This is a genomic window from Streptomyces sp. NPDC059080 (assembly GCF_042739975.1).
Lineage (GTDB): Bacteria > Actinomycetota > Actinomycetes > Streptomycetales > Streptomycetaceae > Streptomyces > Streptomyces benahoarensis.
On record NZ_JBHYGX010000009.1, the window covers coordinates 85492 to 142469 of the forward strand.

Genomic DNA, 56978 nt, shown 5'->3' on the forward strand with positions numbered 1-56978 from the left:
CAGAGACTCACACACACACTCCGTCTCCGCCTCTGAGTGTAAGTGTGGGGGCGTGTGTGTTGGTTATACGCCCCCGGGACCGGGTACCGGCCACGGCGGCCGCCGGCCGCGGGCTTTTCCGGGCGGCGCCCCGCTCAGGCGGTACGCCGCAACAGCGCCAGGTACATCGCGTCCGTGCCGTGCAGATGCGGCCACAGCTGGACGTCGGGGCCGTCGCCCAGCGCCGGGACGCCGGACATCAGCGGGCGGGCGTCGATCCACTCGGCGTCGGCGGGGACGCCGCCGCGGCCCTTGAGGACGTCGTCGACGACGGCGCGGGTCTCGGCGAGGTGCGGGGAGCAGGTCGCGTAACCGACGACGCCCCCGACCCGGACGGCGGCCAGCGCCTGGCGGAGCAGATCCCGCTGGAGCGGCGCGAAGCCGTCCAGGTCCTCCGGGCGGCGGCGCCAGCGGGCCTCGGGGCGGCGGCGCAGCGCGCCAAGACCGGTGCACGGCACGTCGACCAGCACCCGGTCGAAGGAGCCGGGCCGCCACGCGGGGCGGGTGCCGTCGGCGGCGATCACCGCGTACGGGCCCGGGTTGCCGTCCAGGGCGCGGGCCACCAGACCGGCGCGGTGCGGCTGCTTCTCGGAGGCGAGCAGCGCCGCCCCGCGCTCCGCCGCCAGCGCCGCCAACAGCGCGGCCTTTCCGCCGGGGCCCGCGCAGCCGTCCAGCCAGCGCCGGTCGTCGCCCTCGACGGGCGCGTGGGCCAGCGCCAGCGCGACCAGCTGACTGCCCTCGTCCTGCACCCCGGCGCGGCCCTCGCGCACCGCGTCCAGCGCCCCCGGCTCGCCGCCCTCGGCCAGCCGGACCGCGTACGGCGACCAGCGGCCGGGCAGCGCGCGGTCCTCGCCCACGGCGGTCAGCAGCTCCTCGGCGGTGGAGCGGCCGGGACGGGCGACCAGCGTCACCTCGGGCCGTTCGTTGTCGGCCTCCAGCAGGTCCTCGATGCCCGCGCGGCCGCCGCCGAGCGCGTCCCACAGGGCGGAGACGATCCAGCGGGGGTGGGCGTGGACCAGGCCGAGGTGTTCCTCGGCGTCCTCGTCGTAGGCGGGGGCGATCCGCTCCAGCCAGGTGTCCATGTCGTGCGCCGCGACCTTGCGCAGCACCGCGTTGACGAACTTCGCGCGGCCGTCGCCGAGCACCACCCGGGCCAGTTCGACGCTGGCGCTGACCGCCGCGTGGGTGGGGATACGGGTGCCGAGCAGCTGGTGCGCGCCGAGGGTGAGGACGTCCAGCACCGGCGGGTCGACCTCGCGCAGCGGGCGGTCCACGCACTGCGCGACGATCGCGTCGTAGGTGCCCTGGCGGCGCAGCGTGCCGTAGACCAGCTCGGTGGCGAGCGCCGCGTCCCGGCTGTCGAAGTCCGGCGTCTCGCGCGCCTTGCGCAGCAGCGGCGGCAGCACGAGGTTGGCGTAGGCGTCCCGCTCGTCGACGGCCCGCAGCGCCTCGAACGCGAGGATCCGGACCGGGTCCTTCTGCGGACGGCGGTAGGGCTTGCCGGGACGGCGATGCGGCTGCTGGCTCACGAAAGGTGCTCCGGATACGAGAAGGAAGAGGCGAGCGGAAAAGGGTGTGTGACCAGCGTACGCGCGGTGCCGGGAGCCCGGGGCGGCAGCGGCCGGCGGCCGTCGGCGGGCCACCGGCCGCCGTCCCCCGGGCCGCGCTACTCCCCGATCACTTCGCCCGCCTCGATGCGGACGCCGCGCGCCCAGTCGGCGCCCTTCATCGGCTTCTTGCCCTGCGGCTGGACCCACAGCAGCTCGACGGCGTGGCTGCCGGTGCCGACGTACACGGCCTTCTTGGTGACGGCGAGTTCGCCGGGGGCGAGGTGCAGACCGGCGTCCGGGCCGGCGGACGCGGTGGCCATCAGCTTCAGGCGCTCGCCCCGGAACAGCGTCCAGGCGCCGGGGGACGGCGCGCAGCCGCGCACCACCCGCTCCACCCGCAGCGCGGGCGCCGACCAGTCCACCCGGGCGTCCTCGACCTCGATCTTCGGGGCGAGCGAGACGCCCTCGGCGGGCTGCGCGACGGCGTGCAGGGTGCCGTCCTGGATGCCGTCCATCGTTGCGGCGAGCAGCCCGGCACCGGCGAAGGCGAGCCGGGTCAGCAGGTCACCGGCGGTGTCCGTGGGGCGGATCTCCTCGGTGAGCACCCCGAAGACCGGGCCGGAGTCCAGCCCCCGCTCGATCTGGAAGGTGGAGGCGCCGGTGACCTCGTCCCCGGCGAGCACCGCATGCTGCACGGGAGCGGCGCCCCGCCAGGCCGGGAGCAGCGAGAAGTGGAGGTTGACCCAGCCCTTGGCGGGGACGTCGAGCGCCGACTGCGGCAGCAGCGCGCCGTAGGCGACGACCGGGCAGCAGTCGGGGGCGATCTCCCGCAGCCGGGCGAGGAATCCGGGGTCGCCGGGCTTCGCGGGCTTGAGCACCTCGATGCCCGCCTCTTCGGCCCGCTCGGCGACCGGGCTCGCGACCAGCCGCCGGCCGCGGCCGGCCGGGGCGTCCGGCCGGGTCACCACGGCCACCACCTCATGCTGGTCCGAGGCGATCAGGGCATCCAGGGCAGGTACGGCGACCTCGGGGGTACCGGCGAAGACGAGCCTCATGGGTGGCGCACTACCTCTCACACGCTGCGGAACGGCGCACCAGTCTACGGCCGGGTGCCCTGTCCACCGGGTGCGCTGTCCACCGGGTGCGCGGGGCCCTGACCGGCGCCGGGCGTCCCCGTACCCGCGTCGCCGGGCGGCGAACCGGTGCCGCGCGCGTCCGGCCGGGGGCGTGCGGGGCACGCCGCGCCGCACTGACGAGCCGTTACGCCCCCACACCGTGACCAGAGGCGCCGCTGCCGCGTTGGTCAAACAGCATTGACCATCCCCCGGGTCGCAGGTGCGGCCCACCGTCGTTATTTTCCCTTTCCACGCCGGTTCGAGAGGCTTTCACATGGCCGACCACGCAACCCACGACGCCCAGGCGCGCGCCAGCCTGCATCTCCTGGTACGCGACATCGAGCGGGTACGCCGGCAGGTGGACGCGTTGCGCACCCTGACCGCCCAGCTCGGCAACGTCTACCGGCCGCGCCGCACCGGCCCCTCCGCCGGGTTCGTCGTCTACGGACGGGCGCCCGCCCCCACGGTCCGCCTCGCCCAGGAGCTGCGCGACAGCGTCGAAACGCTCGTCACGGCCGCCGTCGACTTCGACCGCTCACTGGGCTTCTCCTGGGACGCGGTGGGCTCCGCGCTCGGCGTCACCAAGCAGGCGGTGCACCGCCGTTACGGCGGCCGCCGGGCCGCACAGCACACCGCCGAGGGCGCCGACGCCGCACACCACTCCCCCGAGGCGACCACCTCCCGCGCGGTGGCCGTCGCGGCGGGCCTGTCCGGTACACCGTCGGTGCCCGCGGCCCGCCAGATGCCGGCGCAGCCCGCCCCCGGCCCCCGCGAGGAGCCCCGGACCGGCGCGTTCCCCGCACCGCGCAACGGCTGACGCCGCGCTCTTCCGGCCGACGGGCGCCCGGTGCGGGCCCCGAGCGCCACGCGCCCGCGGGCCGGGGCCGCGGCGGACCGGGAACGACGGCCGGGGCCGGGCCGCCGGGCCGCGGTCACCCCAGGTCGGGCGGGTCGATCCGGACCCGGACCGCCTCCCCCTCCCGCTTGACCAGGCGGGCCGCGCGGGCCGCCTTCAGGGCCGCCGCCAGCGCCGCGCCCTGACCGGGCCGGACGCGGACCAGCGCCCGCTCCCAGCTCTCGCCCGGCGGCGGATCACCGGGACGGCGCGGCCGCCCGGGGTCGGCGACCGGGAGCGGCACCGGACCCAACACCTCGGCACCCGGCGGGAGTTCGGCGCTCTGCAACAGCGCGGCGACGTCATCGGGGCGGCCGGCGACCGCCGCCATCCGGGAGACCGGCGGGAAGCCCAGCTCGGCCCGCTCCGCCAGCTCGCGGACGGCGTGGCCCACCGGATCCCAGCGCACCAGCGCCTGGACCGGCCGCAGCGTCGGCTCCGCGATCACCGCGACCGTGCCGCCCGCCTCCTGGCCGCGGACCAGCGAGGCCGCCGTCAGCCAGCGGCGCAGCGCCTCCTCCCCGGCGCGCAGATCGGGGCGGCTGAGCAGCGCCCAGCCGTCCAGCAGCAGCCCGGCGGCATATCCGGGCCCCTCCGCGACCGGCTCGGCGCCCGGGGTGGACACCACCAGCGCGGGGGCGTCCGGCACCGTCGCCAGCACATGGTCGCGGCCCGAGGTGCGCACCGGTACGGCGGGGAACGCCCGGCCCAGCTCCTCGGCCGTCCGCCGGGCCCCCACCACCTGGGCGCGCAGCCGGGCGCCGCCGCACTCCGCGCAGTGCCAGTCCGCCTCCGCCCGTCCGCACCAGGTGCACACCAGGTCGTCGGCGCCCGGGGACTCCAGCGGGCCCGCGCAGGCGCGGCAGCGGGCCGGGGTCCGGCAGCGGGCGCAGGCCAGCCGGGGGGCGTAGCCGCGCCGGGGGACCTGGACGAGGACCGGGCCGTGCTTGAGCCCCTCGCGGACCACCTGCCAGGCCATCGTCGGCAGCCGGGCCGCGCGGGCCGCCTCGTCGCGCGCCTCGTCGCCCTCGCCGACCGTACGGATGCGGGGGGCGGCGGCACGCACCCGCTCGCGGTCGGCGGCCAGCGGGCGTGCCCAGCCCGTCTCGACGAGCTGCGCCGCCTCGACCGTGCAGCTCACCCCGCCGAGCAGGAACCCGGCCCGCTCCCCCACCGCGCGCTGGATCAGCACCTCGCGGGCGTGCGGCTGCGGGGCGTGCGGGTCGCTGAGCGCGGCGTCGCCGTCGTCCCACAGGGCGACCAGGCCGAGGCGGTCGACGGGGGCGAACATCGCGGCGCGGGTGCCGATCACGGCGCACACGGAGCCGCGGCTGACCGCGAGCCAGCGGCGGTAGCGCTCCTCCGGCCCGGCATCGGCGGTCAGCAGGACGTGACGGCCGGAGCCGACGAGGGCGGTGAGCGCGGCGTCCACCCGGGCGGCGGCCCGGCCGTCGGGCAGCACGATCAGCGCGCCGCGGCCGGAGGCGAGCGCGGCGGCGGCGGCGCGGGCCAGCTCGTCGGGCCAGGTGGCGCCGGGCAGCGCCGTCCACACCGCGCGCGGCGCGTCCCCCCGCGCCAGCGCGGCGAGGAAGCCGGGCCCGGCCCCGTACCGCTGCCAACTGACGGGCTCGGGCGGGGCGTTGGGCGGCAGCGGGGGCGGGGACTCCTTGGCCTCGGCGCGGGCGCGGCGGGGCGGGACGGCGAGCTGGACGACGTCGGCGAGGCTGCCCGCGTAGCGGTCGGCGACGGCGCGGCACAGGGCGAGCAGCCCGGGGGTGAGCACCGGCTCCGGGGAGAGGACCTGGGCGAGCGGGGCGAGGACGCCGCGGAAGTCGCTCTCCGCGACGCGGTCGACGATGAAGCCGCTGACCAGCTTGCCGCCCTCGCGACGCCCGCCCTTCTCGCCCGCCCCGAAGCGGACGCGCACCCGCACGCCGGGGCGGGCCTCGGCATCCATGGCGGCGGGGACGACGTAGTCGAAGTAGCGGTCGAGGTGGACCAGGCCCTTGTCCACGAGGACGCGGGCGACGGGCAGCTCGGCGGCGGGCTCGGCGCCGCGCCAGGTCCGCGGCCTGGCGCGGGTCGCCTTGGTTTCCCGCACGCTCGCCCGGATGAGGGCCAACTGCTCGCCCGCATCCGCCCCGGCCTCCTGGCGCCCGTCGTCCCTGCTCACGGCATCCAGTCTTAGCAGACGGCACCGACAACGGCGGGTGCGCGAGCCCCGCACCCCGGGGCCGGGCGGCGGGCCGGGGCGCCGCCGGTTCCGCGCCGCGGCCTCGCGCGCGGGCGCCCGCCCGGGCGGGCGCGACACCGGTTCACACACAGGAGCGAATTCGAGCCGTTCCCCCGGTACCGGAAACGCGAGCTGGCCGCACCCGCGCGCCGAAATCACCAGGCCGGGACCGTGCGGCGCCTCCGCGAATTCGGCTGGAAACGACGCAACGCACTCCTAAGGAGACTTACCGCACAGACATTCGCTTCATACTGCCGAAATACTGCTGCAATAGTCGGCCAGGCTTGTAAGGAGGTAACTCCCTCAGCACCACTGACACAAACGGAAGACCCTCTTCCCCTTCTTTTCACCGGGGGATCTGGCCCAATAGCGAGGCAGAGCGCTAAAGTCACCGGCGGGCATTCGACGCCACTGACTCACCACCGCCCGATCGCCGCCGTTTTCCCCTACGCATTCCCACCCCCACTTCCCCGTACCGGCCATGACGCCGACCGATCACGCCGCGCGGCCCCCTGTCCGCCGCGGTCCCGCTTTCACCGATCGCCGAAAGGGAAATGAATGCTGTCGACCACCACGCCCAGACCGGAGCGGGAGCAGCGTTTCGTCGAGATTCTCCAGCGGCTCGTCGACAAGTCGGTTGACGAGTACTACAACCCGTACCGCGAGTTCGCCTGGCCCGAGACGCTGCCGTCCGAGATGATGTGGATGAGCGACGATCTCACCTCCACGTACGGCACGGAAATCGTGAACGAACTCACCGAGGCGCAGCGGCAGCAACTCTCGCGCTGGGAGAGCATCAATTTCTACAGCCTGAACGTCGAAGGCATTCGGGAACTCCTGGTGGAGGTGGTACGCCGCATCCACACCCGCGGGTTCGAGATTCCGTCGGACTTCTTCCATCACTTCGTCGGCGAAGAGAACGAACACATGTGGTTCTTCGCCGAATTCTGCCTGCGCTATGGCGGGAAGATTTACTCCGGGCCGAAGCTGAACTCCATCGCCCATGAGGACCCCCGGGTCGAGAACCTTCTGGTGTTCTGCCGGGTGCTCCTCTTCGAGGAAATCGTCGACCACTACAACATGCGCATGGCGGGCGACGCCTCGCTCCACGAGACCATCCGCCAGGTCAACCGCGTGCACCACGAGGACGAGTCCCGGCACATCGCCTTCGGCCGGGAGCTGGTCTCGCTGCTCCACGCCGACCTCGTCGGGGACCTCACCCCCGGGCAGCGCGAGGAGATCGAGCAGTACCTCAAGCGGTACATCGCATTCAGCCTGCGGGCGTTCTACAACCCGCAGATCTACCGCGACGCCGGAATTCCCGACCCGCTCGGATTCCGGGAACGGCTGCTCGCCGAGCCCTCGCGCCGGGAGGCCGAGCGCCGCGCCGTGCGCAAGCCGCTGGCGTTCATGTGCCGGACCGGCATCTTCGCCGACGACGTCCTGCCCGGCATCTGAGCGGGCGGGAGGCCGATTCGTGGAACCCAACGGTCTGCTGTTCCTGCGCGCCGACGAAGCCGCCGCGCTCCACCGCCTGGACCGCACCTTCGCCGAATGGGGCACCGCCCGCGGCGCCGAGCCCGTCGTCGGACCGGCCCTGCTCCCCGTCGCCGGTCTGGCCAAGCTCGACTACTACCAGAACTTCCCGCACCAGGCGCTGACCGTCAGCGGCCTGGACCTGGAGCGGCGCCCCCAGGGCGAGGCGGCGACGGCGATCACCGCCTTCCCGCCCGACCAGCTCCAAGGCGCCGAGGTCGCCCCGCCACCCGCCACCTGCTACGCCGTCTACCTCGGCCTGGAGGGCACGGCGCTGGAGCGGGACACCCTGGTCACCCTCGTCGGACGGTGCTTCCGCCGCGAGGAGCACTACAAGGGGCTGCGCCGCCTGCTCGGCTTCCATATGCGCGAGATCGTCGCGCTGGGCAGCCAGGAGTTCGTCGAGGACCATCTGGAGCGCTCCTCGCAGCGCATCCTCGCATTCGCCGAGGCGCTGGGCCTGGAGATGCGCAAGGAGCCCGCGTCCGACCCGTTCTTCGACGGCGAGGGGCCGCGCGCCAAGCTCCAGATGCTGTCGCCGGTGAAGTACGAATTCCTCGTCGGCGACCTCGCCATCGGGTCCGTGAACAAGCACCGCAACTTCTTCGGCGAGCGCTGCGACATCCGCATCGCCGGCACCGGCCGCCCGGTGTTCACCAGCTGTGTCGCCTTCGGCCTGGAGCGCTGGCTCGCCGTGCTGCACGAACGGCACGGCGACTGGGCGGCCGTCGCCACGGCCCTCGACAAGGCCGCCGTGGCCTGACCGCCGCGCGGGCACCCGCCCGCCGCGTCTGCCCGTACCTCTCCGCCCCACCCTCACGAAGGAGTCCGCCATGCAGTCCGCCACCGACCAGATCAAACAGTGGATCCTCGACCGGCACGCCGAAGTCAGCGACATCGAGCCGGACTTCGACCTGCTGGAGAGCCGTCTGATCGACTCCCTCGCGTTCGTCGAGTTCATGGTGCTGGTCTCCCGCCTCAGCGGTGAGGACATCGACATGGAGAGCATCGACATCGACGACTTCCGCACCCTGCGCCGCATCGAGGCGCGCTACTTCGGGGCGGGGGTGCGATGACGGGCCCGCAGACACCCGCAGCCACCGATGTGGTGCTCCGCGCCGAACGCGACACCCTCGTACCGCGGTTACGCACCCTGCCCGAGGCCGATCTGAAGCGGCCCACGGTCTGCTCCGCCTGGACGGTCCGCGACATCGTCGCGCACTGCGGCGCCGCGCTCACCGGCCTCGCCGCGGGCCCCGCGTACCGCGCCAGCCACGAGCAGAACCAACGGGACGTCGAGGAGCGCCGTACCTGGCCGCTCAAGCAGGTCATCGACGAGTTCGACCAGGGCCTTGCGGACGCGGGCCCGGCGATCCGGGCGGCCGGCGGCGCCAAGGACCTGGCGGCGCTCGGCACCTGGATCCACGGCGGCGACGTCCGCGAGGCGATCGGCCTGGACGACCCGTACCACAGCCGTGGCCACCAGGCGGCCCTCACGCTGCTCAGCCGCTGCGAGCGCGTGGTGCGCACCCCCCTGGTGGAGATCCAGCTGCCCACCCGGCGGCTCACCCTGGGCTCCGCCGTGCCCGGGCGGCCCACGGCGCAGCTGACCGCGGACGTCCCGGACGTGCTGCGGCTCTACACCGGACGCCCGCTGGACCCGGACCGCTACCAGCTGTCCGGCGCCACCCCCGAAGAACTCGTCAGCGCGGAATGGTGAGGCGGCCGTGAGCATCCGGTACTTGGAGGACTTTCCCGTCGGTGAGGTCTACGACCTCGGCGAGGTGAAGGTGACACAGGAAGAGGTGCTGTCCTTCGGGCGCGCCTACGACCCGCAGGTTTTCCACACCGACCCCGAGCGCGCCACCGAGTCGAACTTCGGCGGCCTGGTCGCCAGCGGCTGGCTGACCGCCTCGCTCTTCATGCGCCGCTACGTCGAGGAGATCCTCGCCGACTCGGCCGGTGAGGGCTCACCGGGCGTGGACGAGATGCGCTTCCACCGGCCGGTGCGCCCCGGCGATGTGCTGCGGGCGCGCCTGACGGTGCTGGGCGTGGCTCCCGTACTGCACAGCAAGCAATCCGGAATACTGCGCCCGCGGTGCGAACTCCTCGACGAGGAGGGCACGGTGGTCTTCAGCATGGTGCTGCACAGCATCTTCCGCCGCAGACCCGCCGGGCAGGACACATGAACCGGACCTCCGGCACCGGCGGGCACCCCGCGCCGGTCAGCCGTCGCCACGAGAGGAGTAACCGCTCATGACGAGCGCGGAAATGCAGATGGAGCCGGTGTCCCGGACGGCACAGTGGACGGCCGCCGCGCGCGCCCTGGAGTCCGAGCGCCCGGACCGTATCTTCGACGACCCGCTGGCCCGCGCCGTCGCCGGGGACACCGGCTTCGCGCTGCTGGAGCGGTACCGCGGCTCCGCCGTCGCCCCCTTCGTCCTGGTCCGCACCCGCTACCTCGACGAGGCCCTCGTCCGCGCCGTCCGCGACCGCGGGCTGCGTCAGGTGGTCTCCGTCGCCGCCGGTATGGACATGCGCGCCGCCCGGCTGACCTGGCCCGACGGCGTCACCCTCTACGAACTCGACCGCCCGGCGCTGCTCGACGCCAAGGCCGAACTCCTCGCCCGGCACGGCGTCGACACCTCCGGCGGGCCGCGTCGCCACGCCGTCGCGGTCGACCTCGCCGCGCAGTGGCAGGACGATCTGCACGCCGCCGGGTTCGACCCGGAGCAGCCCACCCTGTGGGTGGCCGAGGGGCTGTTCTTCTTCCTCCCCGAGGACGTCGTACGGCGGCTGCTGGGCACGCTGCGGGAGCTGTCCGCGCCCGGTTCCGTGCTCCTCGGCGACATGACGAGCCGCACCACGCTCACCAACCCGCTCGCCCGCGGCTTCCTCAAGATCCTGGCCGAGGACGGCAACCCCTGGCTCTTCGGCACCGACTCCCCCGAAGAGTTCCTGCCCGACTGCGGCTGGTCCGTGACGGACCTCAAGCAACCGGGCGAGGACGGCGCCGACTTCGGCCGCTGGCCGCACCCGGTGCCGCCCCGCACGATGGCCGGCGTGCCCCGGTCGTTCCTCTTCACCGCCGAGGTGCTCACGGCGTGAGCGGTACGGATTCCCCGGACGAGGCGCTGCGGGTGCTGGCCATCGCCGCCCACCCCGACGACACGGACTTCACCGCCGGCGGCACCATCGCGTCCTGGACGGGCGCGGGCGCCGAGGTGACGTATCTGGTCCTGACGGACGGCTCGGGCGGCGGCGAGGACCCGGCCGTGCCCCGCGCCGATCTCGCGGCGCGGCGGGAGCGGGAGCAGCGTGACGCCGCCGCCGTCCTCGGGGTCAAGGACGTACGGTTCCTCGGCCACCAGGACGGGCTGCTGCGGCCCGATGCGGCGCTGCGGCGGCAGATCGTCCGGGTGATCCGGCAGACCCGGCCGCACCGCGCGGTGATCCAGAGCCCGGAGATCAACTGGGCGTTCCTGCCCGACCTCCATGCCGATCACCGCGCGGCCGGGGAGGCGTCGCTGGCGGCGCTCTACCCGGACGCGCGCAATCCGCGGGCCTTCCCCGAGCTGCTGCTGGAGGAGGGCCTGGCCCCCTGGAGCGTTCCGGAGATCTGGGTGACGACCGGGCCGCGCCCGGACACCCGGGTCGAGGTGACGGAGACGTTCGAGCAGAAGCTCACCGCGCTGCGCGCCCATGTCTCGCAGACCGCCCACCGTGACCGGCTCCGCGAGGACGTGCGCGCCAAGCTGGCCGGCCAGGCGGCCCTCGGCGGGCTCGCGCCCGGCCGGCTCGCCGAGGCGTTCCAGGTCATCCGCACCGACGCGGCCGCGCCCGCGGCCTCCTCACAACCCTGAAAGAGGAGCGTTCTTGCCACTGTCCAAGTTCCTGGGTGCCGTCCTGGTGATGGTCATCTGGGGAGTGAACTTCGCCATCATCGACATCGGGCTGCGCTCGTTCGACCCGTACCTCCTGGCGTCGCTCCGCTTCCTGCTCGCGGCCGTCCCCGCGGTCTTCTTCTTCAAGCGGCCGAACGTGCCGTGGCGTTATCTCCTGCTGTACGGGCTGTTCTTCGGCATCGGCCAGTTCGGGCTGCTCTTCGCCGGGATGGACCTGGGCTTCTCGGCGGGCCTGGCCTCGGTCGTCATGCAGCTCCAGGCGTTCTGGACGATCGGCCTGGCGGCGGGGCTGATGGGCGAACGTGTCAGCCCGCGCTTCCTGGTGGGGTTCGTGGTGGCGGGCGGCGGCATGGGACTGGTCGCCGCGGTCACCGACGGTTCGGTCACCGCGGCCGGTACGGTCATGGTCGTCGGCGCGTCGCTGTCCTGGGCCGTCGCCAACCTGATCATCAAGAAGGCCCAGCCGGAGAACGCGCTCGCGTTCACGGTCTGGGCGAGCCTGGTGCCGCCGGTCCCGATGTTCCTGCTGTCGCTGGGCCTCGGCGGCTGGGGCACCGTCGAGCACTCCTTCACCACCATGGGCTGGACCGGCCTCGGCTCGCTGCTCTACATGGTCTACCCGACGATCCTCTTCGGCTTCGCGCTCTGGGGCCATCTGCTGCGCACCTACCGCACCTCCCGGGTCGCGCCCCTGACGCTGCTGGTGCCGATCTTCGGCATGGCGTCGTCGATGCTGCTTCTCGGTGAGCCCCTGGGTGCCATGAAGGCCACGGCCATCACACTGGTGATCCTCGGGCTGGTCCTCAACCAGTTCGATGTGATCGGCAAGGTGCGCGCCCGGTGGGCCCTGCGGCACCCCGGGCCCGTGCCGAGCGACGTCCCCGGCGGCGAGAAGCCCGCCGATGCCACGAAAGCGAGTTGACACCGATGCACATCCGGCTGCTGCACGACGACGCCATGGCCCCCCGCCAGTTCGCCGTCGTTCTGGAAGCGGGCGACGAGGTGGTGCCCGCACTGGAGAAGTTCGCCGCCGAACAGCAGGTGACCGCGGGCTCCCTCACCGCAATCGGCGCCTTCGGCTCCGCCGCGCTGTCCCTCTTCGACCCGGTCGCCAAGGCCCATGTCCCGATCCCGGTGACCGAACACACCGAGGTGCTGGGCCTGACCGGCAACATCGCGCTCAAGGACGGACGGCCGCACGTCCACGCCCATGTGGTGCTGGGCCGCCGCGACGGCACGACGGTCGGCGGCCACCTCCAGCAGGCCGTCGCCCACCCGGCCCTGGAGGTGTTCGTCACCGCGTACCCCGCCGCCCTCACCCGGCGGCTCGACACCACGCTGGGCCTGCCCGTCATCGCACCCGACACGGCCGGATAGCACGGCCCCAGGAGGAGCCCGCTCATGCGCCTGGCGGTCATAGGCGGCGGCGCCGCGGCGGTCAGCCTGCTCGACAGCATGCTGCGCCACGCCGGGAACGACGCCGCGTTCGACATCACGGTCCACGAAGGGGCGCGGCAGCTGGCCACCGGCCGCGCCTACCGCCCCGACCTGGACTGCGCGCTGGTCAACCGCGAGGCCGGATTCATGTCGGTGCGGTGCGCCGAGCGCGATCACTTCCTGCGCTGGCTGCACCGCCAACCCCGGTACGCGGCAACGCCGTTGGCGACCCTGCCGCCCGACGCGTACGTACCGCGGCGGGTCTACGGCGAGTATCTGGTGGACCACTGGGAGGCGTGTCTGCAAGGCGCCCGGCGGCGGGGCTGGACGGTGACGGTGGTCCCGGAGTTCGCCACCGTCGCCAAGGCGTCCGCCGGGGAGGTCATGATCCGCGGCGCCGCCTCCCTCACCCACGCCGACCGGGTGGTGCTCTGCCCGGGCAGCGGGCCCCCGGCCGACCCCTACGGGCTGGCCGGTGCCCCCGGCTTCCACCCCGATCCGTATCCGCTCTCCGCGGTACTGCCCGGGGTCGCCGAGGACGCGCACGTCATGGTCCTCGGCACCGGGCTGTCCGGGGTGGACGTCGCGCTGGGGCTGCTGCACCGGGGGCACCGCGGCCGGATCACGATGACGTCGCGGCACGGTCTGCTGCCCGGCGTTCGCGCCCGGCACCGCCCGTTCACCCTGACGCATCTGACGGCGGAGGCGATAGCCCGTCATCTGGAGCGCTCCGGCTCCCTCGGGCTGCGCGACACCTTCGCGCTGCTCGGGGCCGAACTGGCCGCGGCGGGCACGGACCTGACCGACGAGACCGCGCCCCGCCCGGCCCACGGCCGGCTCCGCTCCGAACTGGCCCGGCTGGACGGCAACCCGTACCAGACGATCGCCACGACGGCGCTGCGCGACGTCCGCGAGAGCGTGTGGACGGCGTGGGGCGACCACGAGAAGCGGGTGTTCCTGCGGCGCTTCCACCCGCTCGCCAAGCCGCTGTACAACCCGATGCCGCCGCCGACCGCCCGGCGGCTGCTGGCGGCGATGGACAGCGGCCAGCTGACGGTACGCGCCGGAACGGCCGGGGTCCGGGCCCGGGCGGGCGGCGGATTCGAGGTGGTCCACGAGGGGCGGGCCGGGCGCGCCGACGTCGTGGTGGACGCCACCCGCACCGGGCTGGCCACCACCGGCCCGCGGTCCGCGCCGCTGCTGCGGTCCCTGGCGGACGCGGGTCTGGTGGTCGGCAATCCGCACGGCGGGCTGCGGATCGACCCGGCGACGAACGCGCTGCGCCCGGGCCGGGGACAGACCCCGGGGCGAATGTACGCGCTCGGCGATCTCACCTCCGGCGACCTCTTCTACGCCGGGTCCATGTACATGATCAACGTCCGGGCGGAGCTGATCGCCCACGAGCTGATCGCCGCCGCGACCTGAGAGGCGGCGCAGACGCCGAACGGCCCCGCACCGGGAACATCCGGTACGGGGCCGTTCGGCATCCGGGGGCGTCCGCGTCGCCCCCGGAGGAGAGGTCCTAGAGACCCGCCGCCTTGCGGAGCGCGTCGACGCGGTCGGTGCGCTCCCAGGTGAAGTCGGCGTCCGCGCGGCCGAAGTGGCCGTACGCGGCGGTCTCCGCGTAGATCGGGCGGAGCAGGTCGAGGTCCCGGATGATCGCGGCCGGGCGGAGGTCGAAGACCTCGCCGATGGCCTGCTCGATCTTGTCGGTGTCGACGGTGGCGGTGCCGAAGGTCTCGACGAAGAGACCGACCGGCTCGGCCTTGCCGATGGCGTACGCCACCTGGACCTCGCAGCGGGCCGCGAGACCGGCCGCGACGACGTTCTTGGCGACCCAGCGCATGGCGTACGCGGCGGAGCGGTCGACCTTCGACGGGTCCTTGCCGGAGAACGCGCCGCCACCGTGCCGGGCCATGCCGCCGTAGGTGTCGATGATGATCTTGCGGCCGGTCAGACCGGCGTCGCCCATCGGGCCGCCGATCTCGAAGCGGCCGGTCGGGTTCACCAGCAGGCGGTAGCCGTCGGTGTCCAGCTTGATGCCGTCCTCGACCAGTTCCTTGAGGACGTGCTCGACGACGAACTCACGGATGTCGGGCGCGAGCAGCGAGTCGAGGTCGATGTCGCTGGCGTGCTGCGAGGAGACCACGACGGTGTCGAGGCGGACGGCCTTGTGACCGTCGTACTCGATGGTGACCTGGGTCTTCCCGTCGGGGCGGAGGTAGGGGATGGTGCCGTTCTTGCGGACCTCGGACAGGCGGCGGGAGAGCCGGTGCGCGAGGAAGATCGGCAGCGGCAGCAGCTCCGGCGTCTCGTCGCACGCGTAGCCGAACATCAGGCCCTGGTCGCCCGCGCCCTGCTTGTCCAGCTCGTCCTCATCGCCCTCGACGCGCGTCTCGTACGCGGTGTCGACACCCTGCGCGATGTCCGGGGACTGCGCGCCGATGGAGACCGAGACGCCGCAGGAGGCGCCGTCGAAGCCCTTCTTCGACGAGTCGTAGCCGATGTCGAGGATCTTGTTGCGCACAAGGCTGGGGATGTCGGCGTACGCCTTCGTCGTCACCTCGCCGGCCACATGGACCAGGCCGGTGGTGATCAACGTCTCGACGGCGACCCGGGAGGTGGGGTCCTCCTTGAGGAGGGCGTCGAGGATCGTGTCGCTGATCTGGTCAGCGATCTTGTCGGGGTGGCCCTCGGTGACGGACTCCGAGGTGAAGAGGCGGCGGGACACATCGCTCCCTGGGGTTGCAGCGGCTGCTGGCTGATCATTTGGCGGAGGGGCTCGAGAGCTGCGCTCGGCCCGATCCGCTGGCCAGTTTATCGGTCGTGTGCGAGGTTCGGACACTCAGTCTCGATTTGTGGATCCGTCGCGACTGGCACACCACGGCCCACAGAGGGACGATCAGCCGTGCGACCCCCCTGGTCAAGGGGGCCGCGGGCCCTCGGGGCCGGTGCGGCGGCCGTCTCAGGAGCCTTCGGGGGCGCCCGCGAACCGGTCCGCGACGAGGTCCCACACCGTGTCGGCCAGCGCTTCCTTCGGTCCGTGCGGCACCGGTGTCTCGGAACCGTCCATGGCGAGAATCACGGCTTCGTTCTCCGCCGAACCGAAGGTCTTGTGCTCCCCCACCTCGTTGACGACCAGCAGGTCACAGCCCTTGCGGGCGAGTTTGGCGCGGCCGTTGGCGAGGACGTCGTCGGTCTCGGCGGCGAACCCGACAATGATCTGCCCGGGCTTCGGCCGGTCGGCGGACAACTCGGCGAGGATGTCCGGATTGCGGACCAGCGTGACCGGTTCCGGCTCCTGCCCGTCCTTCTTCTTGATCTTGCCGGTGGCGTAGGCGGCTGGCCGGAAATCAGCCACTGCCGCGGCCATTACCACCACGTCGGCGTCCTCCGCCGCCGCCAGCGCCGCCTCCCGGAGCTGTACGGCGGTGCCGATACGGACGACGTCCACGCCCGCCGGGTCCGGCAGCTCGGTGTTGCCCGCGACGAGGGTGACCCGCGCACCGCGCGCGGCGGCCGTCGCCGCGAGCGCGTAGCCCTGCCGCCCCGACGAGCGGTTGCCCAGATAGCGGACCGGGTCCAGCGGCTCGCGGGTGCCGCCCGCGGTGACGACGACATGCCGACCGGCCAGATCCGCGGTGAGCGCGCGCGGGCCGCGGGCCAGCACCCGGCGGCACAGCTCGAAGATCTCGCCGGGGTCGGGGAAGCGGCCCTTGCCGGTGTCGACGCCGGTGAGGCGGCCGACCGCGGGCTCGATGACGAGCGCGCCGCGGCGGCGCAGCGTGGCGACGTTCTCCTGGGTCGCGGGGTTCTCCCACATCTCGGTGTGCATCGCGGGCGCGAAGACCACCGGGCAGCGCGCGGTGAGCAGGGTGTTGGTCAGCAGGTCGTCGGCGATGCCGTGGGCCGCCTTGGCCAGCATGTCGGCGGTGGCGGGCGCCACCACGACGAGGTCGGCCTCCTGCCCGATGCGGACGTGCGGGACCTCATGGACGGACTCCCAGACCTCGGTGGTGGCCGGGTTGCCGGACAGCGCCGACCAGGTGGCCTCGCCGATGAAGTGCAGGCTGGCGGCGGTCGGCACGACCCGGACGTGGTGCCCCGACTCGGTCAGCCGCCGCAGCAGCTCACAGGCTTTGTACGCGGCGATGCCGCCGCTGACCCCCAGCACGACCTTGGGCGTCGCACGCTCCTGCTTGTCCATCGCTTCGCTGCTCCCCGAACCAGTTCCGGATCGCCCCGTGGCGGCGGCCGGATGCCGTACGCCCGCGGCGGGTGTGCCCCTATGACACACCAAGGGCCCGGCAGTCGCGCTGCCGGGCCCTCGGTGGTGGTGCGGTGCTTACTGCGCGGGGCCCTCGATGGCCTCGGAGGTCAGCAGGCCCGCGTTGATCTCGCGGAGCGCGATCGACAGGGGCTTCTCGTGGACGTGGGTGTCGACGAGCGGGCCGACGTATTCGAGCAGGCCCTCGCCGAGCTGCGAGTAGTACGCATTGATCTGGCGCGCACGCTTCGCCGCGTAGATCACGAGGCTGTACTTCGAGTCGGTGGCCTCAAGGAGCTCATCAATCGGCGGGTTGATGATGCCCTCGGGCGCGGTGATGGAAGAGGACACTCTCTGCCTTCCGAAGGGGTGTGAAGCCGGTGGTGAAGCAAAAACTCTGGCGGGGGTCGGGGAGATCCGCGGTGTCAGCCTGCGGTTTTTCCGTCCCCATTACGCCGCAGCATCAAGGCTAGCAGCTCACGGCTGACGCCCTCGACGGAGGTGTTGACGAGCGTTCCGTCGAATTCCTTCTCCGCGGCGAGCTCGATACGCGCGGCCTCCAAGCGACGTTCGATCACGTCGGGAGCCTCGGTGCCGCGGCCGGTGAGGCGGCGGACCAGCTCGTCCCAGCTCGGCGGGGCGAGGAAGACGAGCTGTGCCTCCGCCATCGATTCGCGTACCTGGCGGGCGCCCTGGAGATCGATTTCCAGCAGGACGGGCTCGCCCGAATCCAGCCGGTCGAGCACCGCGCGGCGCGGGGTGCCGTAGCGATTACCCGCGAATTCCGCCCATTCCAGGAGTTCACCGTTGGCGATCATCTTGTCGAATTCCTCGTCGTCGACGAAGAAGTACTGAACGCCGTGCTGTTCTCCGGGACGGGGCTTACGGGTCGTCGCCGAAACCGAGAGCCAGACCTCGGGGTGCACCTTGCGCAGATGGGCGACGACCGTGCTCTTGCCGACCCCCGAGGGGCCGGAGAGCACGGTCAGTCGCGGACGAGCGTCCGGGGGCACGGGGGTCGTCCCCCGGGATGTTGCAGCCATGCAGCGATTATTCCAGCTTCCGGGCTGTGCCGGAAAACTCAGGAAGCCGAGCTGCTGAACTCCCGCTCCAGGGCGGCGATCTGGTTGGATCCCAGGCCGCGCACCCGGCGGCTTTCGGAGATGCCCAGGCGCTCCATGAGCTGCTTGGCGCGGACCTTGCCCACGCCGGGCAGCGACTCAAGGAGCGCGGAGACCTTCATCTTGCCGATGACCTCGTTGCCCTGGCCCGCCTCGATGACCTCGTGGAGGGTGACGCCGGAGTTTTTGAGCCGATTCTTGACCTCTGCGCGCTCCCGGCGAGCCGCGGCGGCCTTCTCAAGCGCAGCTGCGCGCTGTTCAGGGGTAAGGGGCGGAAGAGCCACGCCTACGTCACCTCGGATGTAGAACTGTCGGATACGGACCGGTGTGGAACCTAGTCGCCCCGCACGGGCGGAGCAACGAGCAACGCTCTTACGTGCGGTGCTCTCGTCGGAGACTAGCGGCCGACAGCGCCTGAGTCAGCGAGAACAGACGAAAAGTCCTGGTCAGACTCTGCTGACCAGGACAAATCGGTACTAAACCTACTGCCGGGCCTCCTGCTGATCGATTGCCGCCCGCACCTCGTCGGCGCACCGGGCCGCCGCGTCCCGCAGCGCGCCGGTGTCCGGACCGTGCCGCAGCACCCCCCGGCTGACGCTCGGCAGCACGTTGCGGACCGCGTCCCCGAAGACGGTGGGCAGGTCAGCGGGGGTCGCACCCTGGGCGCCGATGCCGGGCGCCAGCAGCGGACCGTTGATCGCCAGATCGAAGGCGGAGAGATCGCCGAGGGTCGCGCCGACCACCGCGCCGTACGAACCCAGGCCCTCAGCCGTGGCGTTCTCCTCGGCGAGGTGGCCCAGCACGGTGGCCGCGACGGTCCGGCCGTCCTCGCGCACCGCCCGCTGGAACTCCGCGCCCTCCGGGTTGGAGGTCAGCGCCAGCGCGAAGACGCCGCAGCCGTGGGCGGCGGCCAGGTCCAGGGCCGGGCGCAGCGAGCCGTAGCCGAGGTACGGGCTGACCGTGACCGCGTCCGAGAAGAGCGGCGAGGCCGGGTCGAGGTGGGTGGCGGCGTAGGCGGCCATGGTGGAACCGATGTCGCCGCGCTTGGCGTCCATCAGGACGAGCGCGCCGCGTTCGCGCGCCTCGACGACGGCGGTCTCCAGCACGGCGAGGCCGCGGGAGCCGAAGCGCTCGAAGAACGCGGACTGCGGTTTGAGGACGGCGACACGGCCGGCGAGCGCCTCGACGACGGTACGGGTGAACCGCGCCAGCCCGGCGACGTCGTCGTTCAGGCCCCAGTCGGCGAGGAGGGAGGCATGCGGGTCGATGCCGACGCAGAGCGGGCCGCGCGCGTCCATGGCGCGACGCAGGCGCGCGCCGAAGGGTGCCGGGGCGGTTTCCTGGAGCGTCATGCGGTCACCTGCTTGTGCTCGGCGCCGACCGCGTCGGCGAGGGTGGCGTACGGGCTGTTGCGCAGCCGGGCGGCGAGGCCCTTGTGGAGCGCGCGGCACCAGAAGGGACCCTCATAGACGAAGGCGCTGTAGCCCTGGATCAGGGTGGCACCGGCGAGGATGCGCTGCCAGGCGTCCTCGGCGGTGGTGATGCCGCCGACGCCGACGAGGGTCGTCCGGTCGCCGACGCGGGCGTAGAGGCGGCGCAGCACCTCCAGGGAGCGGTCCTTGACGGGCGCACCGGACAGCCCGCCGGCCTCGTTGATCAGCGCCGGGTCGGACGTCAGGCCCGGGTCACGGGCGATGGTGGTGTTGGTGGCGATGATGCCGTCGAGGCCGAGTTCGAGGGCGAGGTCGGCGACGGCGTCGATGTCCGCGTCGGCGAGGTCCGGGGCGATCTTGACCAGCAGCGGGACGCGGCGGTCGGTGACCGTACGGTCGGCGGCCTCGCGGACGGCGGTCAGCAGCGGGCGGAGGTGGTCGACCGCCTGGAGGTTGCGCAGTCCCGGGGTGTTCGGGGACGAGACGTTGACGACGAGGTAGTCGGCGTGGGCGGCGAGGCGTTCGGTGGAGGTGACGTAGTCGCCGACCGCCTCCTCCTCGGGGACCACCTTGGTCTTTCCGATGTTGACGCCGAGGGTGGTGCGGAACACCGGGGTGCGGGCGGCGAGGCGGTCCGCGACGGCGGCGGACCCGTCGTTGTTGAAGCCCATGCGGTTGATCAGCGCACGGTCCGGGACGAGCCGGAAGAGGCGCTTCTTGGGGTTGCCGGGCTGCGGCTGGGCGGTGACGGTGCCGATCTCGACGTGGTCGAATCCGAGCATCGCCATGCCGTCGATGGCGGTGGCGTTCTTGTCGAAACCGGCGGCGAGGCCGAACGGCCCGTGCATCCGGCGGCCGAGCGCCTCGGTGCGCAGCTCCTTGAAGCGAGGCGCGAGCGCCGCCGCGACGAAGGTCCGCAGGACGGGCGTGCGGGCGGCCAGCCGGATCCAGCCGAAGGCCAGGTGGTGGGCCTTCTCGGGATCCATCCGCTGGAAGATCAGGTGGAAGAACGTCTGGTACATGGTGGTGTCCTCGTGGGGGCTCCGGAGCGGCGGTACTCATGACGAGGGGGACACCGCGTGCGGTGTCCCCCTCGTGGGCCTGCTGTCAGTCGCGGGCGGCGGTCAGATGCTCCGCGTGCTCCTGGAGGGAGCGGACCCCGACGTCGCCGCGGGACATCGCCTCGATGCCCTGTACGGCGGCGGCGAGCGCCTGGACGGTGGTCAGGCAGGGGACGCCCCGGGAGACCGCTGCGGTGCGGATGTCGTAGCCGTCGAGACGGCCGCCGGTCCCGTAGGGGGTGTTGACGATGAGGTCGACGTCGCCGTCGTGGATCAGCTGGACGATCGTCTTCTCGCCGTTCGGGCCCTCGCCCTCGGAGTGCTTGCGGACCACGGTGGCGCTGATGCCGTTGCGGCGCAGCACCTCGGCGGTGCCGGAGGTGGCGAGCAGTTCGAAGCCGTGGGCGACAAGCTCCCGGGCGGGGAAGATCATCGACCGCTTGTCCCGGTTGGCGACGGAGACGAACGCCCGGCCCTTGGTGGGCAGCGCGCCGTACGCACCGGACTGGGACTTGGCGTAGGCGGTGCCGAAGACCGAGTCGATGCCCATGACCTCGCCGGTCGAGCGCATCTCCGGGCCGAGGATGGTGTCCACGCCGCGCCCGGAGGCGTCCCGGAAGCGGGACCAGGGCATGACGGCTTCCTTGACGGAGATCGGCGAATCGAGCGGCAGCGTGCCGCCGTCGCCGGTCTTCGGCAGCATGCCCTCGGCCCGCAGCTCGGCGACGGTGGCGCCGAGGGAGATCCGGGCGGCGGCCTTCGCCAGCGGCACCGCGGTGGCCTTCGAGGTGAACGGCACGGTGCGGGAGGCGCGGGGGTTGGCCTCCAGGACGTAGAGGATGTCCCCGGCCATCGCGAACTGGATGTTGATCAGTCCGCGCACCCCGACGCCCTTGGCGATGGCCTCGGTGGAGGCGCGCAGCCGCTTGATGTCGTGGCCGCCGAGGGTGATGGGAGGCAGGGCGCAGGCGGAGTCGCCGGAGTGGATACCGGCCTCCTCGATGTGCTCCATGACGCCGCCGAGGTACAGCTCGGTGCCGTCGTAGAGGGCGTCGACGTCGATCTCGATGGCGTCGTCGAGGAACCGGTCGATGAGGACCGGGTGCCGGTCGATGAGACCGGCGTGGCGGGTCAGGTACTCGCCCAGCGACGGCTCGTCGTAGACGATCTCCATGCCGCGGCCGCCCAGCACGTAGGAGGGGCGGACCATGACCGGGTAGCCGATCTCCGTGGCGATGGCCTGGGCCTCGTCGAAGGAGAACGCGGTGCCGTACTTGGGGGCGGGCAGGCCCGCCTCGGTGAGGACCCGGCCGAAGGCGCCGCGCTCCTCCGCCAGGTCGATGGCCTCCGGGGAGGTGCCGACGATCGGTACGCCGTTGTCCTTGAGCGCCTGCGCCAGGCCCAGCGGCGTCTGGCCGCCGAGCTGCACGATGACACCGGCGACCGGTCCGGCCTGCTGCTCGGCGTGGACGATCTCCAGCACGTCCTCCAGCGTCAGCGGCTCGAAGTAGAGCCGGTCGGAGGTGTCGTAGTCGGTGGAGACGGTCTCCGGGTTGCAGTTGACCATCACGGTCTCGTAGCCCGCGTCGCTGAGCGCGAAGGAGGCGTGGACGCAGGAGTAGTCGAACTCGATGCCCTGGCCGATGCGGTTGGGGCCGGAGCCCAGGATGATCACCGCGGGCTTCTCGCGCGGGGCGACCTCGCTCTCCTCGTCGTAGGAGGAGTAGAAGTACGGCGTCTTCGCGGCGAACTCGGCGGCGCAGGTGTCGACCGTCTTGTAGACCGGGCGGATGCCGAGGGCGTGGCGGACCTCGCGGACGACGTCCTCGCGCAGGTCGCGGATCCCGGCGATCTGGGCGTCGGAGAAGCCGTGCCGCTTCGCCTCGGCCAGTATCCCGGCGTCCAGCTGGTCGGCTCCGGCGATCTCGTCCGCGACCTCCTTGAGGAGGAAGAGCTGGTCGACGAACCACGGGTCGATCTTCGTGGCGTCGAAGACCTCCTGCGGCGTGGCGCCCGCGCGGATCGCCTGCATGACGGTGTTGATCCGGCCGTCGGTGGGGACCTGGGCCTTCACCAGCAGGTCGCCCTTGTCGCCGGGCTCGCCGGTGAAGGCGAACTGGCTGCCCTTCTTCTCCAGCGACCGCAGCGCCTTCTGGAGCGCCTCGGTGAAGTTGCGGCCCAGCGCCATCGCCTCACCCACCGACTTCATGGTGGTGGTGAGGGTGGCGTCCGCGGCGGGGAACTTCTCGAACGCGAAGCGGGGGACCTTGACGACGACGTAGTCGAGCGTGGGCTCGAAGGACGCCGGGGTCTCCTCGGTGATGTCGTTGGGGATCTCGTCCAGCGTGTAGCCGACGGCCAGCCGCGCGGCGATCTTCGCGATCGGGAAGCCGGTGGCCTTGGAGGCGAGCGCCGAGGAGCGCGAGACGCGCGGGTTCATCTCGATGACGATGATGCGGCCGTCGTCGGGGTTGACCGCGAACTGGATGTTGCAGCCGCCGGTGTCGACGCCGACCTCGCGGATGATCGCGATGCCGATGTCGCGCAGGCGCTGGTACTCGCGGTCGGTCAGCGTCATCGCGGGCGCGACGGTGATCGAGTCGCCGGTGTGCACGCCCATCGGGTCGAAGTTCTCGATGGAGCAGACGACCACGACGTTGTCGTTCTTGTCGCGCATCAGCTCCAGCTCGTACTCCTTCCAGCCGAGGATGGACTCCTCCAGGAGCACCTCGGTGGTCGGGGAGAGCGTGAGGCCCTGTCCGGCGATGCGGCGCAGCTCCTCCTCGTCGTGCGCGAAGCCGGAGCCGGCGCCGCCCATGGTGAAGGAGGGACGCACGACGACCGGGTAGCCGCCGAGCGTGTCGACGCCCTTGAGGACGTCGTCCATGGAGTGGCAGATGACCGAGCGGGCGGACTCGCCGTGGCCGATCTTCTTGCGGACCTCCTCGACGACGCCCTTGAAGAGGTCGCGGTCCTCACCCTTGTTGATCGCCTCGACGTTGGCGCCGATGAGCTCGACGCCGTACTTCTCCAGCACACCCTGCTCGTGCATGGAGATCGCGGTGTTGAGCGCGGTCTGGCCGCCGAGGGTCGGCAGCAGCGCGTCCGGGCGCTCCTTCGCGATGATCTTCTCGACGAACTCCGGGGTGATCGGCTCGACGTAGGTGGCGTCGGCGATCTCCGGGTCCGTCATGATCGTGGCGGGGTTGGAGTTGACGAGGATGACGCGCAGGCCCTCGGACTTGAGGACCCGGCACGCCTGGGTTCCGGAGTAGTCGAACTCGGCGGCCTGACCGATCACGATCGGGCCGGAGCCGATGACCAGGACGGACTGGATATCGGTGCGCTTAGGCACGCTGGCCCTCCATGAGCTGGACGAAGCGGTCGAACAGGTACGCCGCGTCGTGCGGGCCCGCGGCGGCTTCGGGGTGGTACTGGACGGAGAACGCCGGCTGGTCGAGGAGGTGCAAGCCCTCCACGACGTTGTCGTTCAGGCAGACGTGGGTGACCTCGGCGCGGCCGTAGGGCGTGTCGGAGACCTTGTCCAGCGGCGCGTCGACGGCGAAGCCGTGGTTGTGCGCGGTGACCTCGACCTTGCCCGTCGTACGGTCCTGGACGGGCTGGTTGATGCCGCGGTGGCCGTACTTCAGCTTGAAGGTGCCGAAGCCGAGGGCGCGGCCGAGGATCTGGTTGCCGAAGCAGATGCCGAACAGCGGCGTCTTCCGCTCCAGGACCTCCTGCATGACGGCGACGGGGCCGTCGGCGGTGGCCGGGTCGCCCGGGCCGTTGGAGAAGAACACGCCGTCGGGATTGACGGCGTAGACGTCCTCGGCGGTGGCGGTGGCGGGCAGGACGTGCACCTCGATGCCGCGCTCGGCCATCCGCTGCGGGGTCATGCCCTTGATGCCGAGGTCGACGGCGGCGACCGTGAAGCGCTTCTCCCCTATGGCCGGGACGACGTACGCCTCCTTGGTGGCGACCTGGGCGCTGAGGTCGGCGCCCGCCATCTCGGGGGCCTGCCGGACCTTGGCGAGCATGATGCCCTCGTCGGGCAGCGCGTCGCCGGAGAAGATGCCGACCCGCATCGCGCCCCGCTCGCGCAGGTGGCGGGTGAGGGCGCGGGTGTCGATGCCGCTGATGCCGACGACGCCCTGTGCGACCAGCTGCTCGTCCAGGGAGCGCTTGGCGCGCCAGTTGGACGGTACGCGGGCGGGGTCGCGGACGACGTAGCCCGCCACCCAGATGCGCTGCGACTCGTCGTCCTCGTCGTTGACGCCGGTGTTGCCGACGTGCGGGGCGGTCATGACGACGACCTGGCGGTGGTACGAGGGGTCGGTCAGCGTCTCCTGGTAGCCGGTCATGCCGGTGGAGAACACCGCTTCGCCGAAGGTCTCCCCCACGGCCCCGTAGGCGCGGCCGCGGAAGCTGCGGCCGTCCTCCAGGACGAGAACGGCGGGGATTTTGGTCCCCCTGGTGGAGGTCGTCATCGTGCGCCTTCCGTTTCGGTGTGCTCGGTGGTGCTGGTGGTGTGCCGGGGGCTGAGGCGGTTGACCGCTTCGACCCAGGCGGGGTGGTCGGCGGCCCGGTCGGAGCGGAAACCGGAATCGATCTCCGTGCCGCCGTGCGTCCAGGTGACGATCAGCAGACCGCCCTCGGGGAGGACCTTGCCGGCGATGCCCTTGTCGAGGCGGGCGCCGCGCAGGGCGTCCGCCGGGACGAAGAAGTCGGTGGCGCCGGGCCGGACGACGTCCAGCCCCCGGTCGGTCAGGGTCAGCTCGACGCGGCTGCGGGTGCCGAGGCCCCGCGCGACGATCCGGTCGAGCCACTGCCCGGCGGTGGTCGAGCCGTGGTAGCGGCCGGTGGCCGTGAGGAGGGCTTCGCCCGGCTCGTCAGGGCTGGCCGGAAGCGCAGGCAGGCCGTTCTGGAGCGTGCCGCGCCACTTCCAGCCCTGGCGCATCAGCCAGTAGAGGAGCGCGATGAACAGCAGGAGTCCGATGACCCAGCCGATCCGCGCGGCCCAGTCGGTGACCTCGGCGGACTTCTGTGCCGCTGCGGAGGTAAGGAGATGAGGAGTCACGCCAGCTTCCCGTCGACGACCGTTGCCCGGCCCCGCAGGAAGGTGTGGGTGACGCGACCCGGCAGCTCACGACCCTCGTAGGGGGTGTTGCGGCTGCGGGAGGCGAAGCCCGCGGGGTCCACCACTCCACGGTAAGCGGAATCGTGCAGCGTGAGGTTGGCGGGCTCGCCGGCCGAGACGGGGCGGCCGTGGCTCTCCAGGCGGCCGATGTGCGCCGGGCGGAACGACATCCGGTCGGCGACGCCCGCCCAGTCCAGCAGCCCGTTGTCGACCATCGTGTGCTGGACGACGGAGAGGGCGGTCTCCAGGCCGACCATGCCCATGGCGGCCGCGGACCACTCGCAGTCCTTGTCCTCGTGCGGGTGCGGGGCGTGGTCGGTGGCGACGCAGTCGATGGTGCCGTCGGCCAGCGCCTCGCGCAGCGCCAGCACATCGGCCTCGGTGCGCAGCGGCGGGTTGACCTTGTAGACCGGGTTGTAGCTGCGGACCAGCTCGTCGGTGAGGAGGAGGTGGTGCGGGGTGACCTCGGCGGTGACGTTCCAGCCCTTGGACTTGGCCCAGCGGACGATCTCGACGGAACCGGCGGTGGAGAGGTGGCAGATGTGGACGCGGGAGCCGACGTGCGCGGCGAGCAGCACATCGCGGGCGATGATCGACTCCTCGGCGACGGCCGGCCAGCCGCCCAGGCCCAGCTCGGCGGAGACCAGGCCCTCGTTCATCTGGGCGCCCTCGGTGAGCCGGGGCTCCTGGGCGTGCTGGGCGACGACACCGTCGAACGCCTTCACGTACTCCAGGGCGCGGCGCATGATGACCGCGTCGTCGACGCACTTGCCGTCGTCGGAGAAGACCCGCACCCCGGCGCGGGACTCGTGCATCGCGCCCAGCTCGGCGAGCTTCCTGCCCTCCAGGCCGACGGTGACGGCGCCGACCGGCTGGACGTCGCAGTAGCCGGACTCCTGACCGAGGCGCCAGACCTGCTCGACGACGCCCGCGGTGTCGGCGACGGGGAAGGTGTTGGCCATGGCGTGGACGGCGGTGAAGCCACCGGCGGCGGCCGCCTTGGTGCCGGTCAGCACCGTCTCGGAGTCCTCGCGGCCCGGCTCGCGCAGATGGGTGTGGAGGTCGACGAGGCCCGGCAGCAGGATCTGGCCGTCGGCCTCGATGACGCGGGCGCCCTCGGCGCTGAGGTCCGTGCCGACCTCGGCGATGGTCTCGCCGTCGATCAGCACGTCCTGCGGCTCGCCACCGAGGATCTTCGCCCCGCGGATCAGGGTCTTGCTCATGGTTACTTGCTCTCCTCGGTGCGGGCGGTGGTGGTGAGGGCGGGTTCGTTGCCGCCCAGGAGCAGGTAGAGGACGGCCATCCGGATGCTGACACCGTTGGTGACCTGCTCCACTGCGGTGCAGCGTGGCGAGTCGGCGACCTCGGCGGTGATCTCCATGCCGCGGTTCATCGGGCCGGGGTGCATCACGATGGCGTCCTGCGGCATCCGGGCCATGCGCTCGCCGTCCAGCCCGTAGCGGCGGGCGTACTCGCGCTCGGTCGGGAAGAAGGCGGCGTTCATCCGCTCGCGCTGCACCCGGAGCATCATCACGGCGTCGGAGGTCGCGAGGACGGCGTCGAGGTCGTACGAGACCTCGCAGGGCCAGCTCTCCACGCCGATCGGCACCAGGGTGGGCGGCGCGACGAGGGTGACCTCGGCGCCGAGCGTGGTGAGCAGATGGACGTTGGAGCGGGCGACGCGGCTGTGCAGGATGTCGCCGACGATCGTGATACGGCGGCCGGAGAGGTCCTTGCCGAGCCCGGCATCCGCGCCGACGAGGCGGCGGCGCATGGTGAACGCGTCCAGCAGCGCCTGGGTGGGGTGCTCGTGGGTGCCGTCACCGGCGTTGACGACGGAGCCGCCGATCCAGCCGGAGGTGGCCAGGCGGTGCGGGGCGCCGGAGTCGTGGTGGCGGATGACGACGGCGTCGGCGCCCATCGCCTCCAGGGTGAGGGCGGTGTCCTTGAGGGATTCGCCCTTGGAGACCGACGAGCCCTTGGCGGAGAAGTTGATGACGTCCGCGGAGAGGCGCTTGGCGGCGGCCTCGAAGGAGATCCGCGTCCGGGTCGAGTCCTCGAAGAAGAGGTTGACGACGGTGCGGCCGCGCAGGGTGGGAAGTTTCTTGATCGGCCGGTCGGCGACCCGGGCCATCTCCTCGGCGGTGTCGAGGATCAGGACGGCGTCGTCGCGCGTGAGGTCGGCGGCCGAGATGAGGTGACGCTTCATCCGGTTTCTCCGTGAGTGGGAAAGGCGTACGGGTATGTCCGCCGGGAGGGCAGGCAGCGGTACGGCCCCGGGCATGCCGGGTCCGTGGGGCGGCTGCGCTAGCGCTCGCCGGTCCGGGTGGGCCGCTCGGTCTTCGCGGCGTCGTCGGCGGGCCGCGTGCCGAGCAGCACGGCGTCGCGGCCGTCCTCCTCGGTGAGCTGGACCTTGACGGTCTCCCGCAGCGACGTGGGGAGGTTCTTGCCGACGTAGTCGGCGCGGATCGGCAGCTCGCGGTGGCCGCGGTCGACGAGAACGGCGAGCTGGACGGCGCGGGGCCGGCCGATGTCGTTCAGGGCGTCCAGGGCGGCGCGGATGGTGCGGCCGGAGAAGAGCACGTCGTCGACGAGGAGGACCACGCGGCCCTCGATGCCGTCACCGGGGATCTCGGTACGGGCGAGCGCACGGGCGGGACCCAGGCGCAGGTCGTCGCGGTACATGGTGATGTCGAGCGAGCCGACCGGGATGGCGCGGCTGGTGATCTCCTCCAGCTTGGCGGCGAGCCGCCGGGCGAGGAAGACACCGCGGGTCGGGATACCCAGGAGCACCACGTCGTCGGCGCCCTTGGCGCGCTCAACGATCTCGTGGGCGATGCGGGTCAGCATCCGCGCGATGTCCGGGCCTTCGAGCACCGGGCGCGCGGGCGCCTTCGGATCGACGTCGGATGCGTGGTCGGATACGCGTACGTCGGAACTGCTTGTGTCCATGTGAAACGGACCTCCTTCTCCGCCTCACGGGACGGACCTTAAAGGACGTCGGGTGTACCGCCGTACAGGCTAGCAGGGCCTCCCGGGAACGCCCGTGCGACCCCGGGAGGCCCCTGCGGACTCCCCCGGCTTGACGAACGAGGATTACGCTGCGTAACCTCACAGTGAGTTACCAGCCGCGCGGCCGTGCCGCATATCGATTCGATTCAGGTGTCTGGGGAGCTTTATGTCCAGCGAATACGCCAAACAGCTCGGGGCCAAGCTCCGCGCCATCCGCACCCAGCAGGGCCTCTCGCTCCACGGTGTCGAGGAGAAGTCGCAGGGCCGCTGGAAGGCCGTGGTCGTCGGCTCGTACGAGCGCGGTGACCGTGCCGTGACGGTGCAGCGCCTCGCCGAGCTGGCGGACTTCTACGGCGTGCCGGTGCAGGAGCTGCTGCCCGGCACCACGCCCGGCGGCGCCGCTGAGCCCCCGCCGAAGCTGGTGCTGGACCTGGAGCGCCTCGCCCACGTCCCGCAGGAGAAGGCCGGTCCGCTGCAGCGCTACGCCGCCACGATCCAGAGCCAGCGCGGCGACTACAACGGCAAGGTCCTCTCGATCCGCCAGGACGACCTGCGTACCCTCGCGGTGATCTACGACCAGTCCCCCTCGGTGCTGACCGAGCAGCTGATCAGCTGGGGTGTGCTGGACGCCGACGCGCGCCGCGCGGTCGCCCACGACGACCTCTGAGCCGTCCCGCAGCAGTAAACCGACGAACCGCCGTCCCGGAGTACCGGGGCGGCGGTTCGTCGTTCGTACGGGCGGGAGCGTGGCCAGGCGGCCAGGGCCGGCCCCTCACCGCCCCCGGCAGCGCGCGAAGGGCCCGGAGCCGCCTGTCCTGCGCGCTCCGGGCCCTCTCACGGGTGCCACGGGGGGTGAGCCCCGGGTGTGTGCTGCTATCGCGTCTCGCGCCGCAGGCTCGGCTTCAGGTCCTTCAGCCGGGCCAGCAGCCCGTTGACGAAGGCCGGGGAGTCGTCCGTGGAGAACTCCTTGGCCAGCTGCACCGCTTCGTCGATCGCCACCGCGTCGGGCGTCGCGTCCACCCAGATCAGCTCGTACGCGGCGAGCCGGAGGATGTTGCGGTCGACGACCGGCATCCGGTCCAGCGGCCAGTCGACGGAGTAGGTGTCGAGCAGTTCGTCGATGCGGGCGATGTGGTCCGCATACCCCTCGACAAGCTCCAGGGTGAACTCGTTGACCGGCGGCTGCCGCGGGTCGGTCCGGGCGTGCCGCATCCAGTCCGCGAGCACGGACTGCACGTCGGCTCCGCGCTGGTCGGCCTCGAAGAGGATCTGGAAGGCGCGCTTACGGGCCTTGTTACGGGCGGCCACGGTTAGCTGTTCACCCGGCCGAGGTACTCACCGGAGCGGGTGTCGACCTTGATCTTCTCGCCCTCGGTGATGAAGAGCGGGACCTGGATCTCGTAACCGGTCTCCAGGGTGGCGGGCTTGGAGCCGCCGGTGGAGCGGTCGCCCTGGACGCCGGGCTCGGTGTGCTGGATGACCAGCTCGACGGCGGCCGGCAGCTCGACGTAGAGCACCGAGCCCTCGTGCTGCGCGACGACGGCCTCGAAGCCCTCAAGGAGGAAGTTCGCGGCGTCACCGACGGCCTTGCGGTCGACCATGAGCTGGTCGTAGGTGTCCATGTCCATGAAGACGAAGTACTCGCCGTCCATGTACGAGAACTGCATGCCGCGCTTGTCGACGGTGGCCGTCTCGACCTTGACGCCGGCGTTGAAGGTCTTGTCCACGACCTTGCCGGAGAGCACGTTCTTGAGCTTGGTGCGGACGAAGGCCGGGCCCTTACCGGGCTTGACGTGCTGGAACTCGACGACGGACCAGAGCTGGCCCCCTTCGAGCTTGAGCACCAGGCCGTTCTTGAGGTCGTTCGTGGAAGCCACGGTTGCGGAATCTCCTGGACTGCAGGTGGTGGGTACCGAGGAACCGCCCGCATCGAGCCCGGTGGCTCACAGGGCGAGCAGCTCCTTGGTAGTGATCGTGAGTAGCTCGGGTCCGCCGTCCGCCTCGGGGCGGACGACGAGGGTGTCGTCGATCCGGACACCCCCACGGCCCGGGATGTGGACCCCTGGCTCGACGGTGACCGGCACGCAAGCGTCCAGTTTACCCATGGCCGCAGGCGAGAACTGAGGGTCCTCATCGATTTCGAGCCCCACGCCGTGTCCGGTCCACGGTCCGAGCCGCTCCCCGTACCCGGCGGATTCCAGCAGATGCCGGGTCACCCGGTCCACTTCACGGCACTCCACACCCGGTGCCAGGGCCTCCCGACCGGCCCTCTGGGCTGCGAAAACAAGGTCGTACAGCTCGATCTGCCAGTCCGCGGGGGTGGTGCCGATGACGAAGGTCCGGCCGATCTCGCAGCGGTAGCCGCGGTAGTTCGCGCCGAGGCCGACGCTGAGGAAGTCCCCCTCCTCGACCCGGCGGTCGGTGGGCAGATGCCCCGGACGGCCGGAGTGCGGACCGGTCGCCACCGAGGTCGCGAACGCCGGGCCGTCCGCGCCGTGGTCGACGAGGCGGCGCTCCAGCTCCAGGGCGAGATGCCGCTCGGTGCGGCCGACCAGGATCGACTCCAGGAGTTCGCCGAGTGCCTGATCGGTGATCTCCGCGGCGATGCGCAGACAGGAGATCTCGTCGTCGTCCTTGATCAGCCGCTGCGCCTCGACGGCACAGGCCACATCGGCCAGGCGCAGCCGCGGCACGACCCGGCCGAGCGCCCGGTGCCGGGCAACGGTCAGATGGTGTTCCTCGACGGCGAGGGTGGTGGCCCCGGCCTTCGCCGCCAGATCGGCACCGGCCACCACGGGATCGCCGTCGCGGGCGGGCAGCACGGTGACGCGGACGTCGTCGGCGGGGCGTCCCTCGGACGGGTCGCCGGTCAGCGGGGCGCCGCAGAGCAGCACATCCGCGGCCGGGCCCAGCAGGAGTACGGCGCCGGTGGGCGCGGAACCCGTGAGATAGCGGACGTTGGCGGGGCGCGAGATCAGGGCGGCGGTGCTTCCGGTCGCCGCGCAGCGGTCCCGCAGCCGCGTGCGCCGGGCCGCGTACAGCTCGGACATATCCCGAGCTTACGGGCGAATCACCCCGCGGGCCGGTCGAGAGCGGCCGAGCGGGGTACCCGGACCGGACCCGTCGCCTCCGCCCACCGGCCGGTCACCAGCTGGGCGGTGAGGCGAGGCTGCGGGCGAGGACGTCGTCGAGCATCCGCGCGGTGGTCGCGACGTCGTGCTGGGAGTTGTCGATGATCGGCAGGCCGGAGCCGTACCAGCCCGCCATCCGGCCGTGTATCCGGGCCACTTCCTCGTCGGAGAGGCGGCGGTTACCGCTGCGGCGGGCGTTGCGCTCCAGAACGATCTCCAGGCCGGGGAGCAGCACGATCGGCAGCAGTCCCGGGCCCACATGGCGCTTCCAGCCGCCGAGGCCGACGACCGGGCGGTCGGGGAAGACGGCGTCGTCGAGGATGCAGGAGATGCCGTTGGCGAGGAAGTTGCGGGCGGCGAAGCCGCAGGTGCGGCGGGCGAGGCGGTACTGCGCCTCGGAGTGGTCGTTCCACCCCTGCTGCGGGTCGGCGAAGCCGGAGCGCACCCATTCGCGGACGTCGTCGAGGCTGATGTGCGCGGTGGGCACCCGGCGGCAGTCGGCCCAGTGGCGGGCCACGCTCGTCTTGCCCGCCCCGGCCGGGCCTATGAGCAGCACGGCGACGGCGGTGTGCGCGGCGTCGGGGGCGGCGGTCCCGGCCGGGGGGCTGGGCAGCGCGACGGGGGCGCCGGGCGGCAGCTGGATGTGGCCGGTGGACCCGGCAGTGCCCGAGGTGTCCACGACGGGCGGCGCGGACTGCGGCGCCGGGGCGCTCCACCCCGGCTGCGCGGCGCCCGGGTGCCCGGCCCCAGGAGGTGCGGCACCCGGATGCGGGCCGCTCGGCTGCGCGGGCGGGGACGGCGGCGGGCCGGGCGGTATGGACGGGGACGGCGGCGGGCCGGGCGGCACGGGGTGACCGGGGCCGGGGGTCCAGCTCAGGGTCGCCCCCTGCTCCTGCGTCTGGTGGCGGGGCGGCAGCGGAGCCCCCACTGCGTACTGCATCCGGTGGTCTCCGTCTCGTGGGATCGACTGGGTGCGGTGCGCGGATGCCGGGCGGCCGGTCGGCACACCGGGCGCCCGCCGGGCGGGCCGGTGCGTCGCCGTGGCCGCGAGTCCGAGTCCGTGCGGTACTGCTGACGAACGGTACCGCCCCCGGCGCTCACGGTGTGAACGGCCGGGGGCGGCGGAAGGTGCCTCGCCGGGGCGTGTCCGGAAAATCTCGCCAGGCGGGACTTTCCGGACGCGCCCCGGCTCCGGGCCGGGTCCGCGGCAGCGTGGACGCGGCCCGGGTGTCGGTCAGCCGGCCAGTTCCTCGGCCACCGCGCGCAGCGCCAGGCGGTACGAGCCGATGCCGAAACCGGCGACCGTACCGCTGGCCACCGCCGCGATGACCGAGTTGTGGCGGAACTCCTCGCGGGCGTACGGGTTCGAGATGTGCACCTCGACCAGCGGGGCGGTGCGCTGCGCCGCCGCGTCCCGCATGGCGTACGAGTAGTGCGTGAACGCGCCGGGGTTGATGATCACCGGGATCGAGCCGTCCGCGGCCTCGTGCAGCCAGCGGACCATCTCGCCCTCGTCGTTGGTCTCCCGCACCTCGGCGTCCAGCCCCAGCTCCTTGCCGAGCCGGGCACACTCCTCGACCAGGCCCGCGTAGGAGGTGGCGCCGTAGACGTCCGGCTCGCGGGAGCCCAGGCGGCCGAGGTTGGGGCCGTTGAGGACCAGCACCCGGCGGCTCATGCCCCTCCCTCGCTTCGCTCGGCCTGGCATTCGCCAGGGGCGCACCTCTTGATGGTTCTCTCGCTTCGCTCGTTCACTCGGCGATCTCCGCGTGCGCGGCGAGCAGCATGGCCGGGTCCGGGCCCTCCAGGACGGTGGGGCGGGCCAGACCGTCCAGGACGATGAAGCGCAGCCGGTCGCCGCGGGACTTCTTGTCGATCTTCATGGTCTCCAGCAGCTTGGGCCACTGGTCGCCGCGGTAGGTCAGCGGCAGGCCGACGGCACCGAGGACCTCGCGGTGCCGGTCGGCGGTCGCATCGTCCAACCGCCCGGCGATCCGGCCGAGTTCGGCGGCGAAGACCATGCCGACGGAGACGGCCGCGCCGTGGCGCCAGTTGTACCGCTCGTTCTTCTCGATGGCGTGCGCCAGGGTGTGACCGTAGTTGAGGATCTCCCGCAGCCCCGACTCCTTGAGGTCCGCGGAGACCACCTCGGCCTTGACCCGGATCGCCCGCTCGATCAGCTCCTGGGTGTGCGGCCCGTCAGGACGCCTGGCGGCCTCCGGGTCGGCCTCGATCAGGTCGAGGATGCCCGGATCCGCGATGAACCCGGCCTTGATGACTTCGGCGAGCCCGGAGACGAAGTCGTGCACCGGCAGCGAGTCGAGCGCCGCGAGGTCGCAGAGCACCCCGGCCGGCGGGTGGAACGCGCCGACGAGGTTCTTGCCCTCCGCGGTGTTGATTCCGGTCTTGCCGCCGACCGCCGCGTCGACCATGCCCAGGACGGTGGTGGGCACGGCGATCCAGCGCACCCCGCGCAGCCAGGTGGCCGCGACGAAGCCCGCCAGGTCCGTGGTGGCGCCGCCGCCGACGCCGACGATGACGTCGCTGCGGGTGAAGCCGGTCTGACCGAGCGCCTTCCAGCAGTACGCGGCGACCTCGACGGTCTTGGACTCCTCGGCGTTCGGCAGCTGGATCGCGATGGCCTCGAAGCCCTGGCCCGCCAGGTCCTCACGCAGCGCCTCACCGGTGGCGGCCAGCGCCTCCGGGTGCAGCACGGCGACCCGCTTGACCCCGGCGCCGATCAGGGTGGGCAGCTCCCCGAGCAACTGCCGTCCGACGAGCACGTCATACGGATCGCTGCCCGCCGTACCGCCGACGTGAATACGGGTGGCCTGCTCCGTCATGCCTCTTCCTTCCTGCGGGCGGCGCGCGGGTCCTCGCCCGCGGCCCGCCCCGGCTCCAGTGCGTCGAGGACCGCCTCGGCGACGTCCTCGGGGGTGCGGCCGCCGGTGCTGACCACGGCGGACGCGACCTCGGTGTACAGGGGGCGGCGGGCCGCCATCAGCTCGCGCCAGCGCTGCCGCGGGTTGACCGCGAGCAGCGGCCGCGGGACGTCCAGGCCGACCCGCTTGACCGCGTCGGCCAGCGCGACGTCCAGGAAGACGACCGGCAGCCCGCGCAGCAGCGCACGCGTCGAGTCGTCCATGATCGCGCCGCCGCCGAGGGAGAGCACCCCGGCGTGCTCGGCGACGGCGGCGCGGACCGCCTGCCGCTCCAGCTCGCGGAAGTGCGGTTCGCCCTCGTCGATGAAGATCTCCGCGATCGGCTTCCCGGCCACCTCGACGATGTCGGCATCGGTGTCGCGGTAGCCGACCCCGAGCCGTTCGGCGAGGAGCGCGCCCACGGTCGACTTGCCCGCGCCGGGCGGGCCGACGAGGACGGCGCGCGGCGTCACTTGATCGCCAGGTTGTCGAGGTAACCGCGGACGTTGCGGCGGGTCTCCGGCACGCTGTCGCCGCCGAACTTCTCGACCACCGCGTCCGCCAGGACCAGCGCCACCATCGCCTCGGCGACGATACCGGCGGCCGGGACGGCGCAGACGTCCGAGCGCTGGTGGTGTGCCTTGGTGGCCTCGCCGGTGGTGACATCGACCGTCGCCAGCGCCCTCGGGACCGTCGCGATGGGCTTCATCGCGGCCCGCACCCGCAGCAGTTCGCCGGTGGTCAGACCGCCCTCGGTGCCGCCGGAGCGGCCGGAGGAGCGGCGGATGCCCTCCGGAGTGGCGACGATCTCGTCGTGCGCCTCGGAGCCCGGCACCCGCGCCAGGTCGAAGCCGTCGCCGACCTCGACGCCCTTGATCGCCTGGATGCCCATGAGCGCCCCGGCCAGCCGGGCGTCCAGCCGCCGGTCCCAGTGGACGTGCGAGCCGAGGCCGACGGGCACGCCGTACGCCAGGACCTCGACGACGCCGCCGAGGGTGTCGCCGTCCTTGTGGGCCTGGTCGATCTCCGCGACCATCGCCTTGCTCGCGTCCGCGTCCAGGCAGCGCACCGGGTCCGCGTCCAGCTTCTCGACGTCGGCGGGGGTGGGGACGGTGCCGTACGGGGCCTTCGCGGCGGCCAGTTCGACGACGTGCGAGACGATCTCGATCCCGGCGGCCTCCTTGAGGAAGGAGCGGGCCACCGCGCCGAGCGCGACCCGGGCGGCAGTCTCCCGCGCCGAGGCGCGCTCCAGGATCGGGCGGGCCTCGTCGAAGCCGTACTTCTGCATCCCGGCGAGGTCGGCGTGGCCGGGGCGCGGCCGGGTGAGCGGGGCGTTGCGGGCCAGCTCGGCCAGCTCCGCCTCGTCGACCGGGTCGGCGGCCATGACCTGTTCCCACTTGGGCCACTCGGTGTTGCCGACCATGACGGCGACGGGCGAGCCGAGCGAGAGGCCGTGGCGGACGCCGCCGAGGAAGGTGACCTCGTCCCGTTCGAACTTCATCCGGGCACCGCGGCCATAGCCGAGCCGACGCCTGGCCAGCGCGTCCGCCACCAGATCGGTGGTGATCGGGACGCCGGCCGGGAGGCCCTCCAGCGTCGCCACCAGTGCGGGGCCGTGCGACTCCCCCGCCGTCAGCCAGCGCAACCTGCTCAACGGTGCTCCTTTTGTCCTGCTCCTGCGCCTACGTCTACTCCCCCGATCCTCCCACGTCGCGGGGGGCGGACCGCGCCCCGTCCAGGGAGCGGACCGGGCAGGCGCGGCCGGTCAGCGGGCGGCGAGGGCCCGCTCGCCCGCCGCGCGCATCGCGGCCAGCGGCGCGGGGGCCCGCCCGGTCATCGACTCGACCTGGAGGACCGCCTGGTGCACCAGCAGGTCGAGGCCGCCGACGACCGCGCCGCCGCGGGCCGACCAGGCGGCCGCCAGCGCGGTGGGCCACGGCTCGTACAGCACGTCGAAGAGGGTGCCGGGCGCCTCGGGGACCGCGGTGGCGAGGGCGTCGGTGGTGCCCGCCGGGGTGGTGGCGACGACCAGCGGCGCATGGAACGCCTCGGCGGCGTCGTCCCAGGGCGCGGTGGTGACCGCGACGCCCAGGCGTTCGCCCCAGCCGCGCATCTCGGCGGCGCGCGGGGCACTGCGGACGTACGCGGTGACCTCGCCGGTGCAGATCTGTGCGAGCGCGGCGAGCGCCGAGGAGGCGGTGGCGCCGGCGCCGAGGACGGCGGCCCGCTCGACCCGGGTCACCCCGCGTTCGCGCAGCGCCGCGACCATGCCGGGGATGTCGGTGTTGTCGCCGGTGCGGCGCCCGTCGTCGGTGAGGACGACGGTGTTGACGGCCTCGACGGAGGCGGCGGTGGCGCTGATCTCGTCCAGCAGCGGGATGACCGCGCGCTTGAGCGGCATGGTCAGCGAGAGCCCGGCCCAGCTCGCGTCCAGCTTCTCCATGAAGGCGGGCAGCGCCGCCTCGTCGATGTCGAAGCGGCCGTACTCCCAGTCGTCCAGGCCCAGTTCGCGATAGGCGGCGCGGTGCAGGACCGGCGAGAGGGAGTGGGCGATCGGCGATCCGAGTACCGCTGCCTGCTTACTGTCCGACACTGCCCTGCCCTCAGCCATTCTGCTTCTGTGCCTGCTGCCGCTCGTTGAACTGCTGCACGAGCTTGTTGTGGTCCGTGAGATTCGTGGTGAAGTCGGTCTTCTTTCCGTCGACGGAGATGAAGAAGAGCCACTTCTGGGAGTTGTCCGGATCGACCGCCGCCTTCAGCGCATCGGCGCCCGGATTACCGATCGGTCCCGGCGGGAGACCTTGGTAGACGTAGGTGTTGTAGGGATCGTCGTAATGCCTGATCTCGTCGATCCCAATATTGATCTTGCTCTGGTTCTTCACGTAGTTGTACGTCGAGTCGAATTCGAGCTTGTGGTTCGTGGCCACGTTGTTCGGATCCAGCCGGTTGTAGATGACCGCGGCCATCTTGCGGAAGTCCTCGTGGGTTATGCCCTCCGCCTGCGTCAGGCTGGCGACGCTCAGCAGCTGGAGTGGGGAATCCAGGTGGTATTTCTTCGCATTCGCCGCCAGGTGGTAGCGCGCATACTCCTGATCGGCCCGTGCCACCATCTGTTTCAGCACGTCAGTGGGGGTGGCCTGGCCGCCCACGTTGTACGTCGAGGGGTAGAGGAATCCTTCCAGCGGATCCTTGATCTCCGTGGACCCCTTGGCCCAGGAGGGCAGCCCGAGGGTTTTGAGATTCGTCTCGGCCGCGGCCTTCGTGGTGCCGGACTTCACGCGGAGTTTCTTGTCTATGAGGTCGTAGACCGCACCGGCACGCAGCCCCTCCTGAACCGTCAGGCCGTTACGGCTCTTCGGGTCCAGCATCAGGCCCACGGCGGACGCCGCCGACATGTGGCGGCGCATCGAATAACTGCCGGGCTGGAGCGCGGAACCCTTCGGGTTCTCCTTCGCCGCGGCAGTGAAGGAATCGACGCTCTTGACGACGCCTTCCTTTTTGAGGATCTGCCCCATTTGCTGGAGCGGTGCACCGTCCGGAATCTCGACCTGGAGCGCGCCGGAGCCCTCGCCCTCGAAGTCCGGGGGGCTGGCGATACGGCTCTCGTAGAACCGGTAGCCGACGTATCCGGCCCCGCCGACACCGGCGGCGATCACCACGGCGATGAGGAAGCGGGCGCAGCCGCCCCGGCGCTTGGTCTTCTTGCCGCGGCCCTCGTGGCCGGAACGGTCGCCGTCCGCGCGCGCGTCCTCGTCGTCCGCGTCCGGCCGGTCGTCCGCCGGATCGTCGGCGAAGAACGCGTGGTCGGGGTCGGGCTCCCGCCCGCCATCCGGCCGCCAGTCGTCCTCCGGCCCCTCTGTACGGGGCGCCACCTGCGGCACCGGACCCTGGTCGTGCGGCGGATACGGCTGCTGCGGCCGCTCGCCGTACGCCGGATCGTGCGGGTACTGCGGGTCGTGCGGGTACTGCGGGTACTGCCGGTCGTGCGGGTACTGCGGGTCGTACGGGTACTGCTGCTCCTGCGGGTACCCCGGCTGCCCAGCGTATCCCTGGTCCTGCGGGTACCCCCGATCCTGTGGATACCGCTGGTCATGGGGGTACCGCTGCTCGTACGGCCCCTGGTCGTACGGCTGGCCCGGGTTCTGGGCGTACCCCTGCGGATCCTGCGGAGACGGGTAGCCGACGGGTGCGGCGTACGGATCGGCGTAGGGGCCGGTCAGCGGATCGTGCGGCTGCTGGGTGCCGTACGGGTCGTACGCCGCACCGCCTGGTGCAGCGCCGTCCCAGCCACCGTCGTACCGCGGTGGGGCCGGGGCAGCGCCCCGGCCACCCCACGGGGAGTTCTGCGCGTGCCCCCCGTAGGACCCCTGATCTCCGTAGAGCGGGTCCTCGGGGTGCCACGGTTCGGAGCGGTGGCCCCGGCCATACTCGGTCATCGATCCCCTTGAGCCGAGAGGCGGGCGCGCTCCTGTCTGGCGCGCGGATGCTGTACCGACCCGCCTCTACCTGCGCGGCTTGTCGAAACCGCTTCGCATCGCGGAACGTTACCGTACTGCCATCAGATGACCACTCGGATGCATTCTCCGGGAGCTCGGCCCGAGGTCCGTTCCGTCTCCAGCGCGCTCTGCAGGATCACCACCGCGGCCGCCTGATCGACGACCGAGCGGCCCTTCTTGCTGCGCACCCCGGAGGCCCGCAGCCCTTGCGCAGCGGTCACCGTCGACATCCGCTCGTCGACCAGCCGTACCTCGATCGGGGCGATGTTTCCGGCCAGTACCTGGGCAAACGCCCGCACCTTGGCCGCGGCGGGCCCCTCTCCCCCATTCAGGGAACGCGGGAGCCCGACAACGACCTCCAGCGGCTCGTACTCCTCGACGATCGCCTTGAGACGGCGGTGCGCCGCCGGGACGTCCCGTCCGGGAACCGTCTCGACCGGGGTGGCGAGGACCCCGTCGGGGTCGCACGAGGCGACCCCGATGCGGGCGTCCCCGACGTCCACGGCGATGCGCCGACCGCGTCGAATCTCACTCACGTGCTCAGGCCACCTCGGTGACGAGCCGCTCGACGGCTTCCAGCGCCTCGGGCACGGCCGCGGCGTTCTGGCCACCGCCCTGGGCGACGTCGGGCTTGCCGCCACCGCCGCCACCGAGGGTCTTGGCGGCCGTACGGACCAGGTCACCGGCCTTGATGCCGCGCTCGCGGGCGGCCTCGTTGGTGGCGATGACCGTGACCGGGCGGCCGTTGGCGACCGAGAACAGCGCCACGACGGCGGCGCGGTCGCCGGGGATCCGGCCCCGGACGTCCAGGACGAGCTTGCGCAGATCGTTGGCGGAGGTGCCGTCGGGGACCTGGGCAGCGGCGAGCGCCACCCCACGGACGTCCTTGACGTCCGCGGCGAGACCGGCGGCGGCCTGGAGGACCTTCTCCGCGCGGTACTTCTCGATCTCCTTCTCGGCGTCCTTCAGCTTGGCGAGAACGCCGGAGATCTTGTCGGGCAGCTCGTCGGGACGGCCCTTGACCAGCTCCGTCAGCTGCGAGACAACCGTGTGCTCCCGGGCGAGGAACGTGTAGGCGTCGACGCCGACGAGGGCCTCGACCCGGCGGACGCCGGAGCCGATCGACGACTCGCCCAGCAGCTTCACCAGGCCCAGCTGGGCGGTGTTGTGGACGTGCGTACCGCCGCACAGCTCCTTGGAGAAGTCGCCGATGGTGACGACGCGCACGCGGTCGCCGTACTTCTCGCCGAACTCCGCGATGGCGCCCTGCTTCTTGGCGTCCTCCATGCTCATGACCTCGGCGTGCACGTCCAGCTCGCGCGAGAGCACTTCGTTGATCTTCTGCTCGACGTCGGTGAGGACGGCACCGGGCACCGCGGCCGGGGAGCCGAAGTCGAAGCGGAAGCGGCCGGGGGAATTCTCCGAACCGGCCTGGGCGGCGGTCGGGCCGAGCGCGTCGCGCAGCGCCTGGTGGGTGAGGTGGGTGGCGCTGTGGGCACGGGCGATGGCCCGGCGGCGGGTCACATCGATCGCGGCGTACGCAGCGGAGCCGACCACGACCTCGCCGACCTGGACGACGCCCTTGTGGACGGTGACACCGGGCACCGGCTTCTGTACGTCGCGGACCTCGACGACGGCGCCGGAGTCCAGCTTGATCCGGCCGGTGTCGGCGAGCTGACCGCCGCCCTCGGCGTAGAAGGGGGTGCGGTCCAGGACGATCTCGACCTCGTCACCCTCGTGGGCGGCGGGCGCCGAGACGCCGTTGACCAGCAGGCCGACGACGGTGGACTCACCCTCGGTGGCGCGGTAGCCGGTGAACTCGGTGGCGCCGGAGGCGTCGGCGACGGCGCGGTAGGCGGAGAGGTCGGCGTGACCGTGCTTCTTGGCCTGGGCATCGGCCTTGGCGCGCTCCCGCTGCTCCTTCATCAGGCGGCGGAAGCCGTCCTCGTCCACGGAAAGGCCCTGCTCAGCGGCCATTTCCAGGGTGAGGTCGATCGGGAAGCCCCAGGTGTCGTGGAGCAGGAACGCCTTGTCGCCGGGAAGGACCGTGCCACCGGTGGCCTTGGTGTCGGTGACGGCGGTGTCGAGGATGTTGGTGCCGGCCTTCAGCGTCTTGAGGAAGGCGGCCTCCTCGGCGAGGGCGACGGTCTCGATGCGGCGGCGGTCCTCCAGCAGCTCCGGGTACTGCTGGCCCATCGTCTTGATGACGGTGTCCAGCAGCTCGGCGACGACCGGGCCGGTGGCGCCGAGCAGCCGCATGTTGCGGATGGCGCGGCGCATGATGCGGCGCAGGACGTAGCCGCGGCCCTCGTTGCCGGGGGTGACGCCGTCGCCGATGAGCATCGTGGAGGTGCGCATGTGGTCGGCGACGACGCGGAGCGAGACATCGGTGTCGGTGGTGGCGCCGTAGCGGACGTCGGTCAGCTCGGTGGCCTTGTCGATGACGACGCGCAGGGTGTCGGTCTCGTACATGTTGCGGACGCCCTGGAGGATCATCGCCAGGCGTTCCAGGCCGAGGCCGGTGTCGATGTTCTTGCTGGGCAGCTCGCCGAGGATCTCGAAGTCCTCCTTGCCGATGCCCGCGCCCCGCTCGTACTGCATGAAGACGAGGTTCCAGATCTCGACGTACCGCTCGTCGTTGACGGCCGGGCCGCCCTCGACGCCGAACTCCGGGCCGCGGTCGTAGTTGATCTCGGAGCACGGTCCGCAGGGGCCGGGGACGCCCATGGACCAGTAGTTCTCCTTCTTGCCCAGGCGCTGGATGCGCTCCTTGGGCACGCCGACGACCTCGTGCCAGATGCGCTCGGCCTCGTCGTCGTCGAGGTAGACGGTGATCCAGAGCTTCTCCGGATCGAGGCCGTAGCCGCCGTCCTCCTGGGAGCCGGTCAGCAGCTCCCAGGCGTGCTTGATGGCGCCTTCCTTGAAGTAGTCGCCGAAGGAGAAGTTGCCGCACATCTGGAAGAACGTGCCGTGGCGGGTGGTCTTGCCGACCTCTTCGATGTCGGGCGTGCGCACGCACTTCTGCACGCTGGTGGCGCGCGGCCACGGCGGCTTGACCTCGCCGAGGAAGTACGGCTTGAAGGGCACCATGCCCGCGGGGACCAGCAGCAGCGTCGGGTCGTCCGCGATGAGCGACGCCGACGGCACGACGGTGTGCCCGCGCTCCTCGAAGAAGCGCAGCCAGCGGCGGCGGATTTCAGCCGACTCCATCAGTGGTCCTCATTTCCAGTCGGTCCGGCGATCCCGGACGGTCCGGTCGCTCTCGTGGTGGGGTGGGGCGTATCGAGCACCGCGCGGGAGCGCGATGCGGGCAGCTCGCGGACGTCACCGGGAGCGGTCAGACCCAGCGCTTCATGCAACTGTTCCTCACGGTCCGCCATTCCCGTGCGGACGTCCAGCGCGAAGCGGCGCAGCCGGTGGCCGGTCTCGACGGCCTTGTCCGCGGCCTGCGCGGCGAGGCTGTCGGGCTGCAGCCGGCGCAGCTTGCGGTTGACCTTGGTGGTGGCCCAGACGCCGGCGGCGGCGCCGGTGGTGAACCAGAATGCGCGGCGGAACATCGCGGTGATCAGTCCTTGGAGCGACGGTTGCGGCGTCCGCCGCGGCGGGCGCCGGGAAGGGTACGGCCGACGACGGTGCGCTCGGGCTCCAGTACGCCTTTCTTCCCGATCGCGCGGCGTACGCCGTAGCCGAAGGCGGCGACCTTGACCAGCGGTCCGCCGAAGGCGGAGGAGACGGTCGAGGAGAGCGCGGAGGCGTTGGCGGTGACCTCCTGCACGTCGGAGGCGATGGCGTCGACGCGGGCGAGCTGGGTGTGCGCCGAGCGGACCGTCGCGGACGCGTCGGCGAGCAGCGGAACGGCCTGGTCCGAGACCTCGGCCACCATCTTCGTCGTCGCCTTGAGCGTCTGCGCGAGCCTCACCAGTACGAGGGCGAGGAACGACACGAGGATCGCCCAGAAGACGGCGACCAGGATCCCCGCCACCTCTCCACCGGTCACGCTGGCACCACTCTCCGACACTCTCCGACGGGGCATCCGCGCTGTCCCGCTCCGGTCCCGTCCTGCTCGAACGGCACCCTTGACCCTATCGCGCCGTGACGGCGCGTCCGACCGGATTTACGGTCGGCGGGCAGGGCCGGAGGGAAGGCGACCGGCCGATTGTACGGTCCGGGCGACGCCCGCCCCGCTCGCGGCCGGCCGGCGGCGCACCGGCCCCCGTCTCCGGGAACGGCAGCGGCCCGCCGCACCGTCCCCGCGAGCGGCGGGGAGGGGCAGCGGGCCGGAAGGTGCCGGTGGCTACGCCTGGATCAGCGGGCGTAGTACTCGACGACGAGCTGCTCGTCGCAGATCACCGGGATCTCCTTGCGGTTGGGGTCCCGGTCGAGGCGGAACGCCAGCGCCAGGAGGTTGACCTCCAGGTAGCGGGGGATCTCGCCGTCGGGGGCGTAGCCGCCCTCGCGCGCCACCTGGAAGGGGTGCTTCTCGCGGCTGCGCTCGCGGACCATCACGACGTCGCCGGGGCGGACGCGGAAGGAGGGCTTGTCGACCTTGCGGTCGTTCACGGCGATGTGGCCGTGGACGACCATCTGGCGCGCCTGGTAGATCGTGCGGGCGATGCCCGAACGCAGGACGAGCGCGTCCAGACGGCGCTCAAGCTCGATGATGAGGGCTTCGCCCGTCTTGCCGTCGACCTTCCGAGCGCGGTCGTAGGCACGCGCCATCTGGCGCTCGCTGATGTCGTACTGCGCACGCAGACGCTGCTTTTCGAGCAGCCGGACCTTGTAGTCACTGCTCTGCTTGCGGCCACGGCCGTGCTCGCCGGGCGGGTAGGGACGGGCCTCGAAGTACTTGACGGCCTTCGGCGTCAGGGCGATGCCGAGCGCGCGGGACTTCTTGACCTTGGGACGCGACTGGTTCACGTGGAACGGACCTCCGTGTAAGTTAGGTGAGGCTTACCTTAGCGCGAGGAGAACGCATGTTTCGACCTGGGATCCCCCTGCCCGATGCCGCTCAGGGCACCGAGGCGGGTCAGCCGCGTCCCGCGGAAGACGCCCGGCGCCCGTCGGCCGCCGAGCGCGTACGCACCCTCGTGGAGTCCAATGCTATGGGGTCGCTGAGCGTTCCCGGAGTCGAGGACCCCGACCCGAGCGGGCTCACGGCACCGTTCTGCCGGACCGTGACACCCGAGGGAGACGTGCTGTTGCTGGCTCCCGGCGACTCCGCGGCAGCCCGGGCCGCCGCGTACGCCCAGGACGACGACCTGACAGCCGTGATGGAGATCACCGATGTCGCGCCCGTTTCCGTGCCCCATCGCGTCCGCGGCCGCGCCTGGGTTGCGGGCTGGCTCACCCCCGTACGCAACGACGACCGGGCCCACTGCGCGGCGCTGCTCGCCGAGCGGCATCCGGTCGACGAACTCCTCGGGATCGGCGAGGCCGTCCAGCCGCCGCCCGCGCCCGGTATCCCCGGGCGGGCCGCCTGGCTGATGCTCCGCCTGGAGGTCGGCGAATGTGCGGTGGACGACCTGTGGGGCGCCGGGACCGCCGAGCCCGAGGAGTTCGCCGCCGCCGCACCCGATCCGCTCGTCGCCCACGAGGCCGAGCTGCTGCAGCATCTGCACTCCGCCCACGGCCCGCAGGTCCGCGGGTTGTGCGGGCTGCTCGGCGACCGGGGCGCCACCGTGTGCGGCGCCCGCGACGAGGCCACGCCGGTCGCCCTGGACCGCTTCGGGCTGCGGGTGCGCTTCACCGGCGACGGACGGACGCCGTTCGACGCGCGCTTCGACTTCCCCGAGCCCGTCCGCGACGTGGCCGAGCTGCGGCGCGCGATGCATGCGCTCTTCGAGGCGGCGGAGGGGTGACGGCGGGGGCTCCGGGTGCCGGGGCTCGTCGCGGCGGCGCCAGCTGTACGCGGTCCGCGCGGGCCTTGCGTACCGGGCCCGTGTGTCCTTCGCTCACCGACGTACGGGCCCGGCGGGCGGCTCGCGCCCGGCCTCAGCCGTCCGTCCCGCCGCCCCGCAGCCGCGCCCGGACCCGGTCGGCGACGTCGGCGTAACGGGCCTCGGCGCCGTGCCGGGTCGGGGTGTAGTACCGCTTGCCGTGCACCGCGTCCGGGGCGTACTGCTGGGCCGCGATCCCGCCGGGCAGATCGTGCGGGTACTGATAGCCCTGGCCGTGGCCCAGCTTCTCGGCGCCCTTGTAGTGGCTGTCGCGCAGATGCGGCGGGACGGGACCGGCCTGGCCGGCGCGGATGTCGGCGAGCGCCGCGTCTATCGCCATGTACGCGGCGTTGGATTTGGGGGCCAGGGCGAGCGCGATGGTGGCCTGGCTCAGCGTGATCCGGGCCTCCGGGAAGCCGATCATGGCGACGGCCTGCGCCGCGGCGACCGCGGTCTGCAGCGCGGACGGATCGGCCAGCCCGATGTCCTCGCTCGCCGAGATCATCAGCCGCCGCGCGATGAACCGGGGGTCCTCCCCCGCCTCGATCATGCGCGCCAGATAGTGCAGCGCGGCGTCGACGTCGGAGCCCCGGATGGACTTGATCAGCGCGCTGGCGACGTCGTAGTGCTGATCGCCGTCCCGGTCGTACTTCACCGCGGCGCGGTCGACCGACTCCTCCAGGGTCTGGAGGCTGATCTCCTGCTCGCCCTTGGCCAGCGCCGAGCCCGCTCCCGCCTCCAGCGCCGTCAGCGCGCGCCGGGCGTCCCCGCCGGCGATCCGCAGCAGATGCGCCTCGGTGTCCTCGGGCAGTGTCACCGCACCGCCCAGACCACGCTCCGCGGTGAGCGCCCGGCGCAGCACCCCCCGCAGGTCGTCGTCGGTGAGCGGCTCCAGGGTGAGCAGCAGCGAGCGGGAGAGCAGCGGGGAGATCACCGAGAAGTGCGGGTTCTCGGTGGTGGCGGCGATCAGGGTGACCCAGCGGTTCTCCACCGCGGGCAGCAGGGAGTCCTGCTGGGCCTTGCTGAAGCGGTGGATCTCGTCGAGGAAGAGGACGGTCTCCTTGCCGAAGCCGCCCGAGGCGCGGCGCGCGCCGTCGATGACCGCCCGCACCTCCTTGACGCCCGCGGTGATCGCCGACAGCTCCACGAAGCGCTTGTTGGTCGCCTGGCTGACGACGTACGCGAGGGTGGTCTTGCCGATACCGGGCGGGCCCCAGAGGAAGACCGAGGACGGGCCCGCGGGCCCTCCGCTGCCCTCCCCCACCAGCCGCCGCAGCGGCGAGCCGGGCTTGAGCAGATGCTGCTGCCCCACGACCTCGTCGAGGGTGCGCGGACGCATCCGTACGGCGAGCGGGGACCCGGCGGGGTCCTTCTCCTGACGGTCTTCGGCGGCGGCGGTGAACAGGTCGGGCTCCACGCTCACGAGCCTATGTCACCCCACTGACAACGCCGCCCGGCCGCCGGCCCGCACGAGGCCGACGGCCGGGCGGACCCGGGCGCGGGGCGTCAGAGCAGCGACGACCAGTACGACCACCAGCGGGTGAGGATCAGCAGCGCGATGGCGCCGTACCAGAGCACCGGGACGACCCAGTGGAACTCCAGCACCGCCTCGCGCAGTCCGGCGGGCGCCGGGATGATGCGGTGCTTGATGTTGTGGACGGTGGTGTACCAGAACATCAGGAGCGTGGCGCACCAGGTGAGCGTGCACCACAGGCACAGGGCGTTGATCTGGTACAGCGACTGCGTCATCAGCCACATGCAGAACACCGTGCCCAGCAGGGTGCCGATGTTGAGGCCGATCCAGTAGAAGCGGCGGTAGCGGGCGCCCGCCAGCAGGCCGACGCCGATCGCGACGACCACGGGGAAGGCGATCATCCCGGCCATCGGGTTCGGGAATCCGAAGACCTCGGCCTGGCCGCTCTGCATCACGCTGCCGCAGGAGATGATCGGGTTGAAGCTGCACGCGGGCTTGAAATGGGGATCCTTCAGCAGCTCGATCTTGTCGGTCGTGATGACCCACGAGGCCAGGATGCCCAGCGCACCGGTGATCACCAGCAGCCAGGAGAGTCCGCGGCCCGCGCCGATGGTGCCGCGGTCGCCGTCGCGGTCGTCGTCGGTGGACACGTCGTCAAGCGCTGTCGTCGTCATATCGCGGTTCCGTCGATCCCTTGTGGGGTGGGTGGACAAGCGGGCCCGCGGGCAGCGGCCGCGCCCACATTCTGCCCCACCCGCCGTGCGTGCCACCGTTCGAAGGACATAAAGAGGAACGTCTGAGGAACGTCTGCGGGCCGGGCCGACCGGTCCGTGCGGGCCCCGGCACCGCCCGCACCACCGCCGCGGAGAGCGCCGTCGGCGCTTTCCGCGCCGCGCCTTCCCTCCGTGGGCGCCGCACGAACCCACCGGGAGGGTGAACGGCCGGGCGCCGCCTCAACGCGGGCGCCCGCCCCAGGAAGCGGGACGGGGGCCGGGTACGAGCCGCCCGAAGGCGCCCGCCCCGGCCCCCGTCGGCCGTCTCGTCCCGGGTGGTCAGCCCAGCGTGCGCCGGACCTCGTCGACCACCGCGTCCAGCGGTACGGCGGCCTGCTCGCCGCTCTCCAGGTTCTTCAACTGGACGACGCCCTCGGCCAGATCACGCTCGCCGGCGACCAGCGCGAGCCGGGCGCCGGAGCGGTTGGCCGACTTCATGGCGTTCTTCAGGCCCTTGCCGCCGAAGGCGAAGTCCGTCGCGATCCCGGCCTTGCGCAACGCGGTGACCTGGGCGAACAGCACCCGGCGGGCCTCCTCGCCGAGCGGGACGGCGTAGACCGCGGTGGCCGCCGGGATGTCGAGCGTGACGCCCTCCGCCTCCAGGGCCAGCACCGTACGGTCGACGCCGAGCGCCCAGCCGACGGACGGCAGCGCCGGGCCGCCGATCATCTCGGACAGGCCGTCGTACCGGCCGCCGCCGCCCACCGCGGACTGCGAGCCGAGGCCGTCGTGGACGAACTCGAAGGTGGTGCGGGTGTAGTAGTCCAGCCCGCGCACCAGGTTGGCGTCGTTCTCGAAGGCGACGCCCGCCGCGGTCAGCAACTCGCGGACCTGCTCGTGGTACGCCTTGCACGCCTCGCAGAGGTAGTCGCCGAGCGCCGGGGCGCCGGCCAGCTGCTTGCGGACGGACTCCCGCTTGTCGTCGAGGACCCGCAGCGGGTTGATGTCGACGCGGCGCCGGGTGTCGTCGTCCAGGTCGAGGCCGCGCAGGAAGTCCTGGAGGGCGGCGCGGTAGACCGGGCGGCACTCCTTGTCGCCGAGCGAGTTGAGCAGGATGCGGAAGTTCCGCAGCCCCAGCGAGCGGTACGCCTGGTCGGCGAGGATGATCAGCTCGGCGTCGAGCGCCGGGTCCTCCGCGCCGATGGCCTCCGCGCCGACCTGCGAGAAGTGGCGGTAGCGGCCCTTCTGCGGACGCTCGTAGCGGTAGTACGAACCGGAGTACCAGAGCTTGACGGGGAGGTTGCCGCCCTTGTGGAGGTTGGCCTCCAGGGCCGCGCGCAGCACGGAGGCGGTGCCCTCGGGGCGCAGCGCCAGCCGGTCGCCGCCCTTGGTCTCGAAGGCGTACATCTCCTTGGTCACGATGTCGGTGGACTCACCGACGCCGCGGGCGAACAGCTCGACGTTCTCGAAGCCGGGCGTCTCGACGTAGCCGTAGCCGGAGTTGCGCAGCGGCGCGGAGATCGCCTCGCGGACCGCGAGATAGGTCGCGGAGTGGGGGGGAAGCAGGTCGTACGTGCCCTTGGGGGCCTGAAAGGTGCTCACGGAAAGTCTCGTCACATTCCTCGTCGCGGAGGGGCGGTGGTGCCCTCTCCGAGGCCGGCGGCCAGCTCCCGCAGATAGGGGTTGCCGGCGCGCTCGCGGCCGATGGTGGTCTGGGGGCCGTGGCCGGACAGGACGACGGTCGAGTCCTCCAGCGGCAGGCACACGCGTGCCAGCGACCGCAGGATCTCGGCGTGGTCGCCGCCCGGCAGGTCGGTGCGTCCGATGGAGCCGGCGAACAGCAGGTCGCCCGAGAAGAAGACCGGCGGACACCCCTGTTGTGCTGGAGTGGCGGCCTGCTCGGGCATCCGGAAGGTCACCGACCCCTTGGTATGGCCCGGTGCGTGCGCGACGGAGAACTCCATCCCGGCCAGCTCAAGGGTGCCGCCATCCGTCAGCTCCTTGACGTCGTCCGGCTCCCCCACCGTCAGCTCGCCCATGAGCGGGGCACCGATGGCGCGGCCGAGGGCCTTCTCCGGGTCGCTCATCATGTAGCGGTCCTCGGGGTGGATCCAGGCGGGTACGTCATGCGCACCGCACACCGGGACGACCGAGGCGACGTGGTCGATGTGGCCGTGGGTGAGGACGACCGCGACGGGCTTGAGGCGGTGCTTGGCGACCGCCTCCTCGACGCCCTGCGCGGCGCGGTGGCCCGGGTCGATGATCACGCACTCCTCGCCGGCGGCGGGGGCGACCAGATAGCAGTTGGTCCCCCAGGCCCCGGCGGGGAACCCGGCAATCAGCACGTTCGTCCTTAAAGGTCGTGGGGTCGGGCGCCTCGCGCAGGCGGCCGCTCCCGGAACAACTCGGCAGCTCCAGAGCCTACCGGCGCACCTGTGGCGGCGGCGAACCCGTATACGGTACGGCCACGGCCCACGACCTGGGGCGCCGAGACCTTGCCCCCGGCCAAGGGCTGTCCCGTCGTCCCTGGCGGGACAGCCCTTGGTCACCCGAGCGACCGAGCGCGGCACGCAGTGCAGGACAGGAGACGACCGGTGGTCAGCAGCGATCAGCGACGGCGGCAGCTCGCCAGGGAGAAGTACGCGCGCCAGCAGCAGCGCCGCGCCGAGGCCCGGCACAAGGCCAAACGCCGCAACGTCATCATCGCGGGCGTACTGGCCGTGATCGTCGCCGCGGGCGGGGCCGCGTACGCCAGCGCCGGGCTGGCCGACGGCGGCCACGACGACGCGGCGGCCGCCGCCCCCACGAAGCCGGCCGACCCGTGCGCCCGTCCCGAGAAGGGCGCGGCGTCGAAGAAGTCGTGGAAGAAGGAGCCGGAGATGTCCGTGGACACCTCCGCGACGTACACCGCGAAGCTGCGGACCACCTGCGGCGAGATCGATCTGCAACTGGACGCCGCGAAGGCACCGCACACGGTGAACTCCTTCGCCTTCCTCGCGAAGCAGGGCTACTTCGACCACAGCCGCTGCCACCGGCTCGTGGACTCCGGCATCTACGTCCTGCAGTGCGGCGACCCGACGGGCACCGGCCGCGGCACCCCCGGCTACACGATCCCGGACGAGAATCTGAAGGACGCGCGGCTGAAGGGCGACGTCTACCCGGCGGGCACGGTCGCGATGGCCAACCGCTACGACGGCAAGAACGACAAGACCCGCAACACCGGCGGCAGCCAGTTCTTCCTCGTCTACCAGGACAGCAAACTGCCGCCCAACTACACACCGTTCGGGCGGATCACCGGTGGCACCGACGTGCTGAAGAAGATCACCGACGCCGGTTCCTCACCCGATCCGGAGAGCGGCAACACCGCGCCCAACGCCACCGTCGTCATCAACCGGGCGACGGTCACCACCTCCTAGAAGAACGGTCACCACCTCCTGGAAGAGCTGCGGGCCGAGGGAATTCGGTCGTGCTGGATGCGGACAGCCGGCCGCCGGGTCGCCTAGATTGGCGTATGTGGAGGGTGCCTGCTCCGACGGCCGGCCCCTCTCCCGCAAGACAGCCCGTCGGACCGGCCGGGGCGCAGCCCCGGCGGACAGAAACTGTGGACGATGCCGGGGGGCCGCACGCCCTCGTCGGTGTCATGTGGAGGAGGCGCTGTGAGCAGCGACCCATGGGGCCGCGTCGATGAGACGGGGACCGTGTACGTGCGTACCACCGATGGCGAGCAGGTCGTCGGATCGTGGCAGGCGGGAACCCCCGAGGAGGCTCTCGCCTACTTCGAGCGCAAGTACGAGGGCCTGGTCGTCGAGATCGGCCTCCTGGAGCGCCGGGTCAAGACCACCGACCTGTCGGCGAAGGACGCGACGGCCGCGATCGACCATCTGCGCCAGCAGGTCGACGAACACCACGCGGTGGGTGACCTGGAAGCGCTGAGGAAGCGGCTCGACGCGCTGGTCGCCACCGTCGACGCGCGGCGCGAGGAGCGCAAGGCGCAGAAGGTGAAGCAGAGCGACGAGGCCCGCCAGGCGAAGGAGAAGCTGGTCGCCGAGGCCGAGGAGCTGGCCGCCAGCGAGCAGTGGCGGGCGGCGGGTGAGCGGCTGCGCGCCCTGGTGGACACCTGGAAGGGCCTGCCGCGTCTGGACCGCAAGACGGACGACGAGCTGTGGCACCGCTTCTCGCACGCCCGCTCGGCGTTCTCCAAGCGGCGCAAGGCGCACTTCGCGTCGCTGGACGCGCAGCGCGAGGAGGCCCGCAAGGTCAAGGAGAAGCTGGTCGCCGAGGCGCAGGCGCTGTCGAAATCGACGGACTGGGGGGCGACCGCCGCCCGGTACCGCGAGCTGATGACGGACTGGAAGGCCGCGGGCCGCGCCCAGCGCGAGCACGAGGACGAGCTGTGGAACCGCTTCCGCGGGGCGCAGGACGTCTTCTTCCAAGCGCGCGGTGAGGTGTTCGCCGAGCGGGACACCGAGCAGCGGGAGAACCTGACCCGCAAGGAGGAGCTGGCCGCCGAGGCGGAGAAGCTGCTGCCGGTCACCGACCTCAAGGCGGCGCGGGCCGCGTTCCGCTCGGTCAACGAGCGGTGGGAGGCCATCGGGCACGTCCCCCGGGACGCCCGCCCGAAGATCGAGGGCCGGATGCACGCGGTCGAACGCGCCATCCAGGAAGCCGAGGAGGCCGAGTGGCGGCGGACGAACCCGGAGGCGCGGGCCCGGGCCGCGGGCCTGACGGGTCAGCTGCAGGACGCCGTCGACAAGCTGGAGAAGCAGATCGAGACCGCCCGCACGGCCGGTAACACCGCCAAGGCCGACAAGCTCGGCCGGGAGCTGGCGGGCCGCAAGGAGCTGCTCGACCAGGCGCTGAAGGGCCTGGAGGAGTTCGGCGGCTGAGCCCCGACCGCATCGAACCCCCGCTCGGACCTTCGGGACCGGGCGGGGGTTCGACGTGTCAGGGCCGGGCCGCGCCCCGTGAGGCACGGCCCGGTGCGTCGCTCAGGGCCGTCGCGCCGACGTCACCCGGTACACGTCGTAGACGCCCTCCACGCCGCGGACCGCCTTCAGGACGTGGCCCAGATGCTTGGGGTCGCCCATCTCGAAGGTGAAGCGGGAGGTGGCGACGCGGTCGCGGGAGGTCTGGACGGCCGCGGAGAGGATGTTGACGTGCTGGTCGGACAGGACGCGGGTGACGTCCGACAGCAGCCGGGAGCGGTCCAGCGCCTCCACCTGGATGGCGACGAGGAAGACGGAGGACTGGGTGGGCGCCCACTCGACCTCCAGGATCCGTTCCGGCTGGCGGGAGAGGGAGTCGACGTTGACGCAGTCGGCGCGGTGAACCGATACGCCGCTGCCGCGCGTGACGAACCCGATGATCGGGTCGCCCGGCACCGGGGTACAGCAGCGCGCCAGCTTCACCCAGACGTCGTCGACGCCCTTGACCACCACACCGGGGTCCGCGCTGGAACGCCGCTTGGAGCGCCGGATCGGGGTGGACTCGGCGATGTCCTCGGTCGCCTCGTCCTGCCCACCGAGCGCCTGCACCAGCTTCTGGACGACGCCCTGGGCTGCGACATGGCCCTCGCCGATCGCCGCGTACAGCGACGTGATGTCCGGGTAGCGCATCTCGTGCGCGAGGGTGACCAGGGAGTCGCCGGTCAGGATGCGCTGGATCGGGAGGTTCTGCTTGCGCATGGCGCGGGCGATGGCGTCCTTGCCCTGCTCGATCGCCTCGTCACGGCGCTCCTTGGAGAACCATGCGCGGATCTTGTTGCGGGCGCGCGGTGACTTGACGAAGCCCAGCCAGTCCCGCGACGGCCCCGCGCCGGGCGCCTTGGAGGTGAAGACCTCCACCAGATCGCCGTTGTCCAGCGTCGATTCGAGCGGCACGAGCCGCCCGTTGACGCGGGCCCCTATCGTGCGGTGGCCGACCTCGGTGTGGACGGCGTACGCGAAGTCGACGGGTGTGGCACCGGCGGGCAGCGCTATCACGTCGCCCTTCGGGGTGAAGACGAAGACCTCGTTGCGGGAGAGGTCGAAGCGGAGCGATTCCAGGAACTCGCCCGGGTCCTCGGTCTCCTTCTGCCAGTCGAGCAGCTGCCGCAGCCAGGCCATGTCGTTGACGGTGTCCTGGCCCGCGCCCTTGCCTGCGCCCTTGGGGACGTCGGTGCGCACCTTGGAGGCACCGGCGACGGCCTCCTGCTTGTACTTCCAGTGCGCGGCGATGCCGTACTCGGCGCGGCGGTGCATGTCGAAGGTGCGGATCTGGAGTTCGACGGGCTTGCCGGCCGGGCCGATGACCGTCGTGTGCAGCGACTGGTACATGTTGAACTTCGGCATCGCGATGTAGTCCTTGAACCGGCCGGGAACCGGATTCCATCGCGCGTGGACGGTGCCGAGCGCCGCGTAGCAGTCGCGGACGGTGTCCACGAGGACGCGGATGCCCACCAGGTCGTAGATCTCCGCGAAGTCCCGGCCGCGGACGATCATCTTCTGGTAGACGCTGTAGTAGTGCTTGGGGCGGCCGGTGACGGTGGCCTTGATGCGGGCGGCGCGCAGATCGGCCTGGACCTCGTCGGTCACTATGGCCAGGTACTCGTCGCGCTTGGGGGCCCGCTCGGCGACGAGGCGGACGATCTCGTCGTACATCTTGGGGTAGAGGATCGCGAAGGCGAGGTCCTCCAGCTCCCACTTGATGGTGTTCATGCCCAGCCGGTGCGCCAGCGGGGCGTAGATCTCCAGCGTCTCGCGGGCCTTCTTCTCCTGCTTCTCCCGCTTGAGGTAGCGCATGGTGCGCATGTTGTGCAGGCGGTCGGCGAGCTTGATGACGAGGACGCGCGGGTCCTTGGCCATCGCGACGACCATCTTGCGGACGGTCTCGGCCTGCGCGGCCTCGCCGAACTTCACGCGGTCGAGCTTGGTGACGCCGTCGACGAGCAGCGCGACCTGGTCGCCGAAGTCGCGGCGCAGGGTGTCGAGGCCGTACTCGGTGTCCTCGACGGTGTCGTGCAGCAGCCCGGCCATGAGGGTGGCCGGATCCATGCCCAGCTCGGCGAGGATCGTGGTCACCGCGAGCGGGTGGGTGATGTACGGGTCGCCGCTCTTGCGCTTCTGGCCGCGGTGCCAGCGCTCGGCGACCTGGTAGGCCCGCTCGATCTGCCGGAGCGTGGCCGCCTCGATCTTGGGGTCGTTGCTCCGTACGACCCGCAGCAGCGGCTCCAGGACCGGGTTGTACGGGCTGGAGCGCTGCACGCCGAGCCGGGCGAGGCGGGCACGGACGCGGCTGGAGGAGCCGGAGCGTCCGGCGGCCGTGGACGGCGCCGGTTTGGCGACCGAGGTCGGCGACGGCCGGTCGGGCCGGGCCGCCGGGGGCTTCGACGTGGCCGGTTCGGGGCCTTGCGGCCGGGCGGCGGACCCGTCGGACGGCCGCTGCCCGGGGGCGTCCGGCCGTGCTCCGCCACCGGCGGGGGACGTACCGGGCCGGGGCGCGGCTGCGTCGCGGGGGGCGTCCCGGCGTTCGGGCTGCGCGCCCGCGGGGCCCGCGGCCCGCGGCTTCGGCTCGTTCCCCGGCACGTCGGGGGAGACCGCCGGACGCGGCCGGGGGGAGAGCGGCTGGGCCTCGTCTGGCAAGAGCACTCCTCAAGCGGTTCCGGACCACAAGGCCACGATCGCGCCACGACCGGGCCGGGATGCCATCGTATCGGCCTCGCCGCCGGTCCTCTCCTGCGACCGTGACCGCAGACATGACAGCGGCGCCGGGGCACCCGGGGATGTGCTCCCCGGTGCCCCGGCGCCGTGGTGGTGCGGGACCGGACTCAGACCGTGACCAGGGCCTCCAGCGGAGCGCCCTTCAGCCCGGGCTCCAGCCGCTTGCGGCCCTCCAGGAAACCCAGCTCCAACAGAACCGCCAGGCCCGCGACCTCGGCACCCGCGCGCCGCACCAGCTGGAGCGACGCGTCGGCGGTGCCGCCGGTGGCGAGCACGTCGTCGATGACCAATACCCGGTCGCCCGGCTCCAGCGCATCGGCGTGGATCTCGATCTCGGCCCTGCCGTACTCCAGGTCGTACGTCTGGCCGAGGGTGGCGCCGGGCAGCTTCCCGGCCTTGCGGACCGGGACGAAGCCGACACCGGCACGGATGGCGGCGGGGGCGGCCAGTATGAAGCCGCGCGCCTCCAGACCGGCGATCTTGTCGGCGCGGTGGCGTACGCACAGCTCGGCGAGGGCGTCGGTCAGCGCCCCGAACGCGGTCGCATCCGCCAGCAGCGGGGTGATGTCCTTGAACACCACGCCCGGCTGCGGATAGTCGGGCACATCCGTGATCCGGCTGAGCAGCAGCTCGCGCAGGGCCGCCGGAGCGGTCATCGGCGCTTGCCCGACGGGCGACCGCGACCGCGGTTACGGGCGGCGGGCTGCGTACGGGGACCGACGAGACCGGCCGTGGCCGTCTCGTCGCCGTCCCGCCCGGGGTCGGCCGAGGCGCCGCCGTCCTGGGCGTCCGGGTGCTCCGCCTCCTTGGCGGCGGCCGCGGCGCGCTTCGCCTTGACCCGCTTGGCCAGCGCCTTCATCTGCGGCTCGGTGTTCTTCAGATCGGCGACCAGCGGAGTCGCGATGAAGATCGAGGAGTACGCACCGGCGGCGAGGCCGACGAAGAGGGCCAGCGAGATGTCGTTGAGCATCCCGGCGCCCAGCACACCGCCGCCGACGAAGAGCAGACCGGCGACCGGCAGCAGCGCGACGACCGTGGTGTTGATGGAACGGACCAGCGTGCCGTTGATGGAGCGGTTGGCGACCTCGCTGTAGGTGAAGCGGGTCTGCTTGGTGAGGTCCTTGGACGCTTCCTTGAGGCTGTCGAAGACGACGACCGTGTCATAGAGGGAGTATCCGAGGATGGTGAGCAGACCGATCACCGTGCCCGGGGTGACCTCGAAGCCGACCAGGGCGTAGACGCCGACGGTGATCGTCAGGTCGTGGATCAGCGCGATCAGGGCGGCGAGCGCCATCCGCCACTCGAAGGCGATGGCGAGATAGATGACCACGAGGACCATGAAGATCCCCAGGCCCAGCCATGCCTTGTTGGCGATCTCCTCGCCCCAGCTCGGGCCGACGAGCTGGGTGTTGATCTCCTTGACCGGGACCTTCAGGTCCTGCGCCAGCTTCTCCTGGACCGGAACCGCCTGCTTGGTGTCCAGGCCGCTGATCTGGATGCGCAGGGCGCCGCCGCCGAGCTTCTGCACCACGGCCTGGTGACCGCCGGAGGCGGATTCGGCCAGGTGCTGGGCCTCGGAGGAGGAGACGGAGGTCTTCGGCGTGGTGAGGACCGCGCCGCCGGAGAACTCGATGCCCATGTTCAGGCCGCGCACCGCCAGGCCGACGAGGGCCGTGATGGTGATGAGGACCGAGATGCCGTACCAGATCTTCCGCTTGCCGATGAAGTCGTAGCCGACCTCACCGCGGTAGAGCCGGGCGCCGAGGTTGCCGAGCTTGGACATCTCACGCCTCCTTCGTCTGGGTGGGGGCGGCGGTGCGACGGCCGCGCAGTGGGGGCCTGGCGCCCAGACGCTGCGGGTCGAGGCCGGAC

The 56978-nt window shown here is 72.0% G+C and carries 54 protein-coding genes (1 of these 54 running past the window's edge); 15 read left to right on the forward strand and 39 right to left on the reverse strand.

Annotation, left to right across the window (positions count from 1 at the left end; all coding sequences use genetic code 11):
• Window positions 1-134 precede the first annotated feature (134 nt).
• Window positions 135-1568, reverse strand: coding sequence for an RsmB/NOP family class I SAM-dependent RNA methyltransferase (locus ACFWWQ_RS10020; protein WP_384593053.1), 1434 nt, complete (start codon window positions 1566-1568; stop codon window positions 135-137).
• A 137-nt stretch (window positions 1569-1705) separates the two neighbouring features.
• The gene (gene fmt / locus ACFWWQ_RS10025) at window positions 1706-2644 is read right to left on the reverse strand and encodes a methionyl-tRNA formyltransferase (RefSeq protein WP_384593056.1); all 939 of its coding nucleotides are present in this window, start codon (window positions 2642-2644) and stop codon (window positions 1706-1708) included.
• A 334-nt stretch (window positions 2645-2978) separates the two neighbouring features.
• Here fmt and ACFWWQ_RS10030 point away from each other — a divergent pair, with 334 nt between their 5' ends.
• Entirely contained in the window at window positions 2979-3521 is a 543-nt protein-coding gene (locus tag ACFWWQ_RS10030; RefSeq protein ID WP_384593059.1) for a hypothetical protein, read from the forward strand.
• A 115-nt stretch (window positions 3522-3636) separates the two neighbouring features.
• On the opposite strand, the gene ACFWWQ_RS10035 is transcribed toward ACFWWQ_RS10030, so the two are convergent.
• Entirely contained in the window at window positions 3637-5772 is a 2136-nt protein-coding gene (locus ACFWWQ_RS10035; protein ID WP_384593062.1) for a primosomal protein N', read from the reverse strand.
• Window positions 5773-6390: 618 nt separating this feature from the next.
• Here ACFWWQ_RS10035 and ACFWWQ_RS10040 point away from each other — a divergent pair.
• From ACFWWQ_RS10040 to ACFWWQ_RS10085, 10 genes are all read left to right on the forward strand, one after another.
• Entirely contained in the window at window positions 6391-7290 is a 900-nt protein-coding gene (locus ACFWWQ_RS10040) for a diiron oxygenase (protein ID WP_384593065.1), read from the forward strand.
• A 19-nt stretch (window positions 7291-7309) separates the two neighbouring features.
• Entirely contained in the window at window positions 7310-8131 is an 822-nt protein-coding gene (locus ACFWWQ_RS10045) for an aminoacyl--tRNA ligase-related protein (protein WP_384593069.1), read from the forward strand.
• 70 nt (window positions 8132-8201) lie between these two features.
• The gene (locus tag ACFWWQ_RS10050; RefSeq protein WP_030278607.1) at window positions 8202-8444 is read left to right on the forward strand and encodes a hypothetical protein; all 243 of its coding nucleotides are present in this window, start codon (window positions 8202-8204) and stop codon (window positions 8442-8444) included.
• Window positions 8441-9088: a maleylpyruvate isomerase family mycothiol-dependent enzyme gene (locus ACFWWQ_RS10055; RefSeq protein WP_384593073.1), complete on the forward strand. Its 648-nt coding sequence runs from the start codon at window positions 8441-8443 to the stop codon at window positions 9086-9088. The genes ACFWWQ_RS10050 and ACFWWQ_RS10055 overlap by 4 nt, the downstream gene beginning before the upstream one ends.
• A gap of 7 nt (window positions 9089-9095) precedes the next feature.
• A complete protein-coding gene (locus ACFWWQ_RS10060) occupies window positions 9096-9557 on the forward strand; it encodes a MaoC/PaaZ C-terminal domain-containing protein (RefSeq protein ID WP_384593076.1) in 462 nt (153 codons plus the stop codon).
• A 67-nt stretch (window positions 9558-9624) separates the two neighbouring features.
• Window positions 9625-10476, forward strand: coding sequence for a class I SAM-dependent methyltransferase (locus ACFWWQ_RS10065; protein ID WP_384593079.1), 852 nt, complete (start codon window positions 9625-9627; stop codon window positions 10474-10476).
• Window positions 10473-11231: a PIG-L deacetylase family protein gene (locus ACFWWQ_RS10070; RefSeq protein ID WP_384593082.1), complete on the forward strand. Its 759-nt coding sequence runs from the start codon at window positions 10473-10475 to the stop codon at window positions 11229-11231. The genes ACFWWQ_RS10065 and ACFWWQ_RS10070 overlap by 4 nt, the downstream gene beginning before the upstream one ends.
• Before the next feature lie 13 nt (window positions 11232-11244).
• A complete protein-coding gene (locus ACFWWQ_RS10075) occupies window positions 11245-12195 on the forward strand; it encodes an EamA family transporter (protein WP_384593085.1) in 951 nt (316 codons plus the stop codon).
• Between the two features lie 5 nt (window positions 12196-12200).
• Complete coding sequence (locus ACFWWQ_RS10080; RefSeq protein ID WP_384593347.1) at window positions 12201-12650, forward strand: PPC domain-containing DNA-binding protein; 450 nt, start codon at window positions 12201-12203, stop codon at window positions 12648-12650.
• Window positions 12651-12674: 24 nt separating this feature from the next.
• Window positions 12675-14135 carry an FAD/NAD(P)-binding protein gene (locus ACFWWQ_RS10085; protein ID WP_384593088.1) on the forward strand — a complete coding sequence of 487 codons (1461 nt, stop codon included), beginning with the start codon at window positions 12675-12677 and terminating at the stop codon, window positions 14133-14135.
• Window positions 14136-14232: 97 nt separating this feature from the next.
• On the opposite strand, the gene metK is transcribed toward ACFWWQ_RS10085, so the two are convergent.
• The 13 genes from metK to pyrR form a co-directional block, all read right to left on the reverse strand.
• Window positions 14233-15441, reverse strand: a complete 1209-nt coding sequence (metK, locus tag ACFWWQ_RS10090) for a methionine adenosyltransferase (RefSeq protein WP_384593091.1) — start codon at window positions 15439-15441, stop codon at window positions 14233-14235.
• A 234-nt stretch (window positions 15442-15675) separates the two neighbouring features.
• Window positions 15676-16917: a bifunctional phosphopantothenoylcysteine decarboxylase/phosphopantothenate--cysteine ligase CoaBC gene (gene coaBC, locus ACFWWQ_RS10095; RefSeq protein ID WP_384593094.1), complete on the reverse strand. Its 1242-nt coding sequence runs from the start codon at window positions 16915-16917 to the stop codon at window positions 15676-15678.
• Window positions 16918-17055: 138 nt separating this feature from the next.
• Entirely contained in the window at window positions 17056-17328 is a 273-nt protein-coding gene (gene rpoZ / locus ACFWWQ_RS10100) for a DNA-directed RNA polymerase subunit omega (RefSeq protein ID WP_005319902.1), read from the reverse strand.
• Between the two features lie 74 nt (window positions 17329-17402).
• Window positions 17403-18020 carry a guanylate kinase gene (gene gmk / locus ACFWWQ_RS10105; RefSeq protein WP_384593097.1) on the reverse strand — a complete coding sequence of 206 codons (618 nt, stop codon included), beginning with the start codon at window positions 18018-18020 and terminating at the stop codon, window positions 17403-17405.
• A 38-nt stretch (window positions 18021-18058) separates the two neighbouring features.
• On the reverse strand, window positions 18059-18382 hold the full coding sequence (gene mihF, locus ACFWWQ_RS10110; protein ID WP_143939918.1) for an integration host factor, actinobacterial type: 324 nt from the start codon (window positions 18380-18382) through the stop codon (window positions 18059-18061).
• Window positions 18383-18580: 198 nt separating this feature from the next.
• Complete coding sequence (gene pyrF, locus ACFWWQ_RS10115) at window positions 18581-19450, reverse strand: orotidine-5'-phosphate decarboxylase (RefSeq protein ID WP_384593101.1); 870 nt, start codon at window positions 19448-19450, stop codon at window positions 18581-18583.
• The gene (locus ACFWWQ_RS10120; RefSeq protein ID WP_384593104.1) at window positions 19447-20553 is read right to left on the reverse strand and encodes a quinone-dependent dihydroorotate dehydrogenase; all 1107 of its coding nucleotides are present in this window, start codon (window positions 20551-20553) and stop codon (window positions 19447-19449) included. The genes pyrF and ACFWWQ_RS10120 overlap by 4 nt, the downstream gene beginning before the upstream one ends.
• Before the next feature lie 85 nt (window positions 20554-20638).
• Window positions 20639-23947, reverse strand: a complete 3309-nt coding sequence (gene carB / locus ACFWWQ_RS10125) for a carbamoyl-phosphate synthase large subunit (RefSeq protein ID WP_384593107.1) — start codon at window positions 23945-23947, stop codon at window positions 20639-20641.
• A complete protein-coding gene (gene carA / locus ACFWWQ_RS10130) occupies window positions 23940-25079 on the reverse strand; it encodes a glutamine-hydrolyzing carbamoyl-phosphate synthase small subunit (protein WP_384593110.1) in 1140 nt (379 codons plus the stop codon). Before carA ends, carB begins: the two co-directional genes overlap by 8 nt.
• Complete coding sequence (locus ACFWWQ_RS10135) at window positions 25076-25669, reverse strand: hypothetical protein (RefSeq protein WP_384593113.1); 594 nt, start codon at window positions 25667-25669, stop codon at window positions 25076-25078. Before ACFWWQ_RS10135 ends, carA begins: the two co-directional genes overlap by 4 nt.
• Window positions 25666-26952, reverse strand: coding sequence for a dihydroorotase (locus tag ACFWWQ_RS10140; RefSeq protein WP_384593115.1), 1287 nt, complete (start codon window positions 26950-26952; stop codon window positions 25666-25668). The genes ACFWWQ_RS10135 and ACFWWQ_RS10140 overlap by 4 nt, the downstream gene beginning before the upstream one ends.
• Before the next feature lie 2 nt (window positions 26953-26954).
• A complete protein-coding gene (locus tag ACFWWQ_RS10145) occupies window positions 26955-27938 on the reverse strand; it encodes an aspartate carbamoyltransferase catalytic subunit (protein WP_384593118.1) in 984 nt (327 codons plus the stop codon).
• A 98-nt stretch (window positions 27939-28036) separates the two neighbouring features.
• A complete protein-coding gene (gene pyrR, locus ACFWWQ_RS10150) occupies window positions 28037-28681 on the reverse strand; it encodes a bifunctional pyr operon transcriptional regulator/uracil phosphoribosyltransferase PyrR (RefSeq protein WP_384593121.1) in 645 nt (214 codons plus the stop codon).
• Window positions 28682-28907: 226 nt separating this feature from the next.
• On the opposite strand from pyrR, the gene bldD reads away from it, so the two are divergent.
• A complete protein-coding gene (bldD, locus tag ACFWWQ_RS10155) occupies window positions 28908-29408 on the forward strand; it encodes a transcriptional regulator BldD (RefSeq protein WP_030278578.1) in 501 nt (166 codons plus the stop codon).
• A 206-nt stretch (window positions 29409-29614) separates the two neighbouring features.
• Here bldD and nusB read toward each other — a convergent pair whose 3' ends face one another.
• From nusB to rpsD, 15 genes are all read right to left on the reverse strand, one after another.
• On the reverse strand, window positions 29615-30049 hold the full coding sequence (gene nusB, locus ACFWWQ_RS10160; protein ID WP_384593124.1) for a transcription antitermination factor NusB: 435 nt from the start codon (window positions 30047-30049) through the stop codon (window positions 29615-29617).
• Between the two features lie 2 nt (window positions 30050-30051).
• A complete protein-coding gene (efp, locus tag ACFWWQ_RS10165) occupies window positions 30052-30618 on the reverse strand; it encodes an elongation factor P (RefSeq protein ID WP_143939911.1) in 567 nt (188 codons plus the stop codon).
• A 66-nt stretch (window positions 30619-30684) separates the two neighbouring features.
• Entirely contained in the window at window positions 30685-31791 is a 1107-nt protein-coding gene (locus tag ACFWWQ_RS10170; RefSeq protein ID WP_384593128.1) for an aminopeptidase P family protein, read from the reverse strand.
• A gap of 94 nt (window positions 31792-31885) precedes the next feature.
• Window positions 31886-32812, reverse strand: a complete 927-nt coding sequence (locus ACFWWQ_RS10175) for a Pro-rich N-terminal domain-containing protein (protein ID WP_384593131.1) — start codon at window positions 32810-32812, stop codon at window positions 31886-31888.
• Between the two features lie 294 nt (window positions 32813-33106).
• Window positions 33107-33547, reverse strand: coding sequence for a type II 3-dehydroquinate dehydratase (aroQ, locus tag ACFWWQ_RS10180; protein ID WP_384593134.1), 441 nt, complete (start codon window positions 33545-33547; stop codon window positions 33107-33109).
• A 73-nt stretch (window positions 33548-33620) separates the two neighbouring features.
• Window positions 33621-34712 carry a 3-dehydroquinate synthase gene (gene aroB / locus ACFWWQ_RS10185; protein ID WP_384593137.1) on the reverse strand — a complete coding sequence of 364 codons (1092 nt, stop codon included), beginning with the start codon at window positions 34710-34712 and terminating at the stop codon, window positions 33621-33623.
• Window positions 34709-35263: a shikimate kinase gene (locus ACFWWQ_RS10190; RefSeq protein WP_384593140.1), complete on the reverse strand. Its 555-nt coding sequence runs from the start codon at window positions 35261-35263 to the stop codon at window positions 34709-34711. Before ACFWWQ_RS10190 ends, aroB begins: the two co-directional genes overlap by 4 nt.
• On the reverse strand, window positions 35260-36444 hold the full coding sequence (gene aroC, locus ACFWWQ_RS10195; protein ID WP_384593142.1) for a chorismate synthase: 1185 nt from the start codon (window positions 36442-36444) through the stop codon (window positions 35260-35262). Before aroC ends, ACFWWQ_RS10190 begins: the two co-directional genes overlap by 4 nt.
• Window positions 36445-36555: 111 nt before the next feature.
• Window positions 36556-37401: a shikimate dehydrogenase gene (locus tag ACFWWQ_RS10200; RefSeq protein WP_384593145.1), complete on the reverse strand. Its 846-nt coding sequence runs from the start codon at window positions 37399-37401 to the stop codon at window positions 36556-36558.
• Complete coding sequence (gene mltG / locus ACFWWQ_RS10205) at window positions 37394-39226, reverse strand: endolytic transglycosylase MltG (protein ID WP_384593148.1); 1833 nt, start codon at window positions 39224-39226, stop codon at window positions 37394-37396. Before mltG ends, ACFWWQ_RS10200 begins: the two co-directional genes overlap by 8 nt.
• A 122-nt stretch (window positions 39227-39348) precedes the next feature.
• The gene (gene ruvX / locus ACFWWQ_RS10210; RefSeq protein WP_030278556.1) at window positions 39349-39813 is read right to left on the reverse strand and encodes a Holliday junction resolvase RuvX; all 465 of its coding nucleotides are present in this window, start codon (window positions 39811-39813) and stop codon (window positions 39349-39351) included.
• Between the two features lie 13 nt (window positions 39814-39826).
• On the reverse strand, window positions 39827-42496 hold the full coding sequence (gene alaS, locus ACFWWQ_RS10215) for an alanine--tRNA ligase (protein WP_384593151.1): 2670 nt from the start codon (window positions 42494-42496) through the stop codon (window positions 39827-39829).
• Entirely contained in the window at window positions 42496-42843 is a 348-nt protein-coding gene (locus tag ACFWWQ_RS10220; RefSeq protein WP_384593154.1) for a DUF6167 family protein, read from the reverse strand. Before ACFWWQ_RS10220 ends, alaS begins: the two co-directional genes overlap by 1 nt.
• A gap of 8 nt (window positions 42844-42851) precedes the next feature.
• Complete coding sequence (locus ACFWWQ_RS10225; protein ID WP_384593157.1) at window positions 42852-43283, reverse strand: DUF948 domain-containing protein; 432 nt, start codon at window positions 43281-43283, stop codon at window positions 42852-42854.
• Between the two features lie 308 nt (window positions 43284-43591).
• On the reverse strand, window positions 43592-44203 hold the full coding sequence (gene rpsD, locus ACFWWQ_RS10230; protein WP_384593160.1) for a 30S ribosomal protein S4: 612 nt from the start codon (window positions 44201-44203) through the stop codon (window positions 43592-43594).
• Between the two features lie 185 nt (window positions 44204-44388).
• On the opposite strand from rpsD, the gene ACFWWQ_RS10235 reads away from it, so the two are divergent.
• The gene (locus tag ACFWWQ_RS10235; RefSeq protein WP_384593350.1) at window positions 44389-45144 is read left to right on the forward strand and encodes a DUF2470 domain-containing protein; all 756 of its coding nucleotides are present in this window, start codon (window positions 44389-44391) and stop codon (window positions 45142-45144) included.
• A gap of 133 nt (window positions 45145-45277) precedes the next feature.
• Here ACFWWQ_RS10235 and ACFWWQ_RS10240 read toward each other — a convergent pair whose 3' ends face one another.
• The 4 genes from ACFWWQ_RS10240 to ACFWWQ_RS10255 form a co-directional block, all read right to left on the reverse strand.
• On the reverse strand, window positions 45278-46639 hold the full coding sequence (locus tag ACFWWQ_RS10240; RefSeq protein WP_384593163.1) for a replication-associated recombination protein A: 1362 nt from the start codon (window positions 46637-46639) through the stop codon (window positions 45278-45280).
• 89 nt (window positions 46640-46728) lie between these two features.
• Window positions 46729-47370, reverse strand: a complete 642-nt coding sequence (locus ACFWWQ_RS10245; RefSeq protein WP_384593165.1) for a vitamin K epoxide reductase family protein — start codon at window positions 47368-47370, stop codon at window positions 46729-46731.
• A gap of 378 nt (window positions 47371-47748) precedes the next feature.
• On the reverse strand, window positions 47749-49011 hold the full coding sequence (hisS, locus tag ACFWWQ_RS10250; protein WP_384593168.1) for a histidine--tRNA ligase: 1263 nt from the start codon (window positions 49009-49011) through the stop codon (window positions 47749-47751).
• Between the two features lie 11 nt (window positions 49012-49022).
• Window positions 49023-49754 (reverse strand): MBL fold metallo-hydrolase, encoded by a 732-nt coding sequence (locus ACFWWQ_RS10255; RefSeq protein ID WP_384593171.1) that lies wholly within the window; start codon window positions 49752-49754, stop codon window positions 49023-49025.
• 249 nt (window positions 49755-50003) lie between these two features.
• Between ACFWWQ_RS10255 and ACFWWQ_RS10260 the strand changes: the two genes are divergently transcribed.
• Together ACFWWQ_RS10260 and ACFWWQ_RS10265 are read left to right on the forward strand one after the other, a co-directional pair.
• The gene (locus tag ACFWWQ_RS10260; RefSeq protein ID WP_384593174.1) at window positions 50004-50825 is read left to right on the forward strand and encodes a peptidylprolyl isomerase; all 822 of its coding nucleotides are present in this window, start codon (window positions 50004-50006) and stop codon (window positions 50823-50825) included.
• Window positions 50826-51065: 240 nt separating this feature from the next.
• The gene (locus ACFWWQ_RS10265; RefSeq protein ID WP_384593177.1) at window positions 51066-52295 is read left to right on the forward strand and encodes a DUF349 domain-containing protein; all 1230 of its coding nucleotides are present in this window, start codon (window positions 51066-51068) and stop codon (window positions 52293-52295) included.
• Between the two features lie 102 nt (window positions 52296-52397).
• Here the strand turns inward: ACFWWQ_RS10265 and ACFWWQ_RS10270 are convergent, their stop codons facing one another.
• From ACFWWQ_RS10270 to secD, 4 genes are all read right to left on the reverse strand, one after another.
• A complete protein-coding gene (locus ACFWWQ_RS10270; protein WP_384593180.1) occupies window positions 52398-55028 on the reverse strand; it encodes a RelA/SpoT family protein in 2631 nt (876 codons plus the stop codon).
• A 185-nt stretch (window positions 55029-55213) separates the two neighbouring features.
• Window positions 55214-55762, reverse strand: a complete 549-nt coding sequence (locus ACFWWQ_RS10275; RefSeq protein WP_384593183.1) for an adenine phosphoribosyltransferase — start codon at window positions 55760-55762, stop codon at window positions 55214-55216.
• Complete coding sequence (gene secF / locus ACFWWQ_RS10280; protein WP_384593186.1) at window positions 55759-56889, reverse strand: protein translocase subunit SecF; 1131 nt, start codon at window positions 56887-56889, stop codon at window positions 55759-55761. Before secF ends, ACFWWQ_RS10275 begins: the two co-directional genes overlap by 4 nt.
• A 1-nt stretch (window position 56890) precedes the next feature.
• Window positions 56891-56978, reverse strand: partial view of a protein translocase subunit SecD gene (gene secD / locus ACFWWQ_RS10285; RefSeq protein WP_384593189.1) — the 3' portion only. 1691 nt of this gene lie beyond the right edge of the window; 88 of the gene's 1779 nt are visible here — the last part of the coding sequence; its start codon lies off the right edge, out of view; its stop codon occupies window positions 56891-56893.

Bases quoted from the DNA above. Each gene is read 5' to 3' on its own strand.
- ACFWWQ_RS10080 (WP_384593347.1), top strand. From the start codon at position 12,201: ATGCACATCCGGCTGCTGCACGACGACGCCATGGCCCCCCGCCAGTTC.
- ACFWWQ_RS10175 (WP_384593131.1), bottom strand. From the start codon at position 32,812: ATGCAGTACGCAGTGGGGGCTCCGCTGCCGCCCCGCCACCAGACGCAG.
- mltG (WP_384593148.1), bottom strand. From the start codon at position 39,226: ATGACCGAGTATGGCCGGGGCCACCGCTCCGAACCGTGGCACCCCGAG.
- ACFWWQ_RS10065 (WP_384593079.1), top strand. From the start codon at position 9,625: ATGACGAGCGCGGAAATGCAGATGGAGCCGGTGTCCCGGACGGCACAG.
- ACFWWQ_RS10145 (WP_384593118.1), bottom strand. From the start codon at position 27,938: ATGAAGCGTCACCTCATCTCGGCCGCCGACCTCACGCGCGACGACGCC.
- aroB (WP_384593137.1), bottom strand. From the start codon at position 34,712: ATGACGGAGCAGGCCACCCGTATTCACGTCGGCGGTACGGCGGGCAGC.
- ACFWWQ_RS10200 (WP_384593145.1), bottom strand. From the start codon at position 37,401: ATGGCTGAGGGCAGGGCAGTGTCGGACAGTAAGCAGGCAGCGGTACTC.
- ACFWWQ_RS10040 (WP_384593065.1), top strand. From the start codon at position 6,391: ATGCTGTCGACCACCACGCCCAGACCGGAGCGGGAGCAGCGTTTCGTC.
- ACFWWQ_RS10245 (WP_384593165.1), bottom strand. From the start codon at position 47,370: ATGACGACGACAGCGCTTGACGACGTGTCCACCGACGACGACCGCGAC.
- pyrR (WP_384593121.1), bottom strand. From the start codon at position 28,681: ATGGACACAAGCAGTTCCGACGTACGCGTATCCGACCACGCATCCGAC.
- ACFWWQ_RS10120 (WP_384593104.1), bottom strand. From the start codon at position 20,553: ATGTACCAGACGTTCTTCCACCTGATCTTCCAGCGGATGGATCCCGAG.
- ACFWWQ_RS10220 (WP_384593154.1), bottom strand. From the start codon at position 42,843: ATGTTCCGCCGCGCATTCTGGTTCACCACCGGCGCCGCCGCCGGCGTC.
- ACFWWQ_RS10085 (WP_384593088.1), top strand. From the start codon at position 12,675: ATGCGCCTGGCGGTCATAGGCGGCGGCGCCGCGGCGGTCAGCCTGCTC.
- ACFWWQ_RS10055 (WP_384593073.1), top strand. From the start codon at position 8,441: ATGACGGGCCCGCAGACACCCGCAGCCACCGATGTGGTGCTCCGCGCC.
- alaS (WP_384593151.1), bottom strand. From the start codon at position 42,496: ATGGAGTCGGCTGAAATCCGCCGCCGCTGGCTGCGCTTCTTCGAGGAG.
- pyrF (WP_384593101.1), bottom strand. From the start codon at position 19,450: ATGACGCTCCAGGAAACCGCCCCGGCACCCTTCGGCGCGCGCCTGCGT.
- ACFWWQ_RS10235 (WP_384593350.1), top strand. From the start codon at position 44,389: ATGGGGTCGCTGAGCGTTCCCGGAGTCGAGGACCCCGACCCGAGCGGG.
- ACFWWQ_RS10030 (WP_384593059.1), top strand. From the start codon at position 2,979: ATGGCCGACCACGCAACCCACGACGCCCAGGCGCGCGCCAGCCTGCAT.
- ACFWWQ_RS10170 (WP_384593128.1), bottom strand. From the start codon at position 31,791: ATGTCCGAGCTGTACGCGGCCCGGCGCACGCGGCTGCGGGACCGCTGC.
- carA (WP_384593110.1), bottom strand. From the start codon at position 25,079: ATGACGACCTCCACCAGGGGGACCAAAATCCCCGCCGTTCTCGTCCTG.
- ACFWWQ_RS10275 (WP_384593183.1), bottom strand. From the start codon at position 55,762: ATGACCGCTCCGGCGGCCCTGCGCGAGCTGCTGCTCAGCCGGATCACG.
- gmk (WP_384593097.1), bottom strand. From the start codon at position 18,020: ATGGCTGCAACATCCCGGGGGACGACCCCCGTGCCCCCGGACGCTCGT.
- coaBC (WP_384593094.1), bottom strand. From the start codon at position 16,917: ATGGACAAGCAGGAGCGTGCGACGCCCAAGGTCGTGCTGGGGGTCAGC.
- secF (WP_384593186.1), bottom strand. From the start codon at position 56,889: ATGTCCAAGCTCGGCAACCTCGGCGCCCGGCTCTACCGCGGTGAGGTC.
- ACFWWQ_RS10050 (WP_030278607.1), top strand. From the start codon at position 8,202: ATGCAGTCCGCCACCGACCAGATCAAACAGTGGATCCTCGACCGGCAC.
- aroQ (WP_384593134.1), bottom strand. From the start codon at position 33,547: ATGAGCCGCCGGGTGCTGGTCCTCAACGGCCCCAACCTCGGCCGCCTG.
- bldD (WP_030278578.1), top strand. From the start codon at position 28,908: ATGTCCAGCGAATACGCCAAACAGCTCGGGGCCAAGCTCCGCGCCATC.
- fmt (WP_384593056.1), bottom strand. From the start codon at position 2,644: ATGAGGCTCGTCTTCGCCGGTACCCCCGAGGTCGCCGTACCTGCCCTG.
- ACFWWQ_RS10140 (WP_384593115.1), bottom strand. From the start codon at position 26,952: ATGAGCAAGACCCTGATCCGCGGGGCGAAGATCCTCGGTGGCGAGCCG.